Origin of the sequence: Cytobacillus sp. IB215316 (assembly GCF_033963865.1) — a bacterium.
In the GTDB taxonomy this organism is placed as follows: Bacteria; Bacillota; Bacilli; order Bacillales; family SM2101; genus Nanhaiella; species Nanhaiella sioensis.
In genome coordinates, this window is record NZ_JAXBMC010000012.1 from 1 (window position 1) to 57,671 (window position 57,671).

The following is a 57,671-nucleotide window of genomic DNA, read 5'->3' on the forward strand; positions in this document are numbered from 1 at the left end:
TTAATTATAAAATATAGTGATTGATTTTTTTGATTTGGAAACTATTTGGCACCCTTTCCAAAAGAAAAGACGCGTTCCATTACAGAAAAGCGCCATATTGTTGAATAACTTTATCACCTTAACTACTAGTAATCAAACCTTCGTACCCTTCATAATTAGGCCAAAAATAGTGTGACCTACCATTAGTCAGGGCATCTATAACTTTGTCAACAGGAGTAATCTTGAGTATGCAAGATTAGTTTTTGACTTTTTTTAAAAATATTTGAAATGATTCTTTCCTTTTGAAATTAAACACCTTTTTTTCTGAACTCTTCTTTAATTTTTTTATGCCATTCCTTAAACTCCATCCAATATTCATCCTCTATAATAATCTCTCTTCTTCTTTTAGCTTCTTCAACGAATCTCTTCCGAAATGAACTTAAGTTCTTATAGGGTTCTCCAGTTCTTTGCTGATCGACCCAATCTCTCCAAAATTCTATATCTTCTCCATTATACCCCTTGCAATATTCACAAATATAATAATACTCATCATCTTCAAGTATTTTGGCAATCACCTCATCTGGTGATGCCTCTATCTCAGCCCAAATCGTAAGTTTCAGGCAATCATCACACAAGATATCATCATTGTCAAAAAGACTCTGGAATTTTTTTTCAAATTTTTCATCCATAGATATCACATCTCATTTCTAATTCCTCTATTATAAAAATACTATTGAAATTATATTTTATAATTTTTGTGTTTATCATGATTTGTTAGATTTTTGGTGCCTTATTTCAAAAAAACTCACCTGGTTAAGAAACAAGATGTAGTTAAATTTAATGGACCAGTTACTTCAATACAGCTTCCACTTTAGGCACCTATTTTAACTGTCGGTTCTGCTCCTATAAAAACCAATGCAATACTTAACTCTTTTTAATTTATCCATTCTCATTAACTTGAAAGGTTCCAAATCTACCTAATTGTTTCTATTTTTAAGTATTCTCCTCTAAAGGTCAATATTATTTGTGGCTATAAAAATATTGAGTTTAAATAGTCCTTGAATATATAATCTAGATTATTATATCATTGGTAAACATACAAGATTTTCAACATATTTAAGGAAGTGTTTTAATGATTATAGAAGTAGATTATTTTCAACACAAAGATTATATTCTCGTTCCTGTTCACATAGGAGAAAATATTGATAAAATAAAGGTTAAATTTTATGCTTGGATATATGATAAAAATAATGACCATAAATATTGGATATATCGTAATGGAATAAAGGATGGTCTGCTGGTAAATACAGAAGGGCTTGTATATTGGCTAAACAACCATTATTTAAATAATACACAGGAAACTGTCGTAAAAGTGGAAAGTACCCCAGATATTATTAGTAAAGCAGAAAAAAGAATATGGTTCTAAAAGTACATTTATGAGCTGCGACAGCTCCTTTTTTTATTTAGCTTGCTTGTAACAACTTCCATTGTGGTTATTCCGATTTGAACAAGATTTCTCAATACATAAAAAAAGACGCTTTTCAGAATTATTTCTGAAAAGCGCCATATTGTGGAATAACAATTCTGAGGTTGGACATTAGTTAAAAACACTAATAGACTCATTAATCATTGAGTTTACTTTTAAATGTCTATGAGATAAAACAAAAAGGAAAATTATGCAAAAGCAATAGACGACATCGTAAATAGTTGTTATAATCTAAATGTTCAGATAATTAAAATAAGGGGTGTGTCCATGAGAAAAAAACTAATGATGTTTGTTGCAGCCTTTACATTAATTTTCGGGATGGGATTAGGTACAACTAGCGCATATTATCCACCGCCTCCTCCTGATGATGGTGGTGGCACTGGTAACGGTGGCACTGGAAGCGGTGGCACTGGTGGTGGTAGCACTGGTGGCGGTGAGAACTGTGATCCAGCTCCAGATGGTATTACTCTTAATAAAATTTGTCCACCTGAAAGATAATAGTGCGTATTGATCATTTAATGTCATTTGGAGTACCTCACCAGGAATGGTGAGGTACTTTTTTTCCTAGCACACATCTCAGTTTTATCCTTAAATAGCAGTAACCACAATTTCTATTGTGTTTCATAACTACTTTCTAAGTAACTAACTTCTAAATAACACTTTGGCACTTCCACCCCTAAAGCGGCAAGCTGATAACTTACGGAAAACAGTGTGTTTCTCGAGTGATTGTTAAACAAGGATTCAGAAAATCACCAAATTATTTTGGCTTTTTCTAATTCATCCAGGTTTATTTGATTTTATTGCATGGGGCTAGGACATATTGTGTTATGTTTACTAATTTTCTCGTTAATGACTATGACATCCTGTTCTGTTTTACAAGAATGTACTAATTGAGAGATTTCTTTTTGTAATTTTAACCAAGGAGGTAGATATCCCGCATCCTTTGCTATTTTTTGAAAGCGTTGATATGTGTCCATTTCTAAATACTCTTTAGATATTGGTTTACCTTTCCCCTTATAGTTATCTTTTTCCCCAGCTTCTTTTAAAATATCTCCTATTAAATCATTATATTTTCTTTCCATATGATTCCTCCATTTTTTTACTTAATCAATAACTACCTTCTCATTCCCGCTAAAATAGTTTGGTTTAGATGACATTAATATTGTCATAAAGAGAACTAAAGCAAGCGATTTCCAACCATTTTCCTATATCATACGCACTTGTCCATTCATCTGTTTTAGTATAATGACCTTCACAATTTCTAAAAGCTGGATTATATTTTGTTATTCTAAACTGATATTTAATTTCTCTACTCAAGTTACTCCCCCATTAAATATTTCTATTATTATTATAATGAATTTACATCTCAGGTATATTTTTATTTATTTTCACGATATTCATTTCGGTTTTATTGTAGTAAACACAACTATCATTGTGGTTACTAAATCACTTTTTCTACCCATAAGCTACCTACAAATCCAGCAACGGGACAGCCATCTTTTTCGTACATATAATGAACTAAATTATTATGAGTAACACCTGTACACTTAGCATGTATATCCCCTTCTTCTTCTGTACGAATAATAATCTTGTCGCCTTCTTTTATTTGTTTAGACATGTCCATCCTCTTCACCCTCCTTAGTAACTTCAATTGCTATTTTGTTTACTTCACCACTTACATTTTTTGGTTCAAAATAATACTTGTGATGATTTTTTAAAATTATATACAGGAGTGATTACATTGGATGAAGTAATTATTGTTTGGGCTATTTCTATTTTCGTAATTTATTATGCTGTCAAAACTGCTGTTAGAAATGGTATAGATGAATCTAATACAAGTAAAAAGATTGATAGAATTTTAGATAAAATAAATGAAAAATAGTAACTATTATCAGCACCTTACATTAATTGATGGAGGTGTTTTTTAGATTGTTAGAATCAGGATCCACAATGCTTATTTTGTTTACTAAATTCAAAACCATTTTTTGTTATACTTAATTTGTAGAACCGCAGGATTACTTTACATTCATAAATGATTGGAGAGATTTATATTGATTGGTGGCCTTGGCATTATTTTATTAGGTATTATCATTTTATTTCTTGCCATGTACTTCCTATATTGGGTGATAAAAAGTGCAATTAAAAACGGAATGAACGAATCATTAAATACCAAATTAATAGAAAGAGTATTAGAGAAAATGGACGAGAAAAAATAAGAAAATGTGTACACCTTCGATATATACGAAGGTTTTTTCTTTTACTAGTAGCCACAATTACTCTTGAGTTTCCTTAATTAATTCAGCGCATTCAGGACACCAATACTCCCCTGATTCATCTATCACACACTTGTCATTATCCGTATCAATCTCTTTATTGCACATAATGCAATTTTCCATATCAGTATTGATAACTTTACTGACTAACGCAGCACTCACACTACCAGCTAGGAACTTTCTGTATGACTTAGCCATTTTAGCCCCCCTAATCGACTCACTAATTCTTGAGTTTCCTAAAATCTTCATTATCTTTAATGGTAATCAGTCTAAATTCCAATTTTAATTATTGTTCAACAACTCTCCTCATATTATGGTAATAATAATAATTTTGAAGAGGTGATTTGGTGGCTACTGTTGTTATTGATGTGAGCACTCATAGAGTTATCGTTACTTTGTTACCAGCAGGCATTTCAGGTGTTTCTGTCACGCCAGATGGTAAGCTGGCTTATGTTACAAATCTTGATGATGATATTGTTTCAGTTATTGATGTGAAAACTCTTAAAGTGGTTGCTACTATTCTGATTGAGCAAGGTCCATCTGATGTCGCCTTCACACCTGATGGAAAACTCGCTTACGTGATTAATAGTGCCTCTGAACAAGGTAATACTGTTACAGTCATCGATGTGAAAACTCATAGCATCATTGCTACTATTATGGTTGGCCTCAACCCAAATGTTGTCGCCTTCACACCTGATGGCAAAATCGCTTACGTGATTAATAATGCCTCTGAACAAGGTAATACTGTTACAGTCATCGATGTGAAAACTCATAGTGTCATTGCTACTGTTATGGTTGGGCAAGCTCCATTTGATGTCGCCTTTACACCAGACGGAAAAATCGCTTATGTCACTAATAATGGATCTTCTAGCCAATCAGATAATACAGTATCTGTGATTGATGTGAAAACTCATAGTGTCATTGCTACTGTTATGGTTGGGCAAGCTCCTTTCAATGTCGCCTTCACGCCAGATGGGAAACTCGCTTATGTCACTAATGCATTTAATGCCACAGTATCAGTCATCGATGTGAAAACTCATCGCGTCATTACTACTGTTATGGTTGGGCAAGTACCATTTGATGTCACCTTCACGCCAGATGGGAAACTCGCTTATGTCACTAATGTAGATAATGCCACAGTATCAGTCATCGATGTGAAAACTCATAGCGTCATTGCTACTGTTCAAGTTGGGGAAGGTCCATTTGATGTCGCCTTCACACCTGATGGGAAAATCGCTTATGTTACTAATGAAGATGATGTTAAAATATCAGTCATCGATGTTAAAACTCATAGTGTGATTGCTACTATCCCTATAGATCTCCAATTAGGAAGGATTGCTTTCACGCCCGATGGAAAATTGGCTTTTGTAGCAGAATTAACATAAACAATCTAATTAATTTTTAGTAACCACAATACAAAATAAGTCTTATAAGTAAAAATCAGTCACGAATTCATCTACATGGTCTTATCTAATTCTTATATGCCGTGTTAGCTGCTTATCCTACTTATAGAACTTTAAAAATCCCCCTCCTATAACAGAAATGGGATTTAATATATTTTTATATAGTCTGAGTCAGCTAATTAAGCCAGTTCTTGCAAGTTATAACTTACTAAATAATTAATCAAAAAAACTTGTTATTCCACAATTTGTCCCTAAGATGAAGAAAAGCACTAATCCTTGTTACAGATTAGCGCCATATTGTTGAATATCATAATATTTTTCAAAGCATGTCATTATATAAATGTGATAATCTTCTACCCTATGATAAAGAAACCATTAAACATAATATAAATGCAATACTTGATAAAGGTGTCATTACGTATCTTTCTTTTTTACTTCTGGATATTAGATTTCCTATCGTATTTAAGCCCAAATAAACTGTTCGTATTATGAGGTCAGTCAGTAACATTTCTGGCGGACCTATTTTAATTGGTATTACTCATAAGATAGTAGGGATAGCCTTAACTACATTCTTGCGCCAAATCGTTGAAAATCAGCACAACAAAAAGCAGGCAACTAACCCCTATTAGTTTAATGGTATAATGTTAAGCCCATGCTTGTGTTGTTCTTTATGACGGGACATAAGGAGAATATTATTTGTTTATTCATAGTAAAGGGATTAAGTGAAGGACTGCTTCTTAAAAGGAAAAGGTGTTTGAGAGCATTATGCGATTATCTCTTATCATAGTCGATCTGATATTTACAAAATATTGGTGACTAGGTCATGAAAAAATCGATGATTTATTTGCAGTAGGAATTTAAAAAATGACAATGAGGTCCATTTGTGGGATCAGGGACTGTTGAGTGAGTATATTTAAAATGCACAAAAGTTAAATGGTATTATAATTATACCGCTTTTTAGAAATAGTAATTTTAAACGTAAACACACACAGTTGTATCTACTTGAAAATATTTCTTGTAATTATTTCACCATTAGATCAACCAATCAATGTAGTGAGCGGGTTTATAACTATTTAATACATACCTTTGAAAATCATCAAAAAGCTATAAAAAAAGCCGCATATTCTATTTCAGACGGCTTTTTTACCTTACTTATAAGTTCTTTAAAATCTGTTTATATTCTTCTTTATCAATTTCTCCTTGAACATAACGTAGCTTTAATATATCTAATGTATTATTGTCACCTCTATTATTTTGTTTCCCTGTTTTAAAGACAGTTAGCAAGTCAAAAGTTAAATTTTTGGCTATTTTTATTAATTTGAATAAATCACCTGTTTTCAAAAGATAGTAAAATATTATAATGGATAGAACTAGATTTACCACCTCTATTTCACCTCTTTACATTTTAATAGTTTTTAGAATGGCTTGAAGTTCATCATGTGTAATCTCACCACGAGCATAACGCAACTTCGCAACCTCTTCTGCTTCAATGACTGTTGTACCCTGCTTGTTATATGATGAAGCGCTAGTTCGATGTATCTTTTGATTTTTAAATATTAATATTAAACCTACCGTGATAAGGCCAATCACAATAATTGTCATAAAAGAACCATTAAACATCATATCAAAATTGTTGAATCCTGATGGCATTCCATTATATCCGTAAAATCCTCCATTACCTCCAAAGGATCCCATATGTCCTCCATTCATCATATATATTCTCCTTTCCTATTTGTTTTTATTATAATAATGCTATTAATTTTTGATATTCTTCTATAGAAATTTGACCTGATGCATATCTATAATCGATTACATCTTTAAGATCGTTTGTGCTGTTGGTTTCTTTAGATTGTAGATTCCTTAATAATTTTTGTAGTTCACCAGTTTTATACAGATAAAGACTAATAGCCAGAATAAGTATTAACAACATAGTTTCATTCCTCCAACATTTATATTTTTTGAACTTTTGTAGGTTCCTGAGTAATTAGCCTGCAATTTTTAATACATACTCATTCCTCTCAAATTACTGCTCTGAGATGAACCACCACCCCCATGCATTCTCTTATATAATTCTTCTTGTTCTTGATAGTCCAGATTGGGATGCATATCACTCATGTATGGTTCCATTTGTTCAAATTTCACAATTCCTTCTTCCATGAATTGTTGCATACTTTCAAAATTGCCTGTGACCATCCAATCCGTCATTTGATCATAACTTACATCCTGTTTTCGATTCACCGAATTTTCATCTAGTGTATCTTTTTCAGAAATTAGAGATAGTCCTGCTCCACCTGTAAATACAATAGCTGCTGTAATAACACTATTAAGTATATTCATTTCTAATCAATTCCTTTTATAAAGTTATTTTTGGTTTTACTTAAAGAATCTTTTTCTTGATTTCCTCAAATTCTTCAAAGGAAATTTCTCCTTTTGCCAGCCTAGACTTTGCAATTTCTATTGCATTTGAGTTTGTTGCTAACTGAGTTCCATTTTCAGCAACTGGATGTTGATTATTAACCACTAAATAAATAAGATAACCAATGATTAAAAAACCCAATATCATCATGAATGATCCACCTCCGAGTCCAATATTACAAAATCATGTCGCGAGCTCATCGTTGTCTTATTAATAAATCTCAATCCATTTCTTTATTTACTGCGATCAATACACTTAACTAGACGTTGTTCAATTTCATTAGCTTTACTATCTAGATTGGCATCGTCTAAGATACTCATTAATGTGGTCGGTTTAACCATCCCTATTTTGTTGGTTTCTTGCTCACCGTACACCACGATTTTGCATGGTAAAAAATATCCTACTTGATTTGTAATTGATAAAACTTCTTTTGCATCAAAAGGATTGCATACTTCTAACACATAAAAATCTTGATTATATTCTAAACCTTTAGCATTTAGTTTATCTTTAATATTGAAACTCCATAAAATACTAAACTGTTCTTTAGATAAATTCTCCTCCAAATCTTTGAGTATTTGACTTACTGGTTTTTCGGTATTAACGGTAAAGTGAAACATCTAATCGCCTCCTATTTTTTTGTGTGATCTTTGAATTTGTTTTCTTTACTTGCTCTTATCATAAGCAATACTTGTAAAGATCTTGTGAGCAACTTATGTGGAAGTTATGTAGGTTTACTCACTAATACCAAAAACGAAAGGAGGACAAATAAAAAAAGACTAAGTCCAGTGGCTTAATCTCCTATTTCTGTATTAGTACATATATTTAATTAACTGTTTAATGAACTCACTAAACATAAATAAAAAGAGAATAATCACCAAAAATATTCATCGTGAAGTTACCTTTTATTTGATAGGTGCTACTATTAACTTTCTAATGATGCTATAAAATAAGTCATCTTTCTCTTCAATCAACAAGCCCGCACTATTTATATTATCTAATGTTTTACGGTTAACATTTGCTCCCCACGTATTAACTGTTATAGGGTTTAATATATCCATCATTTTTCCTACTATTTCATTCTCACTTCTCATATGTTCCAACATAATAATTTTTCCATCTTTTTTACAGACTCTGCCCATCTCTTTTAGCCCTTTTACAGGATCAGGTACAGAGCAATAAACACAAGTCGCTATAACATAATTAAAAGTATTGTCAGGAAAATCCATCTGTTGCGCATCCATTTCATTTAGAGTTACTTGATAAGGTAGAGAAAGGGTATTAACCTTATTCCTTGCATGCTTCAGCATACCTGGACTAAAATCGATACATGTCAAATGAATATCGTCTGGATAAAATAGAAAATTTGCACCGGTACCGACACCTACTTCTAGAACATTTCCTTTTACATTTTTGAGTAAATCTTCCCTCCAACTCTCCTTTATCATCCTATCCATGGAATTGAATATCCTTGACACCCGATTATAACGCTTCTTAATCTTTTCGGTTAATTTTTGATCCATTTCAAATCTCTCCTAGGACATATTGGTTTAACTTTTTTATTTTAAAAGATGGAAAATTAAAGGCCACTTAAGACAAAATAAGTAAACTTGACGGTATTGAACTTACTTTATTGGGAACTGTACTTCTACAGTTGTCCCAACGTTTAATTGACTGGTTATTTTAATATCTCCTTGATGTGCTTCTACTAATGCCTTGACGATCGATAACCCAATTCCCACTCCTCCAGTTTTTCGGTCACGAGATTTATCACCTCGATAGAATCTTTCAAATAAGAAAGGGAGGTCTTTCTCACTTATTCCTTCACCTTCATCTTTAACTATGAAAACAATTTGATCATGATTTACTTCTAAATGAATAGAAACTGTTTTCCCTTGTGGTGTATATTGTAGAGCATTATTCACTATATTAGTTAAAATTTGAATGATCTTATCACGGTCTCCTGAAAACCATAAAGATTCAGCAGGGTATTCAATTTTTAAATCCACCCCTTTTTTCATAAACAATGGACTAAATTGATGTTTTATAGAAGATAAGAGATTTTCAATCTCAATCTTTGTTTTATCTAATCTAATTTGTGGATTTTCTGCCGCTATTAATGTTTCTAATTCATTAACTAGACGAACTAACCTCATAAGTTCCTCATGACATTGCTCCAACCTCTTTGAGTCAGGTACCCATATACCATCTTGAAAGGCTTCGATATGACTTCTTAACGTTGCTAGTGGTGTTCTTAGTTCATGTGCAAAATTAGCTGTAAATTGTTTTCTTAGTGATTCCTCTTTTGCTAAAGATTCTGCAAGCTGATTAAAAGACTCTCCTAGAGGCTTCATTTCATCTGTCAATTCCTGAATAGGCACTCGCGTTCGCCATTGATGATTACGCAACTCTATAATTGCATCTTTTAACTTTATAAACCCTAATGTGAAACGATTTGAAAATAATAAACTAAATAAAATCGATAGAACAACAATAACTAATAATGCTAAGATAATATTTCTTTTTATTGATTTCAAAAAGATAAAGTCCTCACCCATTAATTTTTCTGGATAGAATACTGTTAAATTACCAATTAGTTTATTATCTTTTTTTAGCTGGTATGAAGCTGATCGATAATCACTAGAATCAATTGAAGACTTCATCCCACTCATCATGCTCATCATTGATTGCATTGATGTTGTATCAATTAATAAATCACCGTTAATACCAAAGAGTTTATAGTATAAATTTTCCGTCATTGCATGCTCATGCATAATATTACCTAGTTGCTCGCTAGTTAACTCACCCGTCTCATCATATTGTTGAAGCACTTCCTTTTTAATCGCTTCTATCCGTTCCTCTCTGTTTCTTTTGAGATAATCAGCAAATTGATTTTCAACGCCAAAAAAGATAGTAAAACTTGTAATGAAAACACCACTTAAAGAGACAACTAAAAGATACATTAATATCCTTGACCTAAGTGTTAATCTCATCCTTTTCTCCTCCAAATTTATACCCCATTCCGAACACGGTAACGATAAATTCAGGGTGACGAGAATCGGTTTCAATTTTTTTGCGCAAATTTTTTATATGGGTATCAATACTTCTTTCGTAGCCTTCAAAATAGATACCATCTTCTTGTATTTTTTCCAATAAATCAGCCCTACTGTACACTCTTCCAGGATAGCTCGCCATCGTAATTAGAATTTTATATTCATTTGGAGTTAGAGCGAGTATGTCAGCATTAAGCTTTACTTCCTTTTTCACATGATCAATTATCAACTTTTGATCATTAAAATTAATTTGCTTCACATCTGTCATTTGCTGTGTTCTTCTTAATAACGCTTTAACTCTTACAACAACTTCTCTAGGACTAAATGGCTTTTTTACATAATCATCAGCACCAATCACGATTCCATTAATCAAATCTTCTTCAGCTGATTTAGCCGTAAGCATGATAATGGGCATATGGCTATCCTTTCTTATCAACCTACATACTTCTTCACCAGAAATATCAGGTAACATCAAATCTAATACTATAAGGTCTGGACTCTGTTCCTTCACCTTTTTTAATGCATCGATACCATTAGAAGCAAAGGAAATATCCCATCCTTCTTTTTCAAAATAAGCTTCCAGCACTTCTAGTATTACTTGTTCATCATCAACTACGAGAATTTTAGTCATTAAATCCACCTCTCATATGAATATTATCATCTTCTTTACGAAAAAACATAATCTCCATAACTTCCACACAACTTGAACATATAAACTCCATATTCAGTATCTACAATGAAAATATCTAAGAAAGGAGTTGGAAAAAATGAAAAAAATTTTATTTAGTTTGTTAGGTAGCACCATTATCTTAGGAGGAACCGTATCTTATGTATTCGCTCAATCAAATGATGAAGGTAATGACAATTTTAACTTTGGACAAAAGAAGCCTTATATACAAGAAATGCACCCTGAGTTGTCTGCACAAGAGCAAAAAGATATGTTTGATAGCTGCCATGGAGAAGATGGGGCTATGGAAAACTATAACGAGGACATGATGAATAGTTTTTAGAGAAAAGACTCTGTAGTCCTTTATATGTTTGGACTAAGATCCTTTATATTCAAGAGGAGCTTTTGGGGACTTTCTAAATGATTTTCAATATCCCGTTGAGGGACCAGATTTATGGATTCCCACAGCCCCGCCATTTCCTAATATTAAATAGATATTTCTTCCTAGTGTTAATTCTTTTATTATAATGTGAAAATTTAACAGAACATACACCTATGATAGAAAAATACTATTATCACCATAAAATTTACCCCCTTTGGACAAGGGGGTATAACTATTTATTCCTGTACGGCAACTTCTTTATTATAATTCTCTACTTTTTTTGTAGTAATTTATTTTGATCTTTTAAATACTGAATCTCTCCTTCTAACTGCTTAACTTTATAGCTTTCTAGTCTATTATCTCCATTAAAGTTATCACTATGTTCATTTACATGGTTATGATTCTTATGGTGTCCATGATTTTTATCTCCATGTTTATGATCTTTATGGCTACCATGCATAAATAGCATCATAAGCGGACATATAAGGAGAATTAGAAGCAACATCCAGTTAAAAATGCAAAACCTCCCCATATTTAGTCATATACTTTTTTAATTACCCTACGACCTCATAACCAGCTTCCTCAATTATTTCTTTTAATTTTTCAACACCCACTGTTGTCGGTTCATACTTAACTTCCACCGTTTTACCAGATAAATTCACTTCTGCATGACACACTCCTGCTATTCCATCAAATCCACCTTCAATTGAATTTACACAATGATTACATGACATACCTTCAACATTAAAAATAATAGTTTTCATATAACTCTCTCCTTGTATATTGATAATTTTTTATATATAAAATTCAAGACGCACTGGACGTTCTGAATGAAGAAAAGAATGTCTAACCCTCAACTAAGAATTCAACTTACAGCTGGCTTAAATCTCTTTAAGCGTAAAGCATTCAACAATACAGAAACAGAGCTAAAGCTCATTGCAGCTGCTGCAAACATTGGGCTTAACAAAGGCCCTCCAAATAGGAATAAAATCCCCATCGCAACTGGAATACCTGCTGTATTATAGGCGAAAGCCCAGAATAAATTTTGCTTAATATTTCTAATGGTAGAATGACTTAATTCAACCGCTGTAGGTACATCCATTAAATCACTTCGCATTAAAACAATATCTGCTGATTCCATCGCTACATCTGTACCTGAGCCTATTGCAATTCCAACATCAGCCTGAGCTAAAGCTGGTGCATCGTTTATACCATCTCCGACCATTGCCACTTTCTTTCCTTCTTCCTGAAGTTTTTTTACTTCACTCGCTTTATCTTCAGGCAATACTTCACTTAATACTCGATCAATGCCTACTTGTTTAGCAATTGCTTCAGCTGTTCGTTTATTATCACCAGTAATCATAGCTACTTCAATACCTTTTTCATGAAGCTTTTCAATAGCTTTTACACTATTTTCTTTAACTGTATCTGCTACAGCAATGATTCCGGCAATTTCATCATTCATGGCAATATACATAGGTGTTTTTCCTTCATTAGCTAAATGATCAGAAGTATCACTTAGTGAACCTAAAGCAATGTTTCGATCATCCATCAGCTTTCTATTTCCTAATAATAATTTATTATTGTCTACCGTAACCTCTATACCATGCCCTGGAATCGCACTAAAAGAACTTGTTTTCTTTAAGCTCAATCCTTTTTCTTCTGCACCTTTGACAATAGCTTCACCTAATGGATGTTCCGATCCTTTTTCAGCAGATGCTGCTAAAACTAACAGTTCTTCCTCTGTTATGCCATTCGATACAACTATGTCCGTCACTTTTGGTTTCCCTTCGGTGATTGTTCCAGTTTTGTCAAATACTATAGTTTGTAATTTATGCGTTGATTCAAGAGCTACTCCACTCTTAATTAATACTCCGTTTTCTGCACCTTTACCTGTACCAATCATAATAGCTGTTGGGGTGGCTAACCCTAGAGCACAAGGACATGCGATTACAAGGACTGAAATAAAGATTGTTAAAGCGAAAAGCGCTGTTTGACCACCGATGTACCAAGCAAGCCCAGATAAAATCGCAAGACCTATAACAATAGGTACGAAATATCCAGAAATAAGATCGGCCATTTTAGCAATTGGTGCTTTGGAACCTTGTGCTTCTTCTACTAACTTAATAATCTGAGCGAGTGCTGTATCCTTTCCAACTTTTGTTGCTCTATATTGTATTGTTCCATTTTTATTAATACTTGCACCAATGACTTTATCGCCAACATTCTTTTCAACAGGTATACTCTCACCAGTTAACATTGACTCATCAATGGCTGTCATCCCTTCTACGACTACACCATCTACAGGTAACTTTTCACCTGGTTTAACGATCACAATATCATCAACAATTACTTCATCTATTGATATTTCTACTTCTTTTCCATTCCTAATGACAATAGCTGTCTTAGGCGCAAGCCCCATTAATTTTTTAATTGCCTCTGATGTTTTGCCCTTTGTTAATGTTTCAAGGTACTTACCCAATGTTATCAATGCTAGAATAACTGCCGCAGTTTCAAAGTATAAGTCTTTAGCAAAACTTTCATTTCCTGCAAAAATCATGGCTGTAGCAAAAATTCCATATACCACTGCTGCACTCGTTCCTATGGCAATTAATGAATCCATATTAGGGTGCCTTCCTATCAATGTTTTGAAGCCCACCCGATAAATACTTCTGTTTACTATAACAACAGGTATCGTCAGAACTAATTGAATTATTGCAAAGGCTTCTGGATTATATGCCGGGTCTATGGATTTTGGTAGAGGTGCTCCTACTAAATGACCCATCGCAATGTATAGTAATGGTGCTGCAAAACTTGCAGAAATCCAAAAACGCTTCCAAAGACTTTTAATTTCCTTCTCTTTCTTTTCTTTGTCTTCATCAACAGTATCAGAAGACCCTCGTTCTTCATGCGCTTCATAACCTGCTGCAGAAACTGCATCTATGATGTCAGAAGCAGACACAACTGAAGAATCATATTGAACACTCATTTTCTCTGTTGCTAAATTTACGTTAGATACTAAAACACCATTCAATTTTTTTGTTGCTTTTTCGATTCTTTGAGAGCAAGATGCACAAGTCATTCCTGTTATTGAAAAAATCTTATTTTCTGTTTCTATTAGTGCTTTATACCCTGCCTTCTCGACAGAGTTTTGTATGTCTTCTACCGAAATTGAATTCTCATCAAAATCAATTGTTAATTTTTCTGTAGCTAAGTTTACATTCGATTCTTTTACACCGTCTAGCTTTTGTGTTACTTTTTCAATCCTTTGTGCGCAAGATGCACAAGTCATTCCTTCAATGTTCATTGTTCTTGCAGTCATTTGTTTCACCCTTTCTAAACAATATTCATTTAATTACCTAAACACCGAATTCTCCAAACTAACAAAGCTATTTTGTTTCTCTTCTACAAAATGATTTATTAAATTCACTATCAATAATTCCCATTAGCGTTTTTTGCTCTTGATCCACATCCTTTACATTGACATTGACCTGGAATACAATTACACTCAACTTCCTCTACTGCTTCCTCTTTCTTCTTTGCTAAAGTTTCTTCTAATAAATCAATGTCATCAAAACTTAAGGTTGCCTCTGAGATCATAGAAGCCAGTTCATTACCAACTTGTTTACTACAAATATTTTCAAAAAAGCTCTCCCTAACAGTTTTGAGACTTTCATTTTCTGAAACGGCAGCCGTATAGATATATCGCTTTCCATCAGATTTTGTATTTAACATCCCTTTTTTTACGAGGCGACCAATTAATGTTTTTGTTGTAGCTTGTGCCCATTCTCTTTTAGCTTCTAAAACTTCGCTAATATTTCTGCTAGTCGCATGATTAAGTGTCCAAACTACCCGCATTACTTCCCATTCTGCGTCAGTTATTTTTGATTTATCTTCTGTTAACATATATTTCACATCCTTATCGTTTACAATTGTAAACGTTAATAATGTTAGTTTACAATTGTAAACGATAAATGTCAATAACTCAAATAATTTTTTCTAATTGTTAACATTTATACGAGTTTACTTGGGTATCGACTCATTGTTTATCTCGACCATTACTTGATAGCGACACCAATAATATTATCAAAAAATCTCACACGAATACGAAACCTCAGATTCCTATACATATTGTGTTGTTTTGACAAAATCGGTGGAACACCTTTCACCATATACTGGTGAAATTATTTATAAACTCTGTGATAAACTTTGTTGTGCTGGAGTATTGCAGAAATGAATAGACCTTCTTGAAGGTTTGTTTTTGGCATCTTTACCTATTTAGCTCAAGGCTTATTTGCCGATTTTATCTTCGAAGTTTGAATATTTTATGTGTTTCACAACATGTAAAATTTCTTTAACAACATTATCACTGTTCTTAGATTTAACAGCATCAGTAATATACTCTTTAATATGATTTTCTATCAAATTTGCTGTAACAGTGTTCAGATTGTATTGAATTATTCTTATATGTTTTAAAAACCCTTTAATATCATCCTCATGCTGAAGAATCATTTGCTGAAGCTTTCTTATCTCTATCTCTGCCTCCAGTAATATTATAAATATCATTTCGTTTTTCATTGCTTCACCCCAACTATTACGTAGCCCTTAGCAGTCTATATTGCATTTGTCATTTATTAACAGTTCAGCTTAGATGGTGTAATCATGTGTACGCTTTTCATATACTTATTATATTCTTCTCAAAACGATTTAATTGTTACCTCATATTCTTACTCAGATTACAAAAATTGAAAATAACTCCTTCATTGTCGCTATTATATTACCTTGGACAAGGATGACTCATATTGCTAACGAAATCCACTATTGTGTGAATGTCCTATTTCTCAAAAATAATAATCTAAATTATTGAATAATTGATGGAGTTCAAAATTTGTAACAGAATGTTCATTTATTTTTGATTTAATCTAACCCAACTTCTATACGTAGATGGGAATTAATTATTTTTCATTATATTGTTAGCAAACAATTAATCTACCTACAATTTTTATAACCTAAAAAATAATTAATTAAAATGAAATCGTTATTCCACAATATGGCCCAATTGTTAAATTGTCAAATTAATACAATATCTCTTCTTTAACTTCATAATTTTGAAAACTACCACATAATATAAGGCTTACTCCACATTCTTTACCGTTACAATTAAAGTTAATAATTACCGTTAATCGCGATATATATCTTTTCCATTTTAAACGCAAAAGGTGTGTCTTTTAATAGTTCCGATGCACGTTGATAGACTTCGTGTTACTTGCCGTCAAAGAACGATTTACCTCGCTTATATTTTGCTAAGCGTTCAACGTCTCCCGCAAGTGGAAACTGCTTGCCTATTTCGAACATTGCACCGCCCCCTTTCTTTTAGTGATATAATTTATAGATTGAAAGGGGGGGAGTTAATGTGAGTTTGGTATTTACAGTAATTATAACTACCATATTAAGTTATCTTTTAATCGTTTTTACTGGCCCAGTTTTTGCTGCAATTATCGCCTTTGGTATTATTCTTGGTTGTTTATTTAGAGGTATATATCTACTTAACGAAATAAGTGAAAATCTTTATAAAATATCAGCTAAAGCTGATAGATTATTAGAAAAACAGCATATTAACGAATAAGCTACAACCATGTAGGCTTTTGCATTACCCGTGCTCTCACTTTCTTCGAATATTGAAACCTCCTGCTCCACTGCGTCAATTAAGTCGTCAGCCTCACCCGTTCCAAATCGTTCAAATTGTTCGAGCAACAGGACGTGATTATTTTTCCTCCGCTTCCAATATCCAGAAACACCACCTCGATTCGAAGATCTTTTCGTTACCTTTGCTGAATTTTATCAACGTGTGAGTGTGCCGGGTAATTAACTTTTCTTAATGCCTTTTTCAGTTCATCGACAAAGAATTCCTTCGCCATTTGCGCCTCGGGTGCTATACCGTGGGGCTGATATTTTCCACTCCATAAGATCGTCCTCCTTTCCGTTTTAGTTCACTCGAAAAAGCTCGCCGATTGATGGACGAGCGTGAATTTATTTTATGTTAAATTACATTAACACGGTGTGAATGCGATAGCAGTTGGTTCAGCAAATACGGGAACTGTAGCAATTAGCGAATGAGTTTTCACGACAATTACTGAAACATTATTACTACCAGCATTTCCGACATAGGAGGTTTTCCGTCGGATGTAAAAGAAACAAAACGTTGTTAGCTATCCACTCCGACTACTGCTATGATTGAATGGGTTTTAGTACCAATGACCGTGATGGTATTTCCATTTCGAGTAACTACATACGCAAATTTACCATTCGGTGTAATTGCTACGTTATCAGGTCGATTATTTATGTTACCTACTTGGGTTGTATTTATAACTGAGTGAGTTTTTACATCTATTACCGAACTGTGCCAATATTATTTTGGTTTTCACTTACACATAAACGAGTTTCCCATCAGGGGTAATTGCAACTTTCGACCAGTACTCTTGCTATAACGGAATGTGTTTTAATATCGATGACTGTTACCGAATTAGTACCGGAACCACCGTTAATATACGCAAGCTTTACGTCCGGTGTGACCGCTATATTGGTAGGTAAACCACTAACTGTAAACCTTGCAATCTCGCAATGTGTATTCACATCAATCACAGAAACATTACCGGTTGAAGTTTCGTTAACAACGTAAGCCCGTACCATCGTCCGACCTATGTCCTTTCTAACAGTGTATGCGAGCGTAAAGTCAAAGTGATTTTTTGAATACGCACAGTTTCTTCGTCAGATAAAGGCTTTTGGTCAGGGGGCTTGGGAGTCAGTCGTTTTCCCTTTGCAGCCTCACTCCAATTCGTGTATATCGCTGTATACGTCATTCGTTTTTAATTTACATAATAGCAGCTATAGGAACCAATCGGCGCTCATAACCGTTGATATGACAGTGTTTCTAACGCGCGTAAATATATCAATTATACACGATTTTATACATCGATGATTTGAAGACATTTGTGGCGTATCGGTCGTCCATTACTACGCTAAAATAGTGCATACGATTAACCTTCTTTTTTAAGTTGAAAGTGTTAGAGGTACCACGCGTCGGATTCGACTTGCAGATCTAGCTACACTGTTCTGTCATTCCATCAATATCTATATCTACAGCTAAATTTTCCCCACTCAAAACCATTATGTCTATTTTAGTTACATTTAAAAATGAAAACATTTTGTGAGCGGTAGTGTCAACCTCGTTTAAATTTAAAGTTATAGGCTGTATAATCCCATTTGAAGTAAAATTAATAATTACCTCTGCTACACCGTCTAGGTCTGTTTGATCTTCTCTTAAAACGACCTCACCGTGAAATCCAATTGCTCTGCCGTTGTATACTTCCACCAAATTATTAGTCATACTATTTAAGCCAGTATTTGTGGTACCTATATCGTCGGCAAGTAGCTGACACGGACAATCGCATTGCGTTACTTTTTCAACTGCACTATAGCCTATACTGCCCCTTTTACACGGTTCCGTCATTCCATCACAAGTTACACACACATCCAGATTCTCACCAGTCATAACATTCACTTCTATTTTAGTTACATTTAACAACGAAAATATTTTGTTAGTGTTTCTAGAAGATAGATCTAATGTTATAGGCTGTACAATACCGTTTGATGTAAAATTAATTATTACAATCCCGACACCCATAGGTACTCCCGATTCCGACGTTAATTCGACCTCACCTTGCAATCCAACTGGCCTACCGTTGTATACTTCAGCCGTATTATTAGTTGTATCATTCATATTCCTGTTTAAAGTAATTATATTATCTACAATCAATAAACACGGACAATCACACGTTTTTTCCTTACCAGTAGCACTCCCGCAACATGTACTTACTTTCTTGTATTGACCCATTGTTATTCCTCCACAATCGCAGATTAATAAAGTATATTATGCCAATATTTATAACCGTGATTGGACGTAAAAACGAAACAACTACACTTACATTTGCTTTTGTTCTGTCTACTATTCTATCGATAAGCGATAACCCTATTCATCCTCCTCTTTACCGCCCTTAAACCGCTTGATCTACCTACGCTTTACTACATTATCCTGCATACAATTAACCTTCTGATTCAAGGCGAAAGGGTTGGGCTTGCAGGCTTAACTACATAACTCTGTCATTCCATCGAGAGATACAAGTACATTTAGGTCCACTCCACTCATAACTATCACTTCTATTTTGGCTACATTTAGGAATGAAAAAATTTTACTAGAGATACTGCCTACACCATTTAATTTTAAGGTTATAGGCTGTATAATACCATTTGATGTAAAATTAATAACTACTTCACCCATCCCATTAGGATTTGTTATACCATCTTTTAACTCTGCCTTACCGCGTATTCCAATTGCTCTACCGTTGTATACTTCTGCTATATTATTATTCGTACTATTTAAACCGTTATTTTGAGCACTTATAACATCCGCGAGCAATTGACACGGACAATCACTCGTTTTTCCTTCCTTGAATGTACTCCCGCAACAGGTACTCACTTTTTTATATTGACTCATCGTTCGACCTCCGCTATCACAGTTTAATACGGTATATTATGCCGGTATTTATAACCGTGATTGGACGTAAAAACGAAACAACTACACTTACATTTGCTTATGTCCTGTCTACTATTCTATCGATAAGCGATAACTCTATTCATCCTCCTCTTTACCGCCCTTAAACCGCTTGATCTTCTCTTTAATATCCCACACACTCAACGTTTTGTTACTGTCTCGGAATCCAGTTATCGGAGTTTTCCGGGTTCAAGTTTTCGCGGAAATATTCGTATGCAAAGTAAAGCAAGTCGCGTTCGCCACGGTGAATTCGGTTAAAACGATCTAGCTTTTCGATTAGTTCGAAGTAGTCTTGCATAATTTCGACCGGCATATCTTCGGCTGAATTATACTCAGCGTCAATTAACGTGATAATTTCGTTTATTTCTTCAATTTTGTGCTGGCGCTCATCATAATCTAGCCATTCGCCATTTTCCCACGCCATAAGATCGTCCTCCTTTCCGTGTTAGTTCACGCGAAAAAGCTCGCCGGTTGATGAGCGAGCGTGAATTTAGTTTAGGTTAGGTTAGATTATATTAATCCGGTGTAAATGCAATCGCCTCAGGACTTGTTCCAACATCAACGGTTGCGATTACTGAATGCGTTTTTACATCAATAACACCTACCGTTGCATCACCTTCATTACCAACATAAGCTAACGTTCCCTCCGGACTGAACTCTACGAAACGGAGGTTATCATCTATTTGAACTGTAGCTATAATCGATTGTGTTTTTACATCGATGGCAGTAATCGTATTTCCGTCACGAGCATCTACATAAGCAAGTTTCCCGTCAGGTGATATCGCTATATTACTTGGACTGTCGCCCGGATTAGCTACCGGTAGTGTAGCGACAACGGAGTGCGTTTTCACGTCGATTACTGTGACAGAGCCACTTGTTGAATTATCGCCTTCATTTACGACATATGCGAGTTTCCCGTCCGGAGTAAATCTAATATTAATCGGATCTTCTTCCACTCCAACAGTTGAAATAACTGAGTGTGTCTTTGTATCGATAACTGACACATTTTCATCATCTTGGCATACTACATAAGCTAGTTTCCCATCAGGTGTAAAAGAAACGGCTCTTGGATCTTCACTAACATTGATTGTCGCTATCATACTATGAGTCTTAACATCTATAGCAGCTACAGAAGAAACACCACCAACGTCTTCACGATCACATACGTAAACTAATTTCCCATCAGGGCTGATTGCTATAGATTCAAGTTGTCCTCCTATATCAACAGTATCAATGACAGTATGAGTTTTCGTGCTAACCACTGACACACTTGCATCACCTTCGTTTACTATATAAGCAAGCTTACTATCCGGAGTAAAAGCGATACCTACGGGCGAAACTCCTACTTGAATAGTTGCAATAACCGAGTGTGTTTTCGTATCAATAACTGACACGCCACTAACCCCTAATCCACTGAAAGTAACATAAGCTAGTTTCCCGTCAGGTGAAATTGCGATATTATCTGGGCCCGGTCCCACCAAAACGGTAGCAATTACGGAGTGTGTTTTCGTATCAATAACGGAAACGTTAAAGGAACTAGCATTCATTACATAAGCCAGTACCATATCGTACCGACCTCCTTACAATCGTTTTTACCAATGTATGCGAGTTAAAGTCAAAGTGATTTTTTGAATCCGCACTGTTTTTCGGTCAGATGAAGGCTATTCGCTAAGGTGGCTTGTGGGTCAGTCGTTTTCCCCTTGCGACCACACTCCGATTTGTGTATATCGCTGTATACGTCATTCGTTTCTAGTTTACATAATAGCAACTATAGGAACCAACATACGATCACATGCGTTGATATGACCGCGTTCCTAACGCATGTAAATTTATCAATCATACACGATTTTATACATCGTTGATATGACCGCGTTTCTAGCTTGTCGAACTCCCTTTATTCGCTAAAATAGTGCATACAATTAACCTTCCGTTTTAAGGTGGAAGTGTTCGAGGTACCGCGCGTCAGGTTCGGCTTGTAGACTTATTTACTTACAAGGCTCATTCACTGCTCCCCAACGCATTAACCCTTCTACAGGGTCCGTACCAGCCACAAACACTACTTCAATTCTAGTTACATTATCGCATGTGAAAAATTTGTTAAATTGATTGGCATTTAAAGTTATAGACTTGTTTAATGTACCATTTGAAAAAAAGTTAAATACGACTACATCATTCAAGTTTAATGTTGCTAAAGTTAATAGCACCGTACCTACAATTCCAATTGCTTTTCCATTATATAATTCCGATGTTGTATTGACGCTATCTACCGAGAAATTTGAAGTAATATCACCAGTAAACAATAGACAAGGACAATCGCACGCTTTTTCATCCTTTACGATTGTACTTCCACAACACGTACTTACTTTCTTATACTGAGACATCGCTCAACCTCCATAATCACAGATTTACGATATAATATGCTCGTATTTTTACCCTGATTGGACGTACGACCTCAACCGACATCAAGTTCATCCTACAATTCCCCTATCTATTCGTCAGTGTCTACCGTTTGCTTAAACCGTTCGATCTTCACTTTCACATCCGACATACTAACGCCTTCCTCTTTATCTATCGAATCGATTTCGACCTTCTCCGTTAACTACTATGCACCTGAAACAACGTCCTAAACATCGCAGCATTACTATCCTTGATTATGTGATCGGGTATATCGACTCCATTACTTCCGGTAATCTATCGAGTGAATTGCGCATAATCTGACGATTTAATTCTTCGTTAAAGTGATCGAGCTTACGCCATCCTTTGTTATGTACGTTCTGTAACGCATACCTCTTCGGCTATTTCAGCGTACTTCATTCCGTTTCTTTTCGGCATTGCTAATATCGTAAATGCCGTTATTTGTGCTTTTGTTAAATTCCGTACCATACTTAACGCCCTCCTTTCCGTAATACTTTGCGAATACATACCGATTTAATAAGTTCAAAACCATTGTGCCGCATTTCGCCTTGCTCAAGTCATCACTGTCCATTAATACCTTTCCTCGCCGATAATTTAATAACCTGCGATAAAGAGGACAGCGACGAATGAGAGAAACGAATGAGGCGCAATCTTAGTCGGTAGACAAAGATTAAGATATATTTCCGCTCCTAATCGCTACATCCCTTGTCGCTCTATGGTGAACCCTGTTTTTGGTTATGGGAATAAGGTCACACTCATTATCATTTACGTTATTCTAATTGAGAATAAATACCTTTTCTTCACGTTAAAACATGGTGAGTAATGTATCGTCCGGCTTCTTATTCTTATGATAAAACACGCTAGGATTAAACGTGTATCGCTCCGGCTCACTACCAACTTTAATCCTCGCACCCTGCTTGCGTTAACCTTTCACAATATAAAAAGCTGACCGTATTAACGATAAGCAAATACTCTCCAACTCCCGAAGTGCCTGCGTTGCTTTCTTTGCTTCACGTTGAATAGCCCTTAACCCAGTAATAACATCAGGCACCTCAACATTTAATTTCACTGTGAATTCGCCAACTTCGCGCTGTGTTTGCGCCATGTTAGATTGACTCCTTTTTCGGAATCTAAAAAAGCCAACCACGCTGAATGCGATTAGCTGTAAAACACCAAAATATTTACTCAACCGTCTAATCAAAACGAATTAATTAACCATACAATACCGCAAACAAACTATGAAATGAGGTAGAATAATGAACGCGTATGTTTCAAAATCATCATGTTGCGGTAGTACTGTATCTACAGCCAAAGAACAAACTGCTTGTTGTGATTGTCCAGTAATTACCGACCAATGCTCAGGGAGAATTGAGCGAGAGTGCGGTAGTCCAACATTTTCCTTTTTTAATGGAAATACTATAGGATCTGTAAACGGTACAATTAACATAGAACCTACAACAACGTGTGAAATACTGATAGTAGTAACCTCAAACGGGATGGATTTTCCTTTAGGTCCTTGTATTGAAGGAGATGTTATATGCATCTCATATAGAAACGTCACTCAAATAACTCTAACATGTACTAATGGAAGTACAGGAGAAATTTGTGTGATAAATTATAACTTTACTATCACTGAAAGATGTATATCTAACACTGTTGTTTCAAGCAGTCCTTTGAGATAGCGTTAACTCGCGCACTGACCGCCTCCTTTAACTAATATTGACCAATCGCTCTCAGACAAAATTATCTTCGTTGAGGACGACCATTTTAAGACGCGTATTAATAGTCACTGGAGATAATCCGACTTCCCTGTCTTTACTGGCTTTATATTTATGATCTTCAAATTTCACTAGTCTTTCACGCATAAATACAATATAGTCTCTAATGGTATCTTCCGTAATACACTTTATATTTCGATCAATTCCGTTGCGATCTAAATAATCAAAAAAAACCCTAGTTGTGATCGTACTATTTTAGAGTTTTCTCCGCACGACCTTCGGCTATTTTAATCACTTTTAATCGTGAAAACAATTCTTCTAAATCGTTGATAGATTTCTTTTGCCCGATTACTCTTGCGTTTTTAGTAGCTTTACTACGTCGTTATGTTGCCATAATATTCGTCTCCTTTAAGTAAATTAACTAAACGAATATGATGGATAAATACCTCTACAGCACCGCTACCTTGCGGGTTAATGGGAGCGTAACCCTGCGACTAAGCCAAAGCACAAGTCAATGGAAATAAAAAACGCTAGAACCTTTGAGTTATCAAGGATCCTAGCGTTAGGATGATTCCGACTGGTCTCGAACCAGCGACCTCTACCCTGTCAAGGTAGCGCTCTCCCAGCTGAGCTACGGAATCACAATATATTGTTGTGAATAATTAATATAATAGCTTGATATATTTGAAATGTCAATATCTTTTCATGACTTCAACTCAACGATCTCTTATTGTTGGTTTTCGAATTAAGTAACATATATACACAACTACCCTTGGAGAGTTCATTTCTTTTGAAAAACTATGTTCAATATATTAAATCCTTTTTTACTATGATAATTTGGTGACAAAAATATAAAATTTTTGGATAAAAACCTTTTTATTTTAATATGATCGTGTGTGGGACTCCTTTAGGAAAAGTTGACTCCCTATTGTTACGAAAATATGTTCTCTGATCTTACAGAAAATAAGGGCTAGATGTAACCTTAAGTTCCATAATACCATTTATCAAAAAATGACTACCCTTACGTCGATGAAAAACATGACTGATATCAGGTTGAAGCTCTATTTATATCTACAAAGGTATGTATTTATTTGGTTGTGATGATGTGGACTATGGGACGATTTGACCTTACATAGATGAAAATGAAGGATTTTGCTTCGTGTATAAGTACAAACTAAAACAGCATATCAATGTAAGAAAAACATTTTCACTTATTGTAGATAACACTAAATCAAATTATATAGCCTTTATTAAGAACAATGCTTTTATAACTTATTTTCACAAAAACTCAATACGTTAAATGAATCTCATACAAAGAAAACATGTTCTTCTTGCTTACCTTATTAGAAAAATAATAAAATGAAGAAAAAGAATAAATCAAGTCCAAAGGTTTCTTCCTTATCAAAATACATAAAATCTTCATAAATTTACGCTATTATAAACTTTATAAGGAGGTTAAAATATGATGGAGAAATGGAATAGGAGAACGTTTTTAAAAAACGGTACTAAAGGTACTCTTGGTATGTTAACGCTTGCTGTTGTACCAATAAGCCTGACTGCATGTAATAATGAGGAAACAATAGATACTAGTTCTTTAGCAAAATTAGGCTTGTTAGATGATATAAAAAAAGGTCCTTTTCCTAAAAAAATAAATTATTCAACAACTATTAAAGATGCATGGGTCGAACAAAAAAGAGAAGGATTTGTGTATGTAAATGTTGATCCTGAGAATGCGAATAACCTATTAATTATGTCTCCTGTATGTACTCATTTGGGCTGTATTGCTGGTGAGGTTAGCGATGATGAAAAAAGTGAAAGTAGTAAGGAACTAACATTTTATTGTCCTTGTCACGGCGGAGAATACGATGAATTCGGTATAAATATTGGTGGTCCACCTCCACGTCCTCTTGACATCTTTCAACCCATTATACAAAACAATGAAGTATATATACCAGTACTAAGTAGCACAGAACGTACTTAAGTTTTCAAAAGGGTTTTTGGTTAATCTAGTAAAACTCAACTTAGTTCCCATTTCCAGTAATTTATGAAAAGAGCCTTTAAAAACCAACAACTAATTGTCGTAGGTGAAGTTATGGAAATTCTAAAGAAATTAATTATAATTATTGTTGTATCGTTAATCCTTCATTCGGCTTGGGAATTCCTACAGTGCGGGATTTTTTATAATATGTCTTCGATGTCAATTGTTGAGCCACTCATGTGGCAAGCAATATTTGGGGACGTTAATATGACCATTATTTTATTTCTTTTACTAACATTTATTCACGGAAATGATAAGTGGATATTTAATAAATTTAACAAAGTCACTTATATAATCATTTTCTTATATGCGTTAGCTTTAAGTTTTTATTTTGAAAGTTCAGCACTATATACTGAAAGATGGTCTTACTCAGAATATATGCCGTTCGTATTAAATACAAACATTGGACTTATACCAGTTATTCAATTAATTGTTCTATTCCCTCTAACCTTCACCATTAGCAGGTTTATACTTAAAAAATTGAAAAGTGGGAGTTGACTACAATCAATCCTCACTTTTCAATGAGACCGATTTCTATTTTTCCACAATAATAGTCCCAACCATTCCTGCTTGTTCATGCCCAGGAACACTACAATAGATTTTATATTCTCCCTCTTTTAAAGGTATAAATTTGATTCTACTGCTTTGCTCAACATCTACATTCATATGAATTGCTTCTTTTTCACCATCAGCTGACACTACCTTAACACCGAATATTTTATCGATGAAAGACACTTCATCAGGATGTGCATCCATTTCATCCATATAAGTTATTTCAATGTCCATATCGTAAGCATTTAAATCATGGAAAACCTTACCTTCATTTATTAAAATAAATTCATATTCTGTGCCTTTTGTTAAAGTAATCTTTTCAGGATTAAATCCCATCTCAAATGCTGAAATTTCTATTACTTTGTCGTTACTAACAGCTTCATCAGATGACGCAGTTTCAGTTTTATCTGCACTTTCTGCATCATCGGTGTTTTCTGTAACCTCAGTGTCTTCTATATCCTCAGTGTTTTCCATATTCTCAATTTCACTAGATTCTTCTTGACCACTAGTTTCACTGACTTCTTCATTAGAAATTTCAACGTCCTTTTCAACAGAAACCTCTTTATCTTGTACTGTTGAACACCCTGCTAGGAACACTACAATTATGAAACTCGAAATAATGTAATGAATAAGATTTTTATTTTGCTTCATTTTCTACCCTCTTTCATCGAAATTATATTTTTTTCACATTATTATTATAATTTGAATTGAATTAATAGTCTGTTAACCATATGGATAACAAACTAAAAAAAAGGAGTATTATTACTACTCCTTTTTTTAGGTCATTTAGCCTATATATCCTTTAGTATTCCTGCTTGAGCTGCTTTAGCAACTGCTTGAGCTCGATTAGTAACATGTAATTTGGCAAGAACATTTTGCAAATGTTTTTTCACGGTGTGGGGGCTTATATAAAGAAAATTACCAATATCTTTATTTGTATACCCTTTCGAAACAAGTTCTAAAATTTCCTTTTCTCGGTCGCTTAAATTATTAATTTCTGATGAAGTTTCAACTTTAGTTGAAATAATCGAAAACTCTTGTAATATTTTATCAGCCAACCCTTTGGTAAAAGGAGGATATCCTTCGTATGCCAATTTAATATAAGAAAATAATTCTTCCATGTTGAGGTTTTTTAACAAATAACCATTTGCACCATTTTTTATAGCATTAAACAAATCATGCTCTTCATCGGATATTGTTAGCATAATAATTCTTACGTTACTATTGAATGTTCGAATTTGTTTCGAGGCTTCTATGCCGTTTTTTTCTGGCATTTGAATGTCCATCAGTATTACATCAGGATTCAATTTTCGTGTCAATGAAATGACTTCCAACCCATCGCCTGCTTCACCTACTACCTCAAACTCAGGTTGTATGTGTAGTAATTGGACAAGTCCTTTTCTTAATACTTCATAATCATCACACACTAATATTTTTATTTTTTTCATTGAATCACCTATCTATTGGTATAATTAATTCCACAGAAGTACCTTGGTTTAATTTTGAATCAACTTTTATGTTTCCATGAATTAATTTTGCACGTTCATGAATCGTTTTTAAACCGTACTTTTTATCCATTTCCCCAAGATTTTCAAAACCTATACCATTATCTTTGATTTTTATGTGGATTTCTTCATTAATTTTAAGTAAGCTCACTTTTACACTTGTTGCTTGAGCATGTTTATTAATATTATTGAACACTTCTTGTAAAATACGTAGGATATGCATTTTCACAAGTGGGGTTACATATTTTACATCTTTCAAAATCCCAATTTGTTCAAACTGAACATCTACTCCTAATTGTTCCATGTATTTTCTTCTATACAAATCTATTAGTTTAAATAAGGACAATTCGGTATCTTTTGATAAGCGAAGTTCAAATAAGTACTGTCTAATTTCATTATAGGTGGAATTAATTAGTTCATCCAATTGATATAAACTTGAGGAAAATTGATCTTTATTTAAATGATCTTCTGACGTTTTAGCTTTAATATATTCAAGTAATATTTTCATACTACTAATTGCTTGGGCTAATCCATCATGCATCTCTCTGGATAATCGTTCTCTCTCTTCAACAATTGCAATTTCTTTTATTTTTTCATATTGAAAGACATTCTCCAAGGAAATAGATAAAGTATGTAGAACATTAGTCAATACTTCATTATTAGGAGTATAGGAATTCTGTAATATGAGGTATCCAATGACTTCTGATTTATCTTTAGTTTGCAGCTTTAAAAACATTAAAGAAGAATCACTATTTTTTGTAACTTCTACTTTTTCTCGGTACAAAGATAGGATAGAATTTTTATCAACTTTTCCTGTGGATACTACAGTTGGGTTTGATAGATCATTGTAATTGAGAATAAGTAAACTGCTACTATTACAACCCAATAAATTATTAACAATCGTTAATGCATTTTGAAATACAACATGTTTATTCGATGTTAAACGTCCTAAAGATATAATTATCTTCGATAACTTAAATAAGTTCTCAGATTGGTATTGTTTTTTAGCTGTTTCTGTATATAAAGCTATTATTGTTGCCTCTAATTCTTTTTGAGAAGATAAGTCTCTAACTGTTAAAGCAATTTTATTCCTTAATGAATGATCGCTATATATTTTAGATGCTGAAATACTTATGGGGATTTCATCGCCATTCCTTTTTATTAGCTTTCCATAATACAATTTATTGAAATTATCAATTAAATCTTCTTCAATCCAAATCAAATCGTTTAGATGTAAAGGTTCGATGGTATCCCTTCCACTCATAGTTATTGCACCTTGATTCATATGTTCCAACCGCATTTGTTCATTGAACAGGAAAATACCATCTATACTACTATCATAAAGAGCTTTTGCTTCTTTTTCTTTTTCATATTTCTTTTTCTCAAGTTTGGATAGGTTATTAAAAAAATATATGGATATAAAAACAATTCCCATTATAAAGATAGATGAAGAAATGACTATATCTGCATAATAGGATAATCGATGTATGATAAATTTATGACGGATTAGTTCATAAATTACGATTAGGGAGCTTGTAATAGCTATAAAAGAAATTTTAAACCTTGAGTAGCTCTTCAACTTTCCTTCCCCTTTTTAGGCTGTTTTCGCATATTGTTGTTTTTCGTACTAATAAATAAGCATTTAATTTGTGTCCTCTTTTCTTCCTACTTAAGACTAACAACTAAAAATATAAAACGTACGTATTAAGAAAGCAAAAAGCCTTTTTTATAACTATAACTGATCAATCATGCTAAAACAATTGGTAAACTGATCTGTTAAAACTTCCAATAACTATTGTAGTCCACTTTCCAAAGGACCAGACCATTGGTTCATACCACCATTTAAATTCCCTACCTGTTTATAACCTTTATCTATCAAAAACTGACTGCTGTCTGCTCCCATGCGTCCAGAGTGACAAATAAAAATAATCTCTTTGTTTGCATCTAGTTCTGTGTAACGATTCCTAATGTCGTTAAAAGGTATATTGATGGATCCTGGTATATGATTGTTTTGATAAAGCTCTACTTCACGCAGGTCAACTAGAATAACATCGTCTTTTTCCATAGCATTAACTACCTGGTCTTGTGATAATGAATTCCAGGAAAGTTCGCTTGTATTATTTACCTCAATGTTTTCATTTTTAGAATTAAATAAAAATTCCCCAACAGTGCCTAAAATAACTAAAACAAACAGCACTATTAGGATCACTCTGATTCCCTTTTGGTTCATACTATCACTCCTTTTTAAGGTTGGATTCTTTTCATGTAATTGTCAACATCCTGTTGAGTCATTTCACCAACTATTTTATCTATTACAATCCCATCTTTGTCTATTAAAAAAGTTACTGGAATAGGCCCAATATTGTAGGCATTAAGCACCTGTTCATCTTTATCTAATAAAATTGGAAATGTTAAATTGTATTGATCAACAAAAGATTGAACTGTTAATTTCGGCTCTCCTACATCCACTGCTAGCACCTCTACACCGGTGTCCCTATAATATTGATAAGAATTTTCAATAAAAGGCATTTCTTTTTTGCATGGTGGACAATATGTAGCCCAGAAGTTTAGAAATACTCCTTTACCTGCTAACTCGCTAAGCTGGACAAAGTCTCCTTCCAATGTGACCAATTTAAAATCTGGTGCTCTCTTACCTATAATAGCAATCTCTCCTTTTTCACTAGAAAAATTGGAGTACAACACATACCCGATAGCTAACACAAACCCTAACAAAATTAACCCTCGTAAAATAGTCCTTATACGCTTGTTCATCGCAGTTACCTCCTCATCGATTTATGCATATGAATGTAAACCTGCAATGACTAGATTTACTACAACTAGATTCAGCATGATAATGATAAAACCTATGACTGCTAACCAAGCCGATTTCTTCCCTTGCCACCCTTTTGATAATCTTAAGTGCAAGTATGCTGCATAGAATAACCATGTAATTAAGGCCCATACTTCCTTTGGATCCCATCCCCAGAATCTAGTCCATGCTTCTTGTGCCCAAATCATCGCAAATATTAAGGCACCTAGCGTAAAGATCGGAAATCCTATTAATACAGAACGGTATCCTATTTCATCCAGAAGGTCATCACGGACATGCTTTAGCTTTGGTTGAATGAAGGCACCTATTCTTTTCCTTAATACTAATCTTGTTATAATATATAGACTCAATCCACTTAATAACGCCCACAATAAGGAATTCAACTTTCTTGGTGCATTCACCCCATTCATCCAAGAAGGAGCATCAACTAAAGCACCATATGAATTGTTAGATTCTTCAAGGGTTCCGTTTGGAGGACCTACGATCGCTGGCATCGTGTATGTAATCGTTGTTTCTACATCTGTTTCGCTGACCCAACTATAGTTAGTTTCATAGTTCATTGTATTAAATATTAAAGTAACACCAGCGAAACCAACTGTACTTAGTAAAGCATACAAGACTAGCTCTAAGAATACTGTTTCTTTTGTCGTCTTATGTTGATTAACTGCTTTTATTAGAAAAATCACACCTGCCACGAAACTAATCGCTAAAACACCTTCACCTAACGCAGCAGTTGTCACATGTATTTTTAACCAGTAGCTTTGCAAGGCTGGTACAAGCGGCTGCATGTTATCAGGAAAAACACTGGCATAAGCGATGATGATCATAGCAATAGGTAAAGCAAAAACGCCTAATATACTTGTTTTATATACTAGATATATAATAATGAATGCTAAAACTATCGTTATCCCAAAAAACGTCATATACTCAAACATGTTGCTAACTGGGGCATACCCAGAAGCAATCCACCTCAAGACAAAATATGCAACCTGTAATAAGAAACCAACAATAGTCAATATAAATGCCATTTTTTCTATTTTTGATAATTTTGTATCCTTATTTTTATGCGTTTTAAAAGATGCAGAAAATAAAATAGTTGCGATAAAGAATATAAAAAACGAGATTCCTAATAATTGACTACTTAGCTGAAACATTCTCTTCCTCCCCGTTCTTCCCTCTTGTCCTTTTTTCTAGCTGATCTATTGGAACTGAAATACCTGTATTATGAAATGTTTTTTGTAGCTCTTTCTGAAAGCTAAACCACCCTTTATTCGTATGACCAGCAACCCATAATTCATCACCGAATCGCTGAAGCCATATTCTTCGATGCTGCCAATAACTACCTTGAACAAGTCCAACCATAAAAATAAATCCACCTAAGCCAATAATACCTAATGTTAAATCTTTACGGATTGTAAGTGCGGTAACATTCCTGGTCTTAACCCCCGCAAGTTCAATTTTATAATTATTTTCACCTAACGGTTCAAGGTTTTGACCAATGGATAGGAAACTTACCTCATCTTCGGATGAATTTGGACCAATAACATTAAAAGCAAAAGCAGGATTATTCGGGACCTTTGATTTTGTAATTGGGCCATTTTCACCAAGCTCATAATCAGGTAAATAACTCATAAGCTCTACAGCCATTGTTTCATTAATCTGATACTTAGTTATTGGGTTTACTAAGTCAACAGTAAATTTTCCAAAGGATTCTCCAGATGCTTTATCAGTTACGGCAAAGTCAAAGCTTTCAAACTCATTTTGCTTATAGCTTACTTGGTATAGTGCATAATTATCTATTTCAAGAGGATAATTAACTCGAATTTGTTCACGCTTAATTTCCTCTAAATCGGGTTCCACACCTGGTATGCTTGAACCAGTATTCATGAACAAAATAGCATTCGTTTGATAGTTTTTTGGAACTACTCCTCCTGCATTGTTTATCGCTTCTTTATATTTCGGATCATTCTCATCATAAAATTCAAGAATAAATTTCTCATTTTTGATATAATACTCTCCATTTGTTCCAGGCACTTCTTTTGTTTCGCCATCACGTAGCCAAACTACTTCATCTAAATAAAAGCCAGGGACATAACGAAGCATCCCCCCAAATAATACGATGATTAATCCTATATGATTAACATACGGACCCCAACGAGAAAACCTACCTTTTTCTGCAAGAAAATTATCCCCATCTTTTCTAACTGTATAACGTGATGATTGTAAACGTTCTAGAACATGCGTATAATCAACATCCTTTTCTACTATATAAGTAATGCCCAATAACCTTTGCTTTTCTAAAAACTTCACATGCTTTGTCACTCTTTGATTTTTTAATTGTTTATATAATGGGATTACTCTATCTATACTTGCTACAGTAAGAGAGATACTTAACAAACCAATTAATAGTAAGTACCACCATGAATTGTATAGATTATTAAAGCCCAACTGGTAATATACGTCTCCTAAAACCCCATACTCTTGTTTGTAAAAATCTGAAGGTGGTATATTAGGTGGTATGTATATTTCTTGAGGGAAAATGGTTCCTATTATTGATGCGAGAAGCAAAAGTATGATTAACCAAACCCCGACTTTCACGGAAGAAAAAAACTGCCATGCTTTGTCTATTGGTGTTTTATTATAGACTTGTGACCTTCTTGCCGTTCCTTCGTATCGCATATTAATCAAATTTGTTGCGCTCTCATTTAATGGATTCCCACATCGACTACAAAGCTCTGTTCCTACCTGATTTTGCTCCCCACATTCACATAACTTTCCTACCATAAACAACCTCCTGTTTATTACCTTGCTCGTTATTGTAATGTACCAATAAAATTTAAAGATTTTATGAATATAAGAAAAAAAACGCTGTATTTATCAGCGCTTTTAGGTTACTTTTTTTAAGATTATTTATAGTCATTCCTAATGCTTCTTTCTCATTCGTTACTCCTATTAAATAAATTGGCTTTTGTCATTGATCATTTTCCTCCCATGTGACTTTGAGCATGTGAAAGGTCCTTTACAACAGTAAGAGTCTCTACAATTTCGATCCCCCATACAATCCACATTATAAGGAAATACTTTTACTTTGATTTTATTACTATAAATACGGTAAAAATCATGAGAGGACATAACACAATTAAACAAATTTCAAATAGTGTCTTAAAATAATCAAGAATACTTGTCGGCTTAATTAAAGTTGTTACTACAATGGATAAACAAATAATTCCTAATAAAATTAATACTCCAGGTATAATTACGTTCTTCTTCATGAAGCGCTATCCCTTTCAACCTCTATCGGCAACGAAATACTAATAGTTGTGCCCTTGTTTATTTCGCTTGTTACCTTAACCTCTCCGTTCAACAATTCAATTATATTTTTTACGATCGCTAACCCAAGACCTGTTCCACCCATAGTACGTGAACGCGATTTATCCACTCTATAAAATCTATCAAAGATAAATGGAATATCCTCTTCTGGGATACCAATACCTGTATCCTTAACATCAACAAAACATTTATCACGTTCAGTTTTAACAATTACTTCAATCTCACCTTGATTAGTGTAGCGGATGGCGTTGTCTAGAAGATTAATAAACAGCTGTTCTAGCTTGCCTCCATCTGAATATATAAGAGCCGTATGCTCGCTGAAAAGTGTTTTAACTAATAAATCTTTTTTCTTTGCATGAATGTTTGTTTTATAAACTGCAGACTCAACTATTTCCTCTATATCAACCCATTCAGTGTATACGTCTACTTTTCCTAATTCCATTTTTGAAAGGTCAAATAAATCCTCAACAAGTCTTGTTAACCTAGTTGTCTCCACTTCTATTATTGATAAATATTCATTTCTTTCGTGTTCATCCATGTAAAGATTATTTTTTAATGCTTGGGAATACCCATGTAAATAAGATAGAGGTGTCCGAAGTTCATGAGCTATATTTGCAAAGAATTCTCTTCTATTTGTTCTAAATGAATCCAGTTCAGTTGCAAGGTCATTAATGGCTGATGATAATTTACCAATTTCATCAGATGAATGTACATTGACTCGTGTCTTTAGCTTCCCTTTGGCTATTTCTCTCGTAGCTTTTTCCATTAATAGAAGCGGATTGGATAATTTCCGAGTGACAAAATAAGTAATTCCTATTCCTATTAATATTGCTCCGAAAAGAGCGATAAACAATAGTGAACGGACTTGAGAAATGGATTTATGTATATCATCAACAGAAGATAACACAAAAACACCTCCCAAAAATGAATTATCTGAAAAAACTGGACTACCAGATGCCAAAAAATGAGTATTGTTATTCCGATATTCTATATCTGTATCATAACCATCACGAAGAGTTGATAAATCATCGTCTGAAAGATACCCTCCCCCAATTAGTTCTACTGTTTCAATAGAACTAAGAATAACTTGTCCATTTTCATCAACAACAATGATCTCTGTATTTGTTAGAAATGATAATTGTTGAAGTAATTCAATGATTGTCTCATCCTGAATGTTATTAAGAGAAGACGAGTAACGTTTAGAAAGCTCGTGAATATTGTCATGTACTTGTTTATAATAAAAGTCAGTAAATAAACGATCGATTACGTAGATGAGGGGAATTGCTATAATAATAAATAATACAATAATTACAGAGCCAAGCTTCCAAGTAATGCTGTTAAAATTCTTCATACACTCTCGTCAGGGTTATTCAACCGGTACCCTACGCCCCAAACTGTTTTAATCGGATTAAAACTAATCTGTAGTTTCTTCATCTTCACCCTTATATTTTTAATATGTGTATCAACCGTTCTTAGTTCAGTTGGTTCATTATACCCCCAAACAGTATCTAACAGAATATCTCGTGTATACACTTTATTTGGATGTAATGCCAATAGATGAATAAGCTCAAATTCTTTCGGAGTTAAATCAATTAAAACATCATTAATCCGAACTTCTCTGCTAGTTGAGTCAATTGTCAAGATACCATCCCCAAAAATTAGGAAGCCATCGTAATTATTTTCATGTCGGGATGCACTAGAGCGACGTATCAATGCATTAACTCTTGCTTGAAGTTCTTCTGGAGCGAAAGGTTTACTTAAATAATCATCTGCTCCTATTTCTAAGCCTTTTACACGGTCAGCTACTTCATCTCTTGCAGTTAACATTAAAACTGGGATTGATATATTTAGATTTTGTCTAATTTCTTTACAAACTTCCCATCCATCTAATTGCGGCATCATAATATCCAAAATGAGCAAGTCAAGCATTTGGTATTTTCTTTTTACCACCGATAAACCTTCAAGACCATTATCTGCTTCGTACACTTCATAATCCTTACTCAAGTGAATCTTAATAAGATTTCTCATATTAATTTCATCATCAACAACTAGAATTTGTTTTTTCATTTGATCACCCTATTCAGCATTTTTCCCTAAAATATAAATTAGTATCTCCCGTTTTTCAAAAGGTTTAAGATCAATAGGCAGATAAGAATAATCCTATATTGAAAAGAGACCAGCATGACTAAGCTGCTCTCCTTCCGTTTTCAATCTACATTTCCACTATTATCAATTATGTGATTATGTTCTATATCTAAATCAACTTGTAACGACTCAGTGTTAACTATTAGTCCCATATTATTGTATATATAGAAAAATCCAATAAGGATAATAGCTGAAGCTATTGGATGTTCAAGCATTTTATTGAAGGGCTGAGTGAAAGGTTTTTGCGTTTCATCATTCAACAAATTTAAAGCTAGAATGAGAGAAACAATCACTAATGTAAAAAAAATTTTGATGGTTGATTCCTGATATTGAACCATTACCATCTCACCTAACATTGCTCCCATCATTCCTCCCATTAAACCTGACAACATTCCATTTAATACTGGTATGATTCCATTCAGTAGCCCAACAATACTTCCACATATAAACCCAACACCCATTCCTAAGACAGTAGATAAAAAGAGATTTCCATTTAAAAAAACCCCAAAGATCACTCCACTTAACAAACCATTCATCATACCGACTGTCATTGTAATCGTCATACTAGTCATACTTGCTATGTTTTTTCTTTGTTTTACCAAGCATAAGGAAATATAAAAGGTTAATAAAAGTGGTGTTATAATTGTCATTAATAACGCTTTTGACATAATCATATTTATCACATCCTAGTTTAATAGCATGTACATCAATATATGCAATTACTATTGCAACTAGTACAGATATCCCTACAAACATCAGATGATTCGACTTTAAATCACCTAGACGTGTAATCCAAAACTACGGTATTAATATAAAAGTTATTTATTTGAAGATAAAATCTTGAATTGACCTTTGGCAGCGACCTTAGGATAACAAAATTTCTAACACATACTTTGTGCTAATCATCTACTCAAAAAATAGCTTTAATTCGGTCAAATCAGCTGAAGGAGTAGTTAAATCAACATCAACCTGCAATCATTTAATTGTAAATTATTTACAACATGAGTAGCTTCCACATTAATTACATCAACATTGTATGTGTTCGGCTAAGTTATCATAATTAAATGTATAATTAATTCCTTCATGCTTTTCTACAATACTGTCCCCAAATGAGATTTCATGAGCTTCTTTGTATACAGGGTTCTATCAATGCTCTCCTTTGTAGTTCGATTTATTAACTACATCATTAGACTCTTCAGCCTGTTGACTCCTTCTTCAGCTTTACTTATTCTTTGCATTACTTTCGATAGAGTCATCAAATTTTTCTTTAAGCAATTCATGTTGTTCTCTTAACATAGTAAGTTCACCTTCTAATTGCTTAACTTTATAGCTGTCTAATCTAGAAGACTGTTCTTCTTCACTCGATAAATCACTTTGTACAGTAGCATTATGACCAAATTGATGTTTCCCATGACGATGACCATGTTGATGTTTTCCATGATTATGACCTTTCATCATAAAGACCATTGATAATGGACATAAAAGAAGCAGTAAAAGTAAAATCCATTCCATCATTAATACCTCCCATAGATCAATTTTAATAAAGAAGTCATATGTCAAATGACTGTAAATTTTGAACGGTGTTATTTTTTTGTACTTAAAACTAAATGTATATACTAACTGGTGTTAGTGGCTTCTTTTCTACTATTTTAAGGATGAAAGTTCATATAGCTTCACCATGCTGTTCAATTTAATAACTTAAACAAAATTTTAGAAAAGGGCCGATCTAACAATATGCTATTAATTATGAATTTCTGAACCATCACTCCCATCTCAATACCATAACCTCTTATAATATCTTTATATGCTAATTGTTTTTTCTGCAGATAAAATGCATATATGTTCTCAACTGTGTGAAAGGTTTTTTTCAACTATTAAGCTGATCTTCACCCCTGTACCCCAAAATAAATAATGACCGATAAAAGCATCAATACAATTACTGCAAATATTGTTTTATAATAATCTTTTGCTGTTATTACATTATCATTATTAATAGTGCTTCTTGGTTTCAAATATTTCATTAAGAATATTCCGATGGTTATACCTACAATACTCATTAAATGACTAACAGATATCGTACCTAATATCATTGGATTAATTCTTGAGAATTCCACAATTGCTCGTATGATCATATAACCAATTAAATAATGAATAAAGATTTGCCCATGGTAAGATGATTTTTTCAAGCGTAACCATAGGTACCCAAATAACAAATAATCTAATAAAAATTCGTATGCTTGTGATGGATGAAGATACTCTCCATTTACTTCCATTCCCCAAGGTAATGCCTGTGAAATTGGACCACCAAATACATCACAACCAATTCTACTAATCCCTTGAGCTAATATTAATGCTGGCGCGACAATATCTAATGTTTCCCAAATCGGCATCTTGTGACGCTTCAAAAATATATACCCAACAGCAAGACCACCTAAAATACCACCATGTATTGAGAGTCCGCCGTTATGAATGAATATAATTTCTAATGGATTATTAATAAAATAGATAGGATCGTACATGAACACATATATAATACGAGCTCCTATAACTCCACCAATGAAAGAGTAGATTGCACCATCCATCAATAATTTATGATTAAATCCCCTACGCTTTGCTTCTTTATTTAATATTGCCAAACCTGCCATTACACCAATAGCTATCATTAAACCAAAAAAATATATTGAAAGCGGACCTATACTAAATAAGGGTTTCATCAAAACTTCCTCTCTTCATTAAATTATTTTCTACTCATCAAATCCAGTCATACTAGCTTAAATAAAGGTCCGTTTCCAAATCTTTAATGTTATTTTTGCTAACCGGTTTTTTCTGGTTTTATAGCAGAAAGGTACCACTCACTAGAGTTATACCGTATTTCTTAGCACGTAAACAACAATCAATGCGAAAACAGCCTAAAAAATGTCTCCTCCTTCGAATACAGTGCTATTATAATAGAAAATTATAGATTTTTTATGAAGATTGGAATTTACCATAAGATTTTTCTAAAGTAAAGTGTTGGGGTAATTTTTTACCTTCCAAAAATAAAAACACCACCTCAAAACTATTTAGTCTTTAGTGGCGTTTCTTAACTTATTAATATTTTATATCAATTATTTTTTCCAACCTTAACCTTTGAACAATCGTGCGTTTATCGCAACAATTACAGTACTTAGTGACATTAATACAGCTCCTACTGCTGGACTTAATACGATTCCTATTGGTGATAGAATTCCAGCTGCAAGTGGTATTGCGACAATATTATACCCTGTTGCCCACCAAAGATTCTGAATCATTTTTCTATACGTTGATTTTGAAAGCTCAAGGATAGACACAACATCTTCAGGATTACTTTTTACTAAAATAACATCTGCAGTCTCCATTGCAACATCAGTACCTGCTCCTACAGCTATTCCCAGATCAGCGTTTGCCAAAGCAGGGGCATCATTAACCCCATCTCCTGTCATTGCTATTTTTGAACCGTTTGCTTTTAGTTCTTTTATCTTGTCTGCTTTTTCATGTGGTAATACCTCTGCAACTACATCATCTAAATTCAATTGCTTTCCAACCCATTGAGCTACTTTGTAATTATCTCCAGTTAACATCAACGATTGGACATTGATATTCTTCAAACGTGCGATTGCACGTTCAGCACTTTCTCTAACTTTATCAGCAAGTGCAATCATTCCAGCTACTTCACTATTGATTAATACAAAGATTACAGTTTTTCCTTGCTCAGATAATCTCTCAAACGTTTCTTGTTGAAATCTTATATTATTTGCTTTAACAAAACCAGGGCTGACTAGTAAAATCTCTTTACCTTTTACAATTCCCTTTAGCCCTTTACCTGTCATCGATTCAAACTCATCTGGCTGATAAAAAGTTAATTTTTGAGCTTTTGCTTCTCCAACTATCCCTTTAGCAATCGGGTGTTCAGACAATACTTCTAGAGAAGCTGCAAGTTGTAAAACATCCTTCTTTTCATAGTCATTTTCAGTCATGATATCAGTTACACCAAATTCACCCTCGGTTAAAGTACCCGTTTTATCAAAGACAATGGATTGAATATTTCTTGCTTCTTCAAAGTTAGCACGGTTTCTGATTAATAACCCTTGCTTTGCAGCTAATGCTGTAGATCTAGCTACAACTAATGGAGCTGCTAAACCTAAAGCATGGGGACAAGCAATTACCATTACAGTTACCATACGTTCTAACGCATAAACAAAAGGGTACCCCAGCAATAACCATGTTACCAATGTGACAAACCCTGCAATTAGTGCTAGATAAAATAACCATTTAGCAGCACGATTAGCTAAATCCTGTGTTTTGGATCTTGATTCTTGGGCTTCTTTAACCATCTTTACTACTTGGGAAAGATAGCTATCTTCTCCCGTTTTTTCTACTTGTATGGTTAAAGATCCTTCTCCATTTATGGATCCTGCAATCACCCCATCGTCTATTGTTTTTTCAACTGGTACCGATTCACCTGTCAGCATAGATTCGTTGATGGAAGAGTTCCCCTTAATAATAGTTCCGTCAACCGGGACCTTTTCACCAGGTTTTACTAGAACTTTATTTCCTTGGGTTAAATGACTAATGTTAACATCTGTTATATCTCCATTTTCATCGATCAGATGCGCCTCTGAAGGAATCATTTTCGCTAATTCTTCAAGAGCATTAGAAGCTCCCATTACTGATCGCATTTCTATCCAGTGCCCTAATAACATAATGTCAATCAGGGTGGCTAATTCCCAGAAGAAATTATTTCCTGATAAACCAAAAACAGTCAAAGTGCTATATATATACGCCACTACAATCGCAAGTGCTATTAAGGTCATCATTCCTGGACTCTTTTGTTTCAGCTCATCATAAGAACCTGTTAAAAAAGGCTTTCCCCCATAGAAAAAAATGAATGTCGCTAAAATAAACAGAGCATAATTTACTCCATAAAAACTTAATTCATACCCTAAAATCGATTGGATCATAGGAGAAAAAATTAATATTGGTATTGTTACTATTAAAGAAATATAGAATCTCCTCTTAAAGTCAGCAATCATATGCCCATGATTATGCCCTCCATGGCCTTGGTGATTATGCCCCCCGTGTTCGTTATGATTATGATTATTATGTTCTTGATGATTACGACCACCGTGCTCGTTATGATTATGACTATTATGTTCTCGGTGTTTATGACCATCGTGCTCGTTATGATTATGACTATTATGTTCTCGGTGCTTATGACCATCGTGTTCGTTATGATTATGACTATTATGTTCTCGGTGCTTACGACCATCGTGCTCGTTATGATTATGACTATTATGTTCTCGGTGCTTATGACCATCGTGTTCGTTATGATTATGACTATTATGTTCTCGGTGCTTACGACCATCGTGCTCGTTATGATTATGACTATTATGTTCTCGGTGCTTATGACCATCGTGTTCGTTATGATTATGACTATTATGTTCCAGGTGATTATGTCCTACATGTCCATGTTGTTTATGGTCATCATGTTCTTGATGTGTATGTCTTTCAGGATTACCCACATTTTGATGAGTCTTTTTACCTTTCATCATCAATAACCCGCCCTTTCCATAATTGGAATTTCTCTTAAAGTAAAATTTGAATAGCCTTTACCGCTTACTCTTAATTAATAACCTTATTTTGTTTTCTTACTTTTATACTATACCCCCCTATGGTAATTGTCAACTTAAATATTGTAATTATCTTTTATTTTGACCATATGACATAACTTCCACTAAAAAATATCCCAAATAAAATAGTCATAGCAGTCTGTTGCTGCTATGACTATAGTTTAAGCCCAATAAGTTATTGTATCAAAGATACCTATTATAATAATGATAATACCAGCAATCATTTGAATTCGTTTCCCTAGTTTTCTACCTTTTTTCATTAATGAACCTCCTAAGCCAAAATACCATATTAAAAACAACGCTATTAGAACAGGGATAGACGTACCTAAAGCAAAAATTGTTGGTAAAATAACTCCATAAGAAGTAGATAGAACGATTGGCATTAATGTAACAAAAAATAAGATGAACATCGTTGGACAGAATGCTAAGGAAAAGCTTAATCCCATTAGAAATGAGCCAAATTTACTTTTTTTAAAATAACTGTCTGGTATGTTAATTAGCTGCAGATTCCAAGTCATTTTGAAAAACCCCATTAAATAAATACCCATTAATATTAAAATTGGCCCAATTACTTTCCTAAACCAAGGAAAATATAAGGTTAGACTTTGCTGAAACTCACGTCCTAGCAACCATACTAATAACCCTAGTAAAGAAAATGCAGTTATTTTCCCGATAATGAAAAAGATCACTTCTTTCCATGCAAGTTTTTCTTGCATGGAACGATTTCCGTAAAGAGTAATTGCACCAATATTCCCTGTAAATTGACAAGGTGCCATTGCACCAACAATGCCCAAAACAAATGCAGATGCCAGCGGAATACCTTCAACGCTATACGCAATATTCATAAAAGGCTGACTAAAAAAGTTACTTATCTGACTAAATAAAGCATACACAACAAAACCACCTTTAATTTTCAAGTTAAAACTTTAATGCTCACTAAATACAATAATTTTGACTGTTTTCGTATAGAATGTTATTTTTCGTACGAAATAACAAACACGTATACAAATAGGCTTTGGGTAACAATTCTTCTATAAAACGATGACTGTTGAGTAAAGTTTATTAAAAGAGCCATAATTATAAAGAAAGTATAGAAAAATAAGAAACTCGTTATATAACATAAACTTATTCGGGTTTATTGAAGTACTCTCCTTCTAATTCAAATGGTGAATAATATCCATTGTATTTAACAACTGTTACCATCCCATTTCCAGCATGGACAAGGTCATGGCAATGAAAGACCCATTCTCCTGGGTTATCAGCAGTAAATAAGATCTCATATTGTTCATGTGGTTTAACATTAATTAAGTCTTTTACTAACGGATTTTTTAACCTCTCTCCATTTCTCGTTATCACTTGAAAATAGTGACCGTGTAAATGCATCGGATGGTCTAACATACTATTATTTGTAATCGTTACTTTTACTACGTCACCTTTCTGAACTTTAATAGGATCAGTATTAGGAAATGTTTTTCCATTAATCTTGTAGGTCATACCACCTGCCATCATACCCATTCCAACGTTCAAATCCATTTCGTATATCAGGTCTGGCTCGGCTTCTGTGCTAATAATCGACTCCATTTCACCAATGTTTGTAAAATCAATAAGTGATAACTCCTTTTTTCCTTCTACAACAGGATCTATATCTTCCACTTGCTTTTCAACGTGATTTACGATAATAGGAATTCTTATATCGTTGGCACCTTCAACATTATTCACGCTAGAAATATACCAATTATTACTCTGGTTAGCGATAAACTCAATATCTAGCCGCTCCCCAGGAGCTATCTCAATTACATCAGGGATTAGTGGTGCCCCAATCACTTCTTTACCGTCATTTGCAACTAAATTGTAAGAGTTCCCTTGTAAATATAAATAGTGTTTCTGATATCCAGCATTCACTAGACGCAATCTTACTCTTTCTCCAAAATTAGCAACAACAGGGTCGATATTTGGCGCACTTTTACCATTCACAGTAAAGGTTCCATAGGTCATCTGTGAGTCCATCTCTCCAGGAGTGCCACCGGACATATGGCCCATCATTCCACCACTTTCACCAATAGACCATTCATCTAGCATCAGTACAAAATCTTGGTCATAAGATTTCTCCATAGGTTCAACGATTAGTGCGCCATATAAACCTCTATCTACTTGATTACCACTATCTTGGTGGGAATGATACCAATACGTCCCTGCTTCTATTGCCTCAAATTCATAGGTATATTCCTCACCAGGTTGCACTGCATTTTGTGTCACACCAGCTACACCGTCCATCATGTTAGGGAGAACCATGCCGTGCCAATGAATCGTAACTGGCTCATCAAGGTTGTTCTTTAAATTTACACGTACGAAATCTCCCTCGGTTACACGTATCTCCTCTCCAGGAATTTCGTTATTATAAGTCCAAGCTTCAAATCGTTTATTTTTTATTTCCCAAACAGTTGTTTGAGCAATAATATCAAAAGTAACAATCTCCTCTTCATTTGGAGTTTCCTTTGGTATATCTAATATATTTATAGATGTTGAATCTTCACTTGAAGTTGCTTGTTGACACCCAACTAATATGAAAGATATTCCTCCAATTATAAGTGTCAATAACCGAAACTTCCCCAAACCCTTCACCCCTTTGGTTAAGTTCATTCTACTAATCTTCCATTGATTTTCCACAATACTCAGTTGTCAAATTATACTTGTTTAGCCCAACTACTTATAAAAGATAGAAGCAGTTTTTGTTATTTATTTCTTATTTTTGCTTTTAAATGGTCATATTCTTTTTCAGAAATTTCACCCTTTGCAAACCTTTCATTTAAAATATTTATCGAATGTTGGTATGAATGGTTATTGCCATTCAGATATTTTTTCAGAAGATAAAACCCCAAGAAAAGTAAGCCTCCCCAAAAGATAAACATCCCTAGCATCATCATACTTCCTCCTTGAAAACCAGAGCAGCTATCGAGCCATCCCATCATAATCAGTTCACTCCATTCGTTTGCTCTTATACTAGCAAGAATTTTTGCAGATTTATTGAACTTCATTCATAACTTTCAATTGCATATGTTCAATACGTTTATGTTGCTAATAGTGAAAAAATAGTAGCAACAAAGTTTATGCAACAAGCTTATGTTATTTATCGTTATTATCTTCGAAATTAATTGAGAAATTTTGCAGATCCTTAAAGCATTTTATTAATTTCAAATATGTAATACCCATCATTTCTTAAATATAGAAAAGACCCAACTAATATGTCGAGTCTCTTCTATAGCTGTTATTTAATAGTTCCAGCATCTATCGTTTGCTTCCAATTTCCCCCACCATCTTCAGTCACATACACAGAGTTGTTAAATGTTGTTACTGACATTAAGTTATTATTATCTGCATTTATAGATATATTATTGACTGCGTCCTCTCCCAAGTCTAGACCAATGTAATCCCAAGTCTGCCCATTGTCGCTACTTTTCATAATACCTGCTTCATCTTGTGTAATTGAGTAGCTCACTAAGTCCTTGCTTTCATTTGGCATAACTGTAATTGCAGTAATTAAGCGGTTTCCATCTAATAACTCCCATGTCTCTCCACTATCTTCAGAACTCATGACACCATTCTGTGTTCCAGCCAATAGTTCACTATCATTATTCGGCAGTGAGATTAATGTGTAAATTTTATGAAGGTCATCTGGTAAGCCAACTGGCTCAATTTTATCCCAATTTTCGCCACCATCAATTGATTTAAATATACCTGCCCCATATTTGCCACTACCCATTTGATTCAAACCATATATAATATCAGTATTTGAATAATTTGCATCTAAAATGTGAAAATCAATCTTGCCTTGTAACGATACTTCTTCCCATGTAATTCCATTATCAGTACTTTTTAAAAGTCCAAGAGGATCTGGAAGGTTTGATGACTTCCCTGGATGACCACTTGTAATCATTTCACCATTCGATAGTGCATGATAACCCATAAAATCATTATCATGAGAGCTAACAGTATACCATGATTCTCCTTTATCACTAGTGGAAATCATTCCTTCATGTGTAGCAACAAAGATCGTATCATCCTGATATGATAACCCGTGCATATGTTCAATTTTTTTGCCACCTTCTATTTTTGTAGGTTCTGTAGTTTGTTCATTGGAATTACAGCCAACAAGTACTACTCCTACTAATAAAATAGGAGCAATTGTCTTTAACATTTTCATATATAATAGTCTCCTTCTAGAAAGAAATTTAATGAACTCGGTGATCCATTGGCAGTGCAAACAGATAAATATTGACTACTGTAAATACTATCATTAACACATAAAAAGGTAGCTTCCTCTGAATACCATTATTGTTCCCTATACGATGTACGGTATAAATCGAGCCAAGCAATCCTAAAACTATAATCGCATACTGTAATATTTGTACTGTTAAACCTGAACTAATAGCTAAATCACCACTCGCTTTAATACCAAACAACTGGAGCGTATTGTACCAAATTGCTTTCCCCTCGGTCAAAATATGAAATAAATTATGTGCCATATGCCCTGCCAAATCCAGCGGAATAATGGCATAACCAAAAATTACAAAATACTCTTTAATTGTTTGCATGTCCTTTTTATTAGATGCTATAAAAGAAGCAAACCACAAAAGGAATAATGGAATAACCATTGATACTATAAATGCAACTGTAAAATTAATTGCATAGCTCGTTGTTCTCGTTAATTGACTTATGTATTGTAGAATATCTTCCCATACAGACAACATCGTAATATTTTGAACAAATACGATTCCCATAATGATAGCTGCTAATGCGGTATGCTCTAACCTTGGCTTTTTTATGCCCCATAACTCACTAGTAGGTTTACGAATTGAAACTTGAATCGAATCATTAGGACAAGCTTTAATACAATTCGCACATAAGTTACAATCCGCACTTGAATCCATTGTTCTTGGAAATTGAAACATAGGACAACCTTCAACTTTGCTGTTACCCCGATAACATGATTGAGTTTTGCAGCTTTTACAAATTTCCTCTGTCCCTTTTAATTCAACAATACCAGCTCTAGAATAATTACCTGCAAGACCACCTAGAAAGCATAGTGTCTTACAAAAAGTTCTTCTTTCGTAAAAAACAGATGTGATGATGACCATTGTCAACAAGATTAATAATAAATACCCAGATCCTCTAGGTGAATCGACAATACCAAAAACGTGATCACTCCATGTAATTAAAATAAAAAATAAGTCAATTAACCAAATACCATACTGTTTTAGAAATTTTGGTACGGGGAGTTCACTACCAAAGTATTTTCGAACAATGTCACTTATTTTGCCGAATGGACAAACTGCACACCAAAACCTTCCAAATAAGATAAATAAAAGCGGTATAATAGGCCACCAAAGAACCCATGTCATCGTCGTTCCAAAATTCTTATGACCATTTGTTGTACCCGCAACTAACTGAAATACAATGATTGAAAACACAACAATGGCTGTCCATTGAAAAATCCCAGGATACCATTTACTTTTAAGAAAACTGCTTATAATGGGATGCGACAACAAGTTCTTCATATGTATTCTTTGAATATATGTTTCTTCAATTTTTCTCTTATGTAATTTTAAAATGAGACCCAACACTAAAAACAAGAAGATAATTGTCCCAAATATTCCTAAAACCACATAATTTGGAGAATCTACAATTACAATCTCTTCACCGTGAGCATGACCATCGGATTGTTCAAAGAGTTGATTTTTTTGTTCTATTAAAGTATTTTCTCCTCTAAAACCGTTAATAACTGATGAAATGTCTTCATAATTTCCCGCATCCCCTCCATCTGCATATACGACTATCCCTATGCTTAGTAACACTACGAGTAGGCTAAATGCTGATACTTTCTTTAACATCCCTAACTCCTCTATGAAGATATTTTTTTACACTCTAAAAATATCGAGGGAATATGCAGATTTAAAGGATTTTTTTTGAAGAAATAGTGTATTTTTTAAAAAAATTAATTTGATGAATGATGTAACAAACCTATGTACACTATAGTCCAAGTTTATTGCCCTAAACAAATGGTATTAGTTTGATTGATTTTAAATTTTCATTAATACAAATTTTAAATTTAGTGCTTTCATTAATATTCGTAAATTTCCGTATTTCTTTTGGTATATATATGGAACCTCTGGAACCAACCACTACTTGATTTTCTAAACTTTCATTTCTTCTATTGCTCGTTATTTCTATCCACATATCACTATAGTAAACATCCACTACTTGCCCAGGTTCCATATTACAAAAATCCCTAAGTTTTTTTGGTATTGTCACAGCATACCCTTTAGTAATAAATATTATTTTATTTTCTTTTTTACGCATATTACTCAACACTGAACTCACCCATTTTATATAGTTTACACTGAACCACCTTTTTCAATTTTCACACCCCAATAATTAATAAAAGGTTATCCTTGTGGCAAGCCTTTTAGTTAGTTCAACAGAGTTATTATAGAATGAAATTTTAAAGTTTTTATGGAGATTTTGGATTCAAATAAAATAGTTGTTAAGTCTCAACAACAGTAGGGAAGGTGTAATACAAATACCTAAGAAAGAAAATATAAATGGATCTTACACATGTAAAGGCTCTTGTATATGTAACCAAAAGAAAACCATCTCCGAATTAGTTTTAGCAACCTATAATCAAGCTACTATCTAGAAATCAATATTATTCATGCACAACAAAAAGACCAGCCAACGTACTTAATTATTATAGGACTCATCTACGAATCCTATAATTTTTCAAGTGGCTCGTCACTTAGTTTTGGAAACAAGGTTCACCCATACACAGTTAATAATACAAACAAATATTACATCGTTAATTATGAATAACGATAACGTAATGGAGGTATGTACTTGTTCTAATCTAATGAAGATTGTTTGCTAACTACGAGTATTAGCGTTAAGTAAAGGATACATATACAACAATAGTTATTTATGTATCCGTTACTCTTTGATTTCTTTGTGTTCTTTGGCATCCTGTAAACAGACAATATCTCCTTAAGGCTTTCACTTTTATTATTAATCTACAAGATGGTTAGTAAGAGTTTTCCTTTTGGCAGATGTTCAATACTTAAGTAGCCATTGATCACTAGAGATTTTATAACAACTGGAACATTGATGTCTGAAAAATGCTCTACTAATTCTCGTCTATTGAATTCAACTGCTGCTTTGCCTTCATTTTTAAAAATAACTTTTAATTCGTCAAGTATAAATTGTTCCTCCTTCGTTAACAATGCTTTCACTCCTTTTTTGGTCTCATGACAGGATAATAGCTATAAACTGTAAAATGGTTCTTGTATAACTGACTAACCAATTACGAGATCCTCCATGATGAGGTATTATTAAAGGATTTAGACATTATCTTAAGGCATTTCAAGTGAATACATAACAATTTTTATTTGCTACCTGTTTTCGCACAGATTTTTGATTTTATACTAGGCTTTTTTCGTTCGCAGCATCTTTTTACTTAATAATTTTTGAAGTTATTTTCCATGATTAATAAAATTGTAATCAAGATTACGCAATGTGCCTATTGATTAAATATATTGATTTCCAAATATTTTAGAACACCCACGATTAAAAATCTATAAGCTAATTAAGTAGTTCCTGAGTACAAGTTTACTAGAAACAAAAATATGTAACTATTTCGTACCTATGCTATAGTTGAAGCCCGTTGTACTTTCTTTTCTCTTATCTAGATTTTATATGACGATATTTGAAGAATCGGAGAGATTACTTGTATTCGATAACTGTTTTTTTATCTATAATGACTCATACCAATCTTTTAATTGAGGATGATTTATTATACTTTCTACGCTTAGTATTTGCGGCTTAAAACCACCTAATTCTACTATATCTATTCCTCCGTCACTGTTTCTCACCAAAAAGAAATCCTCAAATGGGGTGCCTACTATCTCAATTGCTGTTTGACTATGTGAATCAACATAAAACATTTCAATCGTCTTCCTATCGCTTATACCGATTCGTTTTGTTTTACTATTCGCTTGTACACTTTCTAGTGAGCCAGATATTTCAAGTTTTTTGAGTGTCGAACCGCCCATATTTTCGTAGATCTTGAATACCACATTCATTACTTCAGCAAGACCAAATAACAAAAAACTATTTATAACACAGGCAATTAAAAAAGCCCCTCCAAAAGATAATAGTTGTGTATCATTTGCCAACCAAGCGCCTATAATTATCCCTACACAAATAGTAAATACGCCTAAAAATCGTAAAACACCTGTCACTTTATTTCTCATTATTATCCTCCAATACAACTATTTAACAATCATTTTATCAATATTTCGAGTTTTTCGATATATATTGTTTATTACGCTCAATGAAACCAACACTTTGTAATAACGGTGTTTATTCTTTGTCAATTGAGGCTGATATTTAAAAAAATGATGCCTACACTCTATTTGTATATATTTTAGAAACAATGAAAGGTGTTTTCTACCCATTTTGGGACATCGATTGTTATACAGCTTATTCATAATGATTCTAGAATGATAACTTTATAACCATCATATAGTGAAGATGAATTAAAGCATACGAGAGTACCTTTTACCCTAATCACAATATATGGAGGTTATGTTAAGTGAATCAAGCGACAACAAGTTCAGACAACAAAAATGTCCAAGAAGAAAAGCCAAACTTTCTTATTTTAATGGTCGACCAGGAAAGATTTCCATCAATTTATGAAAACGAAGAACTAAAGTTATGGCGGAAAGAAAATATTATTGCACAAGAGCTTTTACGTGAAAATGGATTTGAATTTAACAATCATTATGCTGGGAGTACAGCTTGCTCACCAAGTCGTGCGACATTGTATACTGGGCAATACCCTTCCCTACATGGGGTAACACAAACGAGCGGTGTAGCTAAAACCGCGTTTGACCCAGATTTATTCTGGTTAGACCCAAATAGCGTTCCAACGATGGGTGACTATTTTAGAGCTGCTGGGTACCGTACTTTTTGGAAAGGAAAGTGGCATGCTTCTGATGAAGATATTCTCATTCCTGGTACAAAAGATGCTTACCCAAGCTATACATTGACAGGAATACCTGATGAAGAGAAGGTTCGAAAGTATTTGAGCGCTGATCAATTGGATAAGTTTGGGTTCTCTGGCTGGGTGGGTCCTGAGCCTCATGGTTCAGCTCCTCGAAATTCAGGATGTTCAGCAGCCATAGGTGTCAGTGGGCGAGATGTTGTCTATTCTGCAGAAGTTGTTGCATTGATTCGGTCTCTCGAATTACAAGAAGAAAATGATGCACCATGGTTGATTATGAGCTCATTTGTAAATCCACATGATATCGCATTATTCGGAATCGTTACAGAATTAAGTGCACTGTATAATTTTAAAGTAGACCCTTCTGTTCCGTTCATTCCTCCTGCTCCAACGGCAAAGGAATCACTATCTACAAAACCCATCGCACAAGATAGCTACCGAGTTACTTATCAGAAAGCTTTGCAGCCTCTAAGAGACACACTTTTTTATCGCCAGTTGTATTACTCTTTACAAAAAGAAGCCGATCAGGAAATGTTGAAAGTATTTCAAGCACTTCAGAAATCTAATTTTTATGAAAATACAATTGTCATTTTCTTATCTGATCATGGAGAATTATTAGGTGCACACGGTGGATTATTTCAAAAGTGGTATAACACATACGAAGAGTCGATTCAAGTCCCTATGATCATCCACAGTCCTAGGCTGTTCTCTGGTCGACAAAGTACAGAAAGTATAACGAGTCACGTTGATGTTCTGCCAACTATGCTAGGCTTAGCAGGTATTAACCCAATGGAAATACAAGAAAAGCTGAGGCTAGACCATACTGAAGTACACCCTCTAGTTGGTCGTGACCTTACCCCCTTGTTAAAAGGAAGAAAGAATTTTTACCGTGACGATGAACCGATTTATTTTATGAGTGATGATGATGTGACAAGGGGATTGAATCAGGTCACATTATCAGGAGAGCCCTATGAATCAGTCGTCCAGCCAAATCATATTGAAGCGATTATTACGATGTTACCTACTGGTATGGATAAAAAAAGAGAAAGGTGGAAGCTTAGTCGTTATTATGATAATCCACAATTTTGGAGTGATCCTGGGTGTGAGGACAACACAACTGTCCAGAGCTCTGCGATTAATACAACATCAAATGAGCAATGCTACCTTTGCTTAACGAAAACAAAGTATAATCCAGTTCCAGATCAATATGAACTATACAACCTTACTAATGATCCGTTAGAAGAAAAAAACCTAGCTAACCCTGCCTTCGAAACCCCAGAATCAATAATAGTCCAGAACCTTCTTATTTCAGCTCTTGAAGAACAATGTAGCCAAAAGAGACTATCACCTTCAAGTGGAGTTGTACCTGGAATGCCGTCTTGTAATTGCAAAGGCTCTTCATAGTTTGGCAATGTGTTCAAAATAGATTGTTTACATCAACTACTTTGCGAAGTACCTTTGCATTGTAGTTTCTTTTTTAGTTTATAATCTATACTACATTCTCAGTATCATATTAGAAAAAATATGATTATATAGTAAGAACTGTTGTATTAGCTTTTGTTTAGGGTTGTATTTCTTTCTCAGAAATAAAAGCACTTGTTCTTCCTTCATGCAAATGACATTTGCATAAAATCAAGCAACAATTTTTAAGAACAAAATGCTAAAGAACTATGTAGCTACGATTGAATTGTAGTTCTGAATATCCAACAGCTGACTTAGAAATTTAACCTATTAGACATATTCATAAATTTGTTGAAGGACCATCTAATAGGTTAAATGTAATACTTTGAATTAAAATCATGTTTCCTGACCTTTCATTATTTATAGACATATCTAATCAGGCATTTAGCAAAATTTTTCTTGTGTAATTTTCCCCCTTCCCTACTCATGGAAACTATTGGTTTTACTTAATTAAATGATGATAATTTAATCTTTATTGCCATTCTAATACGCGCTATTGTTACCCTAATCGAAGCTCTACTTTTTCAGCTTTCATGATGCCATTAGCATATTCGTATGTAATGACGATGTTACCATAATAATGGTTCGGTTTTTCTTCTACCAATAATATAGCCTTAAGTGTATTGTCTTCTATCGTAAATTTCACAAAATGTTCCATTGATAGTTGAGGTAACTCTTCTTTAGAATCTAGCTTATTATTTGGAATGAATGTACTTTTACCATCTACTACTAAAACTACTCCTCTCTTGGTTCTCTTCATATTAACTTTTTGAGCGGCGATGATTCGTGGATTCTCAATATAAATTTCTTTCACTACATCTGTTTTGTCTACTAATGTTCTTTCTAATACATGTGCTTCATTTATATATACACCTTTGTCTCGGTCTGTCGTGAGGACGACAATAATTTCCTCCTGACCAGTATTTGTTACATCAATAGAGTACAATTTTGGCTGAAAGTCATGATCTGTGACATTCATCCAATGTACAAACTCTTTGTTTCGTTTTCCTACTGTAAGCTGAAAATATTTAAACCACTTGTCTTCTTTAATCGCTAGCAATGTAACATTAGCATCAGGTAAATTAGCTACTTTTATTCTATCTTGAACATGACTCTTGCTTGAAAATTTGATTACTTTTCCACTCGACTCATTATAAGCAAATACAGGGGCTGCGATTTGACATAACATAAGTACAAATACTAACAAGCCACATAAAATACGAACCCACTTCATTTATACCCACCTCACAATTACAATTATTTCTGTTGCTTATCCTACAAAGAACTAAATCATATACACCTAAACCCAATGACACTATTTTTTCCATACATTTACATTTATTCCTTAATTTCATTTAAATGTTCTAATCTACAAAGTTTACAAAAAAAGCTCCCCTCTTGTTCCAAACAATCATCTCCACAACTAATGATGGTAAACATTCTTTACTGATTGCTGTTTTCTTATAGAATGTTGTGTTTACTAAAAAATAAACACGAACTAATTTTCGTTGCATCTTTCTTCTATAAAACGATGACTGTTGAATAAAGCGACATTTTCTCCTAGGAACTGTAGCAACAACGTTTACGAAAAGAGCCCTAATGATTGACTGATAATATTACTAAATGTATTAGAAGTTGTTCGTATGAAAATGCATGTAAGTACATTTTCTTTCATTTCTTACTCATACGAATCTATTCTCAGAATTAAAATGTTTTTTTATAGTATTGTTTTCCTGTCACGTCAATATGTACAAGCATACATGAATATATAGTAAAAAGGTTGTTTTAAAAAGCTGATCAACCCTTCTCCCAGGCTAACCACTTTATAAGGAGTGATTCTTTTGTTTTCAAACGAAGAAATTCGTGAAGAAATTACAACTATGGTGCATGACCTCCATGAAACACAATATACAGATGGGACTTGGCGATTTTGCTTTGAAGGTCCTCCATTAACGGATTGTTATACTATTATTTTGTTACATTGCCTTGGTATAGATGAAGAATCATTAATATCAAAACTTGCAAATCGATTATTGAGTATACAAAGTGAAAATGGTACTTGGAAGCTGTATGAAGATGAGCAAGATGGAAATTTATCTGCTACCATTCAATGTTACTTCGCCTTATTATGCTCTAAAGCTGCGAAAAAAAGTGATACAAATATGAAGAAAGCAGAACGATACATTAAATCACAAGGTGGGTTGACTAAGGCTCATTTTACAACTAAGTTTATTCTCTCTGTATGCGGCCAATATCCTTGGCCTACAGCATTTTATATTCCTATGTCCATATTAATGCTTCCAAAATTTTCGCCACTTAGCATTTATTCAATTAGTAATTATGCCCGAATTCATTTTATTCCTATGGCTATTTGTGGAAACAAACGCATTTCACTTCGTTCTGAGAGTACACCAGATGTAAGTCATCTATTCACCACACCTCCTTCTTTATTCACACAAAGCTGGATTAGAGAAAGTAGACTTTCACATGAATTCTTAACACAGCTTAAAAAACTTGCTAGCTATCCGCTACATATCCATGAACAAGGATTAAAAAAAGCTGAGAAGTTTTTACTAGACAGAATTGAAAGTAATGGGACTTTGTATAGTTACGCTACCTCAACTGTCGTCATGGTTTTTGCACTTTTAGCATTGGGATACACGAAAGATTCGCCGATTATCCAAAAAGCAATTAAAGGATTGAAATCTCTCAGTTGCCCAGCTAACGACCAAGTTCATATTCAAAACTCACCCTCAACTGTATGGGATACAGCCTTATTAAGTTATGCGCTCCAAAAAGCAGGAGTAAGTGCAGATGTTTTAATGATACATCGTGCTAACGAATACCTACTATCCCGTCAGCACAAAAAATATGGAGACTGGACAGTACACAACCCCAATACAGAACCAGGGGGCTGGGGTTTCTCAGATATAAACACGATTATTCCTGATATTGATGATACAACTGCAGCACTAAGAGCCATCACATCAACGGCTCAAACACAACATCCTTTTCAAGTCGCTTTATCGAAAGGGCAGAAGTGGCTTCTGTCTATGCAAAATAATGACGGTGGCTGGCCATCATTTGAAAAAAACGTTGACCAAAAATGGTTAGCAACGTTACCGATCGAAAACGCTAATTTTACATTGCGTGACTCATCAACAGCTGATTTAACAGGACGTACACTTGAATATCTTGGAAACTTTGCTGGCTATGACGAAGAACATCCACAAGTAAAACAAGCTGTGAATTGGTTAATTAACAATCAAGAAGAGAATGGCTCTTGGTATGGGAAATGGGGTATTTGTTACATTTATGGCACATGGGCTGCTGTTACAGGTTTGAGGGCAGTTGGTATCCAAGCAAATCACCCTTGTATACGTAAGGCAATTCGTTGGCTTAAAAATATTCAAAATAATGATGGTGGATGGGGAGAGTCTTGTCGCAGTGCTGAAGTCGAACGATTCGTACCTTTGCAATTTAGTACACCTTCTCAAACTGCATGGGCTTTAGATGCATTGCTCACTTCTAATTCAAAAATGGAAAGATCGATTCAAACTGGAATACAATTTTTAATTTCAAATAACTATTCTTCTACCCAACATACTTATCCTACAGGCACCGGCTTACCCGGTCAATTTTACACCCAATACCATAGCTACAATACAATTTTTCCACTAATAGCACTGTCCAATTATATATTGACAGAAAATTGACAATAATAAAGTAACAAAGAACATATTTTCTATATTTTTTTCTCCTATATGAAAAGAAGCTTTTTGAGATCTTATCTAAAAACAAGTTTATTAATCTATAAGGGGTTGTTACATCTTGTATCGATTATTTTTAAGATGTTTAGAGCTAAAGCAACCGATAGAAGTCATATACATGTCTAAATCTGGTCAAATAACACAAAGGATTTTACGGGTTGAACAAGTAACACCGAGCTATGTCAAAGCATATTGTCTGTTACGTCATGAACAACGAACTTTTAATCTAGCAAATATTTTATCGGCAATCCCAGTTTCACAATGAAAATAAGGCTCGTTTCGTAAACTTTGTATTTTGTCATTATTTAGATGAACATCATTATCTAAAACTTCTATCTTTTAAATTAGGGGCTTCTTTCACATCAATTGTTGCTTTTTTTTATAGGCTGTTTTCGTATAAATTGTTGTTTTTTCTCTATTAAAATAATCATGTATACAACTAAGGTTCGGGGCATTGCATCTTTCCTTCTATAAAATTATGATTCTTGAGAAAAACGAGGTTTTTATCTGTTATTTTAGGAACGACAACAACAAAATTTACGAGAAACCCAAAATAGAAAAGATGTATAAGTGGCTATTGTGCAACGCGACTAAACAATGTGAAAATACCGTAAAAATCCACAATTAATACAAAAGAACTATTCCAATCAGCTCGTTTTTTTGTTATTCTAAAAAGAAACACTTTTTTATTTAACTAAAATAGAATGGAGGAGAGCACCTATGAGAGAAGTGACCTTAACAGACCTTTTTTTACATCCGATTGCTCAAAAATATCTTAATCGTTCTGGAGTTGCTCATGCAATTTCCACCTCCTACCATGCCTTTCATATAGCAATACAGTATAAAGTTGATGTAGATTTAGCTACAAAAGCAGCACTCTTACACGATATCGGCCATTATGAGTGGTATCAAGACGGCAAATGGGACTTTGAGCAATATC

At 34.0% G+C, this 57,671-nt stretch carries 64 protein-coding genes and 1 tRNA gene (1 of these 65 running past the window's edge); 13 read left to right on the forward strand and 52 right to left on the reverse strand.

The annotated features are described in order from the left end of the window. Positions 1 to 287: 287 nt before the first annotated feature. A complete protein-coding gene (locus SLH48_RS16595) occupies positions 288 to 668 on the reverse strand; it encodes a hypothetical protein (RefSeq protein ID WP_320259059.1) in 381 nt (126 codons plus the stop codon). A gap of 443 nt (positions 669 to 1,111) precedes the next feature. On the opposite strand from SLH48_RS16595, the gene SLH48_RS16600 reads away from it, so the two are divergent. Both SLH48_RS16600 and SLH48_RS16605 read left to right on the forward strand, forming a co-directional pair. Next, positions 1,112 to 1,405 carry a hypothetical protein gene (locus SLH48_RS16600; protein WP_320259060.1) on the forward strand — a complete coding sequence of 98 codons (294 nt, stop codon included), beginning with the start codon at positions 1,112 to 1,114 and terminating at the stop codon, positions 1,403 to 1,405. Positions 1,406 to 1,732: 327 nt separating this feature from the next. Further along, the gene (locus SLH48_RS16605) at positions 1,733 to 1,963 is read left to right on the forward strand and encodes a hypothetical protein (protein ID WP_320259061.1); all 231 of its coding nucleotides are present in this window, start codon (positions 1,733 to 1,735) and stop codon (positions 1,961 to 1,963) included. Between the two features lie 299 nt (positions 1,964 to 2,262). Here SLH48_RS16605 and SLH48_RS16610 read toward each other — a convergent pair whose 3' ends face one another. The 3 genes from SLH48_RS16610 to SLH48_RS16620 form a co-directional block, all read right to left on the reverse strand. Next, positions 2,263 to 2,547, reverse strand: coding sequence for a DUF1992 domain-containing protein (locus SLH48_RS16610; RefSeq protein WP_320259062.1), 285 nt, complete (start codon positions 2,545 to 2,547; stop codon positions 2,263 to 2,265). Positions 2,548 to 2,611: 64 nt separating this feature from the next. Beyond that, positions 2,612 to 2,782 carry a hypothetical protein gene (locus tag SLH48_RS16615; protein ID WP_320259063.1) on the reverse strand — a complete coding sequence of 57 codons (171 nt, stop codon included), beginning with the start codon at positions 2,780 to 2,782 and terminating at the stop codon, positions 2,612 to 2,614. 124 nt (positions 2,783 to 2,906) lie between these two features. Beyond that, complete coding sequence (locus SLH48_RS16620; RefSeq protein WP_320259064.1) at positions 2,907 to 3,089, reverse strand: hypothetical protein; 183 nt, start codon at positions 3,087 to 3,089, stop codon at positions 2,907 to 2,909. 117 nt (positions 3,090 to 3,206) lie between these two features. On the opposite strand from SLH48_RS16620, the gene SLH48_RS16625 reads away from it, so the two are divergent. Then, the gene (locus SLH48_RS16625; protein ID WP_320259065.1) at positions 3,207 to 3,347 is read left to right on the forward strand and encodes a hypothetical protein; all 141 of its coding nucleotides are present in this window, start codon (positions 3,207 to 3,209) and stop codon (positions 3,345 to 3,347) included. Between the two features lie 169 nt (positions 3,348 to 3,516). Beyond that, positions 3,517 to 3,681 carry a hypothetical protein gene (locus tag SLH48_RS16630; RefSeq protein WP_320259066.1) on the forward strand — a complete coding sequence of 55 codons (165 nt, stop codon included), beginning with the start codon at positions 3,517 to 3,519 and terminating at the stop codon, positions 3,679 to 3,681. A 57-nt stretch (positions 3,682 to 3,738) separates the two neighbouring features. On the opposite strand, the gene SLH48_RS16635 is transcribed toward SLH48_RS16630, so the two are convergent. Further along, positions 3,739 to 3,936, reverse strand: a complete 198-nt coding sequence (locus tag SLH48_RS16635; RefSeq protein ID WP_320259067.1) for a hypothetical protein — start codon at positions 3,934 to 3,936, stop codon at positions 3,739 to 3,741. 149 nt (positions 3,937 to 4,085) lie between these two features. Between SLH48_RS16635 and SLH48_RS16640 the strand changes: the two genes are divergently transcribed. After that, entirely contained in the window at positions 4,086 to 5,123 is a 1,038-nt protein-coding gene (locus tag SLH48_RS16640; RefSeq protein WP_320259068.1) for a beta-propeller fold lactonase family protein, read from the forward strand. Positions 5,124 to 6,293: 1,170 nt separating this feature from the next. Here the strand turns inward: SLH48_RS16640 and SLH48_RS16645 are convergent. From SLH48_RS16645 to SLH48_RS16685, 9 genes are all read right to left on the reverse strand, one after another. Next, on the reverse strand, positions 6,294 to 6,524 hold the full coding sequence (locus SLH48_RS16645; protein WP_320259069.1) for a hypothetical protein: 231 nt from the start codon (positions 6,522 to 6,524) through the stop codon (positions 6,294 to 6,296). Positions 6,525 to 6,539: 15 nt separating this feature from the next. After that, positions 6,540 to 6,854 carry a hypothetical protein gene (locus tag SLH48_RS16650; RefSeq protein ID WP_320259070.1) on the reverse strand — a complete coding sequence of 105 codons (315 nt, stop codon included), beginning with the start codon at positions 6,852 to 6,854 and terminating at the stop codon, positions 6,540 to 6,542. A gap of 28 nt (positions 6,855 to 6,882) precedes the next feature. Beyond that, a complete protein-coding gene (locus SLH48_RS16655; protein ID WP_320259071.1) occupies positions 6,883 to 7,071 on the reverse strand; it encodes a hypothetical protein in 189 nt (62 codons plus the stop codon). Between the two features lie 68 nt (positions 7,072 to 7,139). Beyond that, complete coding sequence (locus SLH48_RS16660) at positions 7,140 to 7,478, reverse strand: hypothetical protein (protein ID WP_320259072.1); 339 nt, start codon at positions 7,476 to 7,478, stop codon at positions 7,140 to 7,142. Between the two features lie 40 nt (positions 7,479 to 7,518). Then, positions 7,519 to 7,707, reverse strand: a complete 189-nt coding sequence (locus SLH48_RS16665) for an SHOCT domain-containing protein (protein WP_320259073.1) — start codon at positions 7,705 to 7,707, stop codon at positions 7,519 to 7,521. A gap of 83 nt (positions 7,708 to 7,790) precedes the next feature. Continuing rightward, positions 7,791 to 8,174 carry a DUF302 domain-containing protein gene (locus tag SLH48_RS16670; protein ID WP_320259074.1) on the reverse strand — a complete coding sequence of 128 codons (384 nt, stop codon included), beginning with the start codon at positions 8,172 to 8,174 and terminating at the stop codon, positions 7,791 to 7,793. A 285-nt stretch (positions 8,175 to 8,459) separates the two neighbouring features. Continuing rightward, entirely contained in the window at positions 8,460 to 9,077 is a 618-nt protein-coding gene (locus tag SLH48_RS16675; protein ID WP_320259075.1) for a class I SAM-dependent methyltransferase, read from the reverse strand. Positions 9,078 to 9,179: 102 nt separating this feature from the next. After that, positions 9,180 to 10,547, reverse strand: a complete 1,368-nt coding sequence (locus SLH48_RS16680) for a sensor histidine kinase (RefSeq protein WP_320259076.1) — start codon at positions 10,545 to 10,547, stop codon at positions 9,180 to 9,182. Beyond that, positions 10,531 to 11,238: a response regulator transcription factor gene (locus tag SLH48_RS16685; RefSeq protein ID WP_320259077.1), complete on the reverse strand. Its 708-nt coding sequence runs from the start codon at positions 11,236 to 11,238 to the stop codon at positions 10,531 to 10,533. The genes SLH48_RS16680 and SLH48_RS16685 overlap by 17 nt, the downstream gene beginning before the upstream one ends. Before the next feature lie 136 nt (positions 11,239 to 11,374). Here SLH48_RS16685 and SLH48_RS16690 point away from each other — a divergent pair, with 136 nt between their 5' ends. Further along, a complete protein-coding gene (locus SLH48_RS16690) occupies positions 11,375 to 11,617 on the forward strand; it encodes a hypothetical protein (RefSeq protein ID WP_320259078.1) in 243 nt (80 codons plus the stop codon). Positions 11,618 to 11,927: 310 nt separating this feature from the next. Here the strand turns inward: SLH48_RS16690 and SLH48_RS16695 are convergent, their stop codons facing one another. From SLH48_RS16695 to SLH48_RS16715, 5 genes are all read right to left on the reverse strand, one after another. Then, entirely contained in the window at positions 11,928 to 12,188 is a 261-nt protein-coding gene (locus tag SLH48_RS16695) for a DUF2933 domain-containing protein (RefSeq protein ID WP_320259079.1), read from the reverse strand. Between the two features lie 22 nt (positions 12,189 to 12,210). Then, a complete protein-coding gene (locus SLH48_RS16700) occupies positions 12,211 to 12,420 on the reverse strand; it encodes a heavy-metal-associated domain-containing protein (protein ID WP_320259080.1) in 210 nt (69 codons plus the stop codon). Positions 12,421 to 12,521: 101 nt separating this feature from the next. Further along, positions 12,522 to 14,978, reverse strand: a complete 2,457-nt coding sequence (locus SLH48_RS16705) for a heavy metal translocating P-type ATPase (RefSeq protein ID WP_320259081.1) — start codon at positions 14,976 to 14,978, stop codon at positions 12,522 to 12,524. 110 nt (positions 14,979 to 15,088) lie between these two features. Continuing rightward, on the reverse strand, positions 15,089 to 15,562 hold the full coding sequence (locus SLH48_RS16710; protein WP_320259082.1) for a CopY/TcrY family copper transport repressor: 474 nt from the start codon (positions 15,560 to 15,562) through the stop codon (positions 15,089 to 15,091). A gap of 384 nt (positions 15,563 to 15,946) precedes the next feature. Beyond that, positions 15,947 to 16,234 (reverse strand): metal-sensing transcriptional repressor, encoded by a 288-nt coding sequence (locus SLH48_RS16715; RefSeq protein WP_320259083.1) that lies wholly within the window; start codon positions 16,232 to 16,234, stop codon positions 15,947 to 15,949. Between the two features lie 835 nt (positions 16,235 to 17,069). Here SLH48_RS16715 and SLH48_RS16720 point away from each other — a divergent pair. Beyond that, complete coding sequence (locus SLH48_RS16720) at positions 17,070 to 17,282, forward strand: hypothetical protein (RefSeq protein ID WP_320259084.1); 213 nt, start codon at positions 17,070 to 17,072, stop codon at positions 17,280 to 17,282. A gap of 424 nt (positions 17,283 to 17,706) precedes the next feature. On the opposite strand, the gene SLH48_RS22530 is transcribed toward SLH48_RS16720, so the two are convergent. The 10 genes from SLH48_RS22530 to SLH48_RS16765 form a co-directional block, all read right to left on the reverse strand. Continuing rightward, positions 17,707 to 17,841 carry a hypothetical protein gene (locus tag SLH48_RS22530; protein WP_413785440.1) on the reverse strand — a complete coding sequence of 45 codons (135 nt, stop codon included), beginning with the start codon at positions 17,839 to 17,841 and terminating at the stop codon, positions 17,707 to 17,709. A 262-nt stretch (positions 17,842 to 18,103) separates the two neighbouring features. Beyond that, positions 18,104 to 18,346, reverse strand: coding sequence for a hypothetical protein (locus tag SLH48_RS16725; protein ID WP_320259085.1), 243 nt, complete (start codon positions 18,344 to 18,346; stop codon positions 18,104 to 18,106). 409 nt (positions 18,347 to 18,755) lie between these two features. Next, positions 18,756 to 19,550 (reverse strand): hypothetical protein, encoded by a 795-nt coding sequence (locus SLH48_RS16730; protein ID WP_320259086.1) that lies wholly within the window; start codon positions 19,548 to 19,550, stop codon positions 18,756 to 18,758. 249 nt (positions 19,551 to 19,799) lie between these two features. Next, on the reverse strand, positions 19,800 to 20,210 hold the full coding sequence (locus SLH48_RS16735) for a hypothetical protein (RefSeq protein WP_320259087.1): 411 nt from the start codon (positions 20,208 to 20,210) through the stop codon (positions 19,800 to 19,802). A gap of 208 nt (positions 20,211 to 20,418) precedes the next feature. Beyond that, positions 20,419 to 20,691, reverse strand: coding sequence for a hypothetical protein (locus SLH48_RS16740; protein ID WP_320259088.1), 273 nt, complete (start codon positions 20,689 to 20,691; stop codon positions 20,419 to 20,421). A 91-nt stretch (positions 20,692 to 20,782) separates the two neighbouring features. Beyond that, positions 20,783 to 21,832 (reverse strand): beta-propeller fold lactonase family protein, encoded by a 1,050-nt coding sequence (locus SLH48_RS16745; protein ID WP_320259089.1) that lies wholly within the window; start codon positions 21,830 to 21,832, stop codon positions 20,783 to 20,785. Between the two features lie 420 nt (positions 21,833 to 22,252). Further along, positions 22,253 to 22,648 carry a hypothetical protein gene (locus SLH48_RS16750; RefSeq protein ID WP_214483364.1) on the reverse strand — a complete coding sequence of 132 codons (396 nt, stop codon included), beginning with the start codon at positions 22,646 to 22,648 and terminating at the stop codon, positions 22,253 to 22,255. Positions 22,649 to 23,604: 956 nt separating this feature from the next. Beyond that, positions 23,605 to 23,787: a hypothetical protein gene (locus tag SLH48_RS16755; RefSeq protein WP_320259090.1), complete on the reverse strand. Its 183-nt coding sequence runs from the start codon at positions 23,785 to 23,787 to the stop codon at positions 23,605 to 23,607. Between the two features lie 102 nt (positions 23,788 to 23,889). Then, the gene (locus tag SLH48_RS16760; protein ID WP_320259091.1) at positions 23,890 to 24,243 is read right to left on the reverse strand and encodes a hypothetical protein; all 354 of its coding nucleotides are present in this window, start codon (positions 24,241 to 24,243) and stop codon (positions 23,890 to 23,892) included. A 725-nt stretch (positions 24,244 to 24,968) separates the two neighbouring features. Continuing rightward, positions 24,969 to 25,041 (reverse strand) — tRNA-Val (locus tag SLH48_RS16765). Between the two features lie 821 nt (positions 25,042 to 25,862). On the opposite strand from SLH48_RS16765, the gene SLH48_RS16770 reads away from it, so the two are divergent. Together SLH48_RS16770 and SLH48_RS16775 are read left to right on the forward strand one after the other, a co-directional pair. Further along, a complete protein-coding gene (locus SLH48_RS16770; RefSeq protein WP_320259092.1) occupies positions 25,863 to 26,381 on the forward strand; it encodes a ubiquinol-cytochrome c reductase iron-sulfur subunit in 519 nt (172 codons plus the stop codon). 111 nt (positions 26,382 to 26,492) lie between these two features. Beyond that, positions 26,493 to 26,936 carry a hypothetical protein gene (locus SLH48_RS16775; RefSeq protein WP_320259093.1) on the forward strand — a complete coding sequence of 148 codons (444 nt, stop codon included), beginning with the start codon at positions 26,493 to 26,495 and terminating at the stop codon, positions 26,934 to 26,936. A gap of 36 nt (positions 26,937 to 26,972) precedes the next feature. Here the strand turns inward: SLH48_RS16775 and SLH48_RS16780 are convergent, their stop codons facing one another. From SLH48_RS16780 to SLH48_RS16885, 22 genes are all read right to left on the reverse strand, one after another. After that, positions 26,973 to 27,641, reverse strand: a complete 669-nt coding sequence (locus tag SLH48_RS16780) for a plastocyanin/azurin family copper-binding protein (RefSeq protein WP_320259094.1) — start codon at positions 27,639 to 27,641, stop codon at positions 26,973 to 26,975. A gap of 140 nt (positions 27,642 to 27,781) precedes the next feature. Next, the gene (locus SLH48_RS16785; RefSeq protein ID WP_320259095.1) at positions 27,782 to 28,438 is read right to left on the reverse strand and encodes a response regulator transcription factor; all 657 of its coding nucleotides are present in this window, start codon (positions 28,436 to 28,438) and stop codon (positions 27,782 to 27,784) included. A gap of 4 nt (positions 28,439 to 28,442) precedes the next feature. Beyond that, on the reverse strand, positions 28,443 to 30,074 hold the full coding sequence (locus tag SLH48_RS16790) for a histidine kinase (protein ID WP_320259096.1): 1,632 nt from the start codon (positions 30,072 to 30,074) through the stop codon (positions 28,443 to 28,445). A 213-nt stretch (positions 30,075 to 30,287) separates the two neighbouring features. After that, on the reverse strand, positions 30,288 to 30,725 hold the full coding sequence (locus SLH48_RS16795) for a rhodanese-like domain-containing protein (RefSeq protein WP_320259097.1): 438 nt from the start codon (positions 30,723 to 30,725) through the stop codon (positions 30,288 to 30,290). Positions 30,726 to 30,739: 14 nt separating this feature from the next. Then, a complete protein-coding gene (resA, locus tag SLH48_RS16800; RefSeq protein WP_320259098.1) occupies positions 30,740 to 31,267 on the reverse strand; it encodes a thiol-disulfide oxidoreductase ResA in 528 nt (175 codons plus the stop codon). A gap of 21 nt (positions 31,268 to 31,288) precedes the next feature. Continuing rightward, complete coding sequence (ccsB, locus tag SLH48_RS16805) at positions 31,289 to 32,479, reverse strand: c-type cytochrome biogenesis protein CcsB (RefSeq protein WP_320259099.1); 1,191 nt, start codon at positions 32,477 to 32,479, stop codon at positions 31,289 to 31,291. Next, the gene (locus tag SLH48_RS16810) at positions 32,463 to 34,109 is read right to left on the reverse strand and encodes a cytochrome c biogenesis protein ResB (RefSeq protein ID WP_320259100.1); all 1,647 of its coding nucleotides are present in this window, start codon (positions 34,107 to 34,109) and stop codon (positions 32,463 to 32,465) included. The genes ccsB and SLH48_RS16810 overlap by 17 nt, the downstream gene beginning before the upstream one ends. Positions 34,110 to 34,408: 299 nt before the next feature. Next, positions 34,409 to 34,597 (reverse strand): hypothetical protein, encoded by a 189-nt coding sequence (locus SLH48_RS16815; RefSeq protein ID WP_320259101.1) that lies wholly within the window; start codon positions 34,595 to 34,597, stop codon positions 34,409 to 34,411. Next, on the reverse strand, positions 34,594 to 36,006 hold the full coding sequence (locus tag SLH48_RS16820; protein ID WP_320259102.1) for an ATP-binding protein: 1,413 nt from the start codon (positions 36,004 to 36,006) through the stop codon (positions 34,594 to 34,596). The genes SLH48_RS16815 and SLH48_RS16820 overlap by 4 nt, the downstream gene beginning before the upstream one ends. Then, complete coding sequence (locus SLH48_RS16825; protein ID WP_320259103.1) at positions 36,003 to 36,722, reverse strand: response regulator transcription factor; 720 nt, start codon at positions 36,720 to 36,722, stop codon at positions 36,003 to 36,005. Before SLH48_RS16825 ends, SLH48_RS16820 begins: the two co-directional genes overlap by 4 nt. Before the next feature lie 140 nt (positions 36,723 to 36,862). Further along, the gene (locus SLH48_RS16830) at positions 36,863 to 37,474 is read right to left on the reverse strand and encodes a hypothetical protein (RefSeq protein WP_320259104.1); all 612 of its coding nucleotides are present in this window, start codon (positions 37,472 to 37,474) and stop codon (positions 36,863 to 36,865) included. 547 nt (positions 37,475 to 38,021) lie between these two features. Further along, the gene (locus SLH48_RS16835; RefSeq protein WP_214483362.1) at positions 38,022 to 38,312 is read right to left on the reverse strand and encodes a DUF2933 domain-containing protein; all 291 of its coding nucleotides are present in this window, start codon (positions 38,310 to 38,312) and stop codon (positions 38,022 to 38,024) included. Positions 38,313 to 38,686: 374 nt separating this feature from the next. After that, entirely contained in the window at positions 38,687 to 39,514 is an 828-nt protein-coding gene (gene lgt, locus SLH48_RS16840; RefSeq protein WP_320259105.1) for a prolipoprotein diacylglyceryl transferase, read from the reverse strand. Positions 39,515 to 39,922: 408 nt separating this feature from the next. Beyond that, positions 39,923 to 42,370, reverse strand: coding sequence for a copper-translocating P-type ATPase (locus tag SLH48_RS16845; RefSeq protein ID WP_320259106.1), 2,448 nt, complete (start codon positions 42,368 to 42,370; stop codon positions 39,923 to 39,925). A 239-nt stretch (positions 42,371 to 42,609) separates the two neighbouring features. Beyond that, positions 42,610 to 43,341, reverse strand: coding sequence for a sulfite exporter TauE/SafE family protein (locus tag SLH48_RS16850; RefSeq protein ID WP_320259107.1), 732 nt, complete (start codon positions 43,339 to 43,341; stop codon positions 42,610 to 42,612). A 232-nt stretch (positions 43,342 to 43,573) separates the two neighbouring features. Next, positions 43,574 to 45,061, reverse strand: a complete 1,488-nt coding sequence (locus SLH48_RS16855) for a multicopper oxidase family protein (RefSeq protein ID WP_320259108.1) — start codon at positions 45,059 to 45,061, stop codon at positions 43,574 to 43,576. Positions 45,062 to 45,180: 119 nt separating this feature from the next. Beyond that, positions 45,181 to 45,483, reverse strand: coding sequence for an SHOCT domain-containing protein (locus SLH48_RS16860; protein ID WP_320259109.1), 303 nt, complete (start codon positions 45,481 to 45,483; stop codon positions 45,181 to 45,183). Between the two features lie 230 nt (positions 45,484 to 45,713). Continuing rightward, positions 45,714 to 46,649 (reverse strand): F510_1955 family glycosylhydrolase, encoded by a 936-nt coding sequence (locus tag SLH48_RS16865; RefSeq protein WP_320259110.1) that lies wholly within the window; start codon positions 46,647 to 46,649, stop codon positions 45,714 to 45,716. A 28-nt stretch (positions 46,650 to 46,677) separates the two neighbouring features. Then, a complete protein-coding gene (locus SLH48_RS16870) occupies positions 46,678 to 48,336 on the reverse strand; it encodes a 4Fe-4S binding protein (RefSeq protein WP_320259111.1) in 1,659 nt (552 codons plus the stop codon). A gap of 160 nt (positions 48,337 to 48,496) precedes the next feature. Continuing rightward, on the reverse strand, positions 48,497 to 48,814 hold the full coding sequence (locus SLH48_RS16875; RefSeq protein ID WP_320259112.1) for a hypothetical protein: 318 nt from the start codon (positions 48,812 to 48,814) through the stop codon (positions 48,497 to 48,499). A gap of 695 nt (positions 48,815 to 49,509) precedes the next feature. Then, positions 49,510 to 49,719, reverse strand: coding sequence for a hypothetical protein (locus tag SLH48_RS16880; protein ID WP_320259113.1), 210 nt, complete (start codon positions 49,717 to 49,719; stop codon positions 49,510 to 49,512). Between the two features lie 528 nt (positions 49,720 to 50,247). Further along, the gene (locus SLH48_RS16885; RefSeq protein ID WP_320259114.1) at positions 50,248 to 50,748 is read right to left on the reverse strand and encodes a hypothetical protein; all 501 of its coding nucleotides are present in this window, start codon (positions 50,746 to 50,748) and stop codon (positions 50,248 to 50,250) included. A gap of 341 nt (positions 50,749 to 51,089) precedes the next feature. On the opposite strand from SLH48_RS16885, the gene SLH48_RS16890 reads away from it, so the two are divergent. Then, positions 51,090 to 52,904, forward strand: a complete 1,815-nt coding sequence (locus tag SLH48_RS16890) for a sulfatase-like hydrolase/transferase (RefSeq protein WP_320259115.1) — start codon at positions 51,090 to 51,092, stop codon at positions 52,902 to 52,904. A gap of 556 nt (positions 52,905 to 53,460) precedes the next feature. Here the strand turns inward: SLH48_RS16890 and SLH48_RS16895 are convergent. Then, on the reverse strand, positions 53,461 to 54,195 hold the full coding sequence (locus SLH48_RS16895) for a hypothetical protein (protein WP_320259116.1): 735 nt from the start codon (positions 54,193 to 54,195) through the stop codon (positions 53,461 to 53,463). Positions 54,196 to 54,802: 607 nt separating this feature from the next. Here SLH48_RS16895 and shc point away from each other — a divergent pair. The 3 genes from shc to SLH48_RS16910 form a co-directional block, all read left to right on the forward strand. Then, positions 54,803 to 56,677, forward strand: a complete 1,875-nt coding sequence (shc, locus tag SLH48_RS16900; RefSeq protein WP_413785437.1) for a squalene--hopene cyclase — start codon at positions 54,803 to 54,805, stop codon at positions 56,675 to 56,677. Between the two features lie 115 nt (positions 56,678 to 56,792). Then, complete coding sequence (locus SLH48_RS16905; RefSeq protein WP_214483383.1) at positions 56,793 to 56,996, forward strand: hypothetical protein; 204 nt, start codon at positions 56,793 to 56,795, stop codon at positions 56,994 to 56,996. Between the two features lie 455 nt (positions 56,997 to 57,451). Continuing rightward, a protein-coding gene (locus tag SLH48_RS16910) for an HD domain-containing protein (RefSeq protein ID WP_320259118.1) crosses the window boundary here: on the forward strand, positions 57,452 to 57,671 show its 5' end (the start). 320 nt of this gene lie beyond the right edge of the window; the window shows 220 of its 540 coding nt (coding positions 1-220); its start codon is at positions 57,452 to 57,454; the stop codon falls past the right edge of the window.

Coding starts and splice junctions, on each gene's coding strand:
- SLH48_RS16755 (WP_320259090.1), bottom strand. CDS start 23,787: ATGGCGCAAACACAGCGCGAAGTTGGCGAATTCACAGTGAAATTAAAT.
- SLH48_RS16670 (WP_320259074.1), bottom strand. CDS start 8,174: ATGTTTCACTTTACCGTTAATACCGAAAAACCAGTAAGTCAAATACTC.
- SLH48_RS16745 (WP_320259089.1), bottom strand. CDS start 21,832: ATGGTACTGGCTTATGTAATGAATGCTAGTTCCTTTAACGTTTCCGTT.
- ccsB (WP_320259099.1), bottom strand. CDS start 32,479: ATGTTTCAGCTAAGTAGTCAATTATTAGGAATCTCGTTTTTTATATTC.
- SLH48_RS16705 (WP_320259081.1), bottom strand. CDS start 14,978: ATGACTGCAAGAACAATGAACATTGAAGGAATGACTTGTGCATCTTGC.
- SLH48_RS16690 (WP_320259078.1), top strand. CDS start 11,375: ATGAAAAAAATTTTATTTAGTTTGTTAGGTAGCACCATTATCTTAGGA.
- SLH48_RS16620 (WP_320259064.1), bottom strand. CDS start 3,089: ATGGACATGTCTAAACAAATAAAAGAAGGCGACAAGATTATTATTCGT.
- SLH48_RS16700 (WP_320259080.1), bottom strand. CDS start 12,420: ATGAAAACTATTATTTTTAATGTTGAAGGTATGTCATGTAATCATTGT.
- SLH48_RS16785 (WP_320259095.1), bottom strand. CDS start 28,438: ATGAAAAAAATAAAAATATTAGTGTGTGATGATTATGAAGTATTAAGA.
- SLH48_RS16860 (WP_320259109.1), bottom strand. CDS start 45,483: ATGAAGTTCAATAAATCTGCAAAAATTCTTGCTAGTATAAGAGCAAAC.
- SLH48_RS16655 (WP_320259071.1), bottom strand. CDS start 7,071: ATGTTGTTAATACTTATTCTGGCTATTAGTCTTTATCTGTATAAAACT.
- SLH48_RS16680 (WP_320259076.1), bottom strand. CDS start 10,547: ATGAGATTAACACTTAGGTCAAGGATATTAATGTATCTTTTAGTTGTC.
- SLH48_RS16730 (WP_320259086.1), bottom strand. CDS start 19,550: ATGGGTCAATACAAGAAAGTAAGTACATGTTGCGGGAGTGCTACTGGT.
- SLH48_RS16885 (WP_320259114.1), bottom strand. CDS start 50,748: ATGAGAAATAAAGTGACAGGTGTTTTACGATTTTTAGGCGTATTTACT.
- SLH48_RS16780 (WP_320259094.1), bottom strand. CDS start 27,641: ATGAAGCAAAATAAAAATCTTATTCATTACATTATTTCGAGTTTCATA.
- SLH48_RS16735 (WP_320259087.1), bottom strand. CDS start 20,210: ATGAGTCAATATAAAAAAGTGAGTACCTGTTGCGGGAGTACATTCAAG.
- SLH48_RS16815 (WP_320259101.1), bottom strand. CDS start 34,597: ATGAAGAAGAACGTAATTATACCTGGAGTATTAATTTTATTAGGAATT.
- SLH48_RS16605 (WP_320259061.1), top strand. CDS start 1,733: ATGAGAAAAAAACTAATGATGTTTGTTGCAGCCTTTACATTAATTTTC.
- SLH48_RS16830 (WP_320259104.1), bottom strand. CDS start 37,474: ATGATTATGTCAAAAGCGTTATTAATGACAATTATAACACCACTTTTA.
- SLH48_RS16870 (WP_320259111.1), bottom strand. CDS start 48,336: ATGTTAAAGAAAGTATCAGCATTTAGCCTACTCGTAGTGTTACTAAGC.
- SLH48_RS16660 (WP_320259072.1), bottom strand. CDS start 7,478: ATGAATATACTTAATAGTGTTATTACAGCAGCTATTGTATTTACAGGT.
- SLH48_RS16710 (WP_320259082.1), bottom strand. CDS start 15,562: ATGTTAACAGAAGATAAATCAAAAATAACTGACGCAGAATGGGAAGTA.
- SLH48_RS16825 (WP_320259103.1), bottom strand. CDS start 36,722: ATGAAAAAACAAATTCTAGTTGTTGATGATGAAATTAATATGAGAAAT.
- SLH48_RS16595 (WP_320259059.1), bottom strand. CDS start 668: ATGGATGAAAAATTTGAAAAAAAATTCCAGAGTCTTTTTGACAATGAT.
- SLH48_RS16775 (WP_320259093.1), top strand. CDS start 26,493: ATGGAAATTCTAAAGAAATTAATTATAATTATTGTTGTATCGTTAATC.
- lgt (WP_320259105.1), bottom strand. CDS start 39,514: ATGAAACCCTTATTTAGTATAGGTCCGCTTTCAATATATTTTTTTGGT.
- SLH48_RS16835 (WP_214483362.1), bottom strand. CDS start 38,312: ATGGAATGGATTTTACTTTTACTGCTTCTTTTATGTCCATTATCAATG.
- SLH48_RS16795 (WP_320259097.1), bottom strand. CDS start 30,725: ATGAACCAAAAGGGAATCAGAGTGATCCTAATAGTGCTGTTTGTTTTA.
- SLH48_RS16715 (WP_320259083.1), bottom strand. CDS start 16,234: ATGAAAAACGAAATGATATTTATAATATTACTGGAGGCAGAGATAGAG.
- SLH48_RS16635 (WP_320259067.1), bottom strand. CDS start 3,936: ATGGCTAAGTCATACAGAAAGTTCCTAGCTGGTAGTGTGAGTGCTGCG.
- SLH48_RS16685 (WP_320259077.1), bottom strand. CDS start 11,238: ATGACTAAAATTCTCGTAGTTGATGATGAACAAGTAATACTAGAAGTG.
- SLH48_RS16820 (WP_320259102.1), bottom strand. CDS start 36,006: ATGAAGAATTTTAACAGCATTACTTGGAAGCTTGGCTCTGTAATTATT.
- SLH48_RS16845 (WP_320259106.1), bottom strand. CDS start 42,370: ATGATGAAAGGTAAAAAGACTCATCAAAATGTGGGTAATCCTGAAAGA.
- resA (WP_320259098.1), bottom strand. CDS start 31,267: ATGAACAAGCGTATAAGGACTATTTTACGAGGGTTAATTTTGTTAGGG.
- SLH48_RS16675 (WP_320259075.1), bottom strand. CDS start 9,077: ATGGATCAAAAATTAACCGAAAAGATTAAGAAGCGTTATAATCGGGTG.
- SLH48_RS16895 (WP_320259116.1), bottom strand. CDS start 54,195: ATGAAGTGGGTTCGTATTTTATGTGGCTTGTTAGTATTTGTACTTATG.
- SLH48_RS16865 (WP_320259110.1), bottom strand. CDS start 46,649: ATGAAAATGTTAAAGACAATTGCTCCTATTTTATTAGTAGGAGTAGTA.
- SLH48_RS16740 (WP_320259088.1), bottom strand. CDS start 20,691: ATGGCGTGGGAAAATGGCGAATGGCTAGATTATGATGAGCGCCAGCAC.
- SLH48_RS16770 (WP_320259092.1), top strand. CDS start 25,863: ATGATGGAGAAATGGAATAGGAGAACGTTTTTAAAAAACGGTACTAAA.
- SLH48_RS16750 (WP_214483364.1), bottom strand. CDS start 22,648: ATGTCTCAGTATAAGAAAGTAAGTACGTGTTGTGGAAGTACAATCGTA.
- SLH48_RS16810 (WP_320259100.1), bottom strand. CDS start 34,109: ATGGTAGGAAAGTTATGTGAATGTGGGGAGCAAAATCAGGTAGGAACA.
- SLH48_RS16695 (WP_320259079.1), bottom strand. CDS start 12,188: ATGGGGAGGTTTTGCATTTTTAACTGGATGTTGCTTCTAATTCTCCTT.
- SLH48_RS16650 (WP_320259070.1), bottom strand. CDS start 6,854: ATGATGAATGGAGGACATATGGGATCCTTTGGAGGTAATGGAGGATTT.
- SLH48_RS16600 (WP_320259060.1), top strand. CDS start 1,112: ATGATTATAGAAGTAGATTATTTTCAACACAAAGATTATATTCTCGTT.
- SLH48_RS16610 (WP_320259062.1), bottom strand. CDS start 2,547: ATGGAAAGAAAATATAATGATTTAATAGGAGATATTTTAAAAGAAGCT.
- SLH48_RS16725 (WP_320259085.1), bottom strand. CDS start 18,346: ATGGTACGGGCTTACGTTGTTAACGAAACTTCAACCGGTAATGTTTCT.
- SLH48_RS16665 (WP_320259073.1), bottom strand. CDS start 7,707: ATGATGATATTGGGTTTTTTAATCATTGGTTATCTTATTTATTTAGTG.